The sequence below is a fragment of the Pedobacter sp. Leaf250 genome (genome assembly GCF_920984735.1).
In the GTDB taxonomy this organism is placed as follows: domain Bacteria; phylum Bacteroidota; class Bacteroidia; order Sphingobacteriales; family Sphingobacteriaceae; genus Pedobacter.
In genome coordinates, this window is sequence record NZ_CAKLBU010000010.1 from 1 (window position 1) to 57,671 (window position 57,671).

General features: G+C 36.5%; 50 protein-coding genes and 1 pseudogene (1 of these 51 running past the window's edge). 18 read left to right on the forward strand and 33 right to left on the reverse strand.

Annotated elements, in window-relative coordinates; all coding sequences use genetic code 11:
• Positions 1-258 precede the first annotated feature (258 nt).
• The 4 genes from LUA91_RS10590 to LUA91_RS10605 form a co-directional block, all read right to left on the reverse strand.
• Positions 259-1,665, reverse strand: a complete 1,407-nt coding sequence (locus tag LUA91_RS10590) for a TolC family protein (protein WP_231426017.1) — start codon at positions 1,663-1,665, stop codon at positions 259-261.
• Positions 1,652-4,846: an efflux RND transporter permease subunit gene (locus LUA91_RS10595; RefSeq protein ID WP_231426018.1), complete on the reverse strand. Its 3,195-nt coding sequence runs from the start codon at positions 4,844-4,846 to the stop codon at positions 1,652-1,654. Before LUA91_RS10595 ends, LUA91_RS10590 begins: the two co-directional genes overlap by 14 nt.
• Positions 4,847-5,119: 273 nt before the next feature.
• Positions 5,120-6,316 carry an efflux RND transporter periplasmic adaptor subunit gene (locus LUA91_RS10600; RefSeq protein ID WP_231426019.1) on the reverse strand — a complete coding sequence of 399 codons (1,197 nt, stop codon included), beginning with the start codon at positions 6,314-6,316 and terminating at the stop codon, positions 5,120-5,122.
• A gap of 71 nt (positions 6,317-6,387) precedes the next feature.
• A complete protein-coding gene (locus LUA91_RS10605) occupies positions 6,388-6,993 on the reverse strand; it encodes a TetR/AcrR family transcriptional regulator (RefSeq protein ID WP_231426020.1) in 606 nt (201 codons plus the stop codon).
• A 903-nt stretch (positions 6,994-7,896) separates the two neighbouring features.
• Here LUA91_RS10605 and LUA91_RS10610 point away from each other — a divergent pair.
• A complete protein-coding gene (locus tag LUA91_RS10610) occupies positions 7,897-8,331 on the forward strand; it encodes a GNAT family N-acetyltransferase (RefSeq protein WP_231426021.1) in 435 nt (144 codons plus the stop codon).
• Between the two features lie 75 nt (positions 8,332-8,406).
• On the opposite strand, the gene trpA is transcribed toward LUA91_RS10610, so the two are convergent.
• From trpA to trpD, 4 genes are all read right to left on the reverse strand, one after another.
• Positions 8,407-9,174, reverse strand: a complete 768-nt coding sequence (gene trpA / locus LUA91_RS10615; protein WP_231426022.1) for a tryptophan synthase subunit alpha — start codon at positions 9,172-9,174, stop codon at positions 8,407-8,409.
• 129 nt (positions 9,175-9,303) lie between these two features.
• Positions 9,304-10,485, reverse strand: a complete 1,182-nt coding sequence (gene trpB, locus LUA91_RS10620; protein WP_231426023.1) for a tryptophan synthase subunit beta — start codon at positions 10,483-10,485, stop codon at positions 9,304-9,306.
• A gap of 184 nt (positions 10,486-10,669) precedes the next feature.
• A complete protein-coding gene (locus LUA91_RS10625) occupies positions 10,670-11,302 on the reverse strand; it encodes a phosphoribosylanthranilate isomerase (RefSeq protein ID WP_231426024.1) in 633 nt (210 codons plus the stop codon).
• Positions 11,302-12,288 (reverse strand): anthranilate phosphoribosyltransferase, encoded by a 987-nt coding sequence (gene trpD, locus LUA91_RS10630; RefSeq protein ID WP_231426025.1) that lies wholly within the window; start codon positions 12,286-12,288, stop codon positions 11,302-11,304. Before trpD ends, LUA91_RS10625 begins: the two co-directional genes overlap by 1 nt.
• Before the next feature lie 311 nt (positions 12,289-12,599).
• Here trpD and LUA91_RS10635 point away from each other — a divergent pair, with 311 nt between their 5' ends.
• Positions 12,600-13,538 carry an ion channel gene (locus LUA91_RS10635; RefSeq protein WP_231426026.1) on the forward strand — a complete coding sequence of 313 codons (939 nt, stop codon included), beginning with the start codon at positions 12,600-12,602 and terminating at the stop codon, positions 13,536-13,538.
• Between the two features lie 14 nt (positions 13,539-13,552).
• Here the strand turns inward: LUA91_RS10635 and LUA91_RS10640 are convergent, their stop codons facing one another.
• Entirely contained in the window at positions 13,553-13,786 is a 234-nt protein-coding gene (locus LUA91_RS10640) for a hypothetical protein (protein WP_231426027.1), read from the reverse strand.
• A 176-nt stretch (positions 13,787-13,962) separates the two neighbouring features.
• On the opposite strand from LUA91_RS10640, the gene LUA91_RS10645 reads away from it, so the two are divergent.
• The 3 genes from LUA91_RS10645 (at position 13,963) to LUA91_RS10655 (ending at position 17,227) form a co-directional block, all read left to right on the forward strand.
• Positions 13,963-14,325: a hypothetical protein gene (locus LUA91_RS10645; protein ID WP_231426028.1), complete on the forward strand. Its 363-nt coding sequence runs from the start codon at positions 13,963-13,965 to the stop codon at positions 14,323-14,325.
• A gap of 407 nt (positions 14,326-14,732) precedes the next feature.
• On the forward strand, positions 14,733-16,121 hold the full coding sequence (locus LUA91_RS10650; RefSeq protein WP_056850254.1) for an arginine decarboxylase: 1,389 nt from the start codon (positions 14,733-14,735) through the stop codon (positions 16,119-16,121).
• A 209-nt stretch (positions 16,122-16,330) separates the two neighbouring features.
• Positions 16,331-17,227, forward strand: coding sequence for a DUF72 domain-containing protein (locus tag LUA91_RS10655; protein ID WP_231426029.1), 897 nt, complete (start codon positions 16,331-16,333; stop codon positions 17,225-17,227).
• 34 nt (positions 17,228-17,261) lie between these two features.
• On the opposite strand, the gene LUA91_RS10660 is transcribed toward LUA91_RS10655, so the two are convergent.
• Entirely contained in the window at positions 17,262-17,759 is a 498-nt protein-coding gene (locus tag LUA91_RS10660) for a DUF1579 domain-containing protein (RefSeq protein ID WP_231426030.1), read from the reverse strand.
• Positions 17,760-17,834: 75 nt separating this feature from the next.
• On the opposite strand from LUA91_RS10660, the gene LUA91_RS10665 reads away from it, so the two are divergent.
• From LUA91_RS10665 to LUA91_RS10685, 5 genes are all read left to right on the forward strand, one after another.
• On the forward strand, positions 17,835-18,548 hold the full coding sequence (locus tag LUA91_RS10665; RefSeq protein ID WP_231426031.1) for a 3'-5' exonuclease: 714 nt from the start codon (positions 17,835-17,837) through the stop codon (positions 18,546-18,548).
• A complete protein-coding gene (locus LUA91_RS10670) occupies positions 18,548-20,251 on the forward strand; it encodes an ABC transporter ATP-binding protein (protein ID WP_231426032.1) in 1,704 nt (567 codons plus the stop codon). Before LUA91_RS10665 ends, LUA91_RS10670 begins: the two co-directional genes overlap by 1 nt.
• A 2-nt stretch (positions 20,252-20,253) precedes the next feature.
• A complete protein-coding gene (locus LUA91_RS10675; RefSeq protein ID WP_231426033.1) occupies positions 20,254-21,291 on the forward strand; it encodes an exo-alpha-sialidase in 1,038 nt (345 codons plus the stop codon).
• Between the two features lie 135 nt (positions 21,292-21,426).
• Positions 21,427-23,559 (forward strand): ribonuclease R, encoded by a 2,133-nt coding sequence (rnr, locus tag LUA91_RS10680; RefSeq protein WP_231426034.1) that lies wholly within the window; start codon positions 21,427-21,429, stop codon positions 23,557-23,559.
• Between the two features lie 45 nt (positions 23,560-23,604).
• Positions 23,605-24,579: a polyprenyl synthetase family protein gene (locus LUA91_RS10685; RefSeq protein ID WP_231426035.1), complete on the forward strand. Its 975-nt coding sequence runs from the start codon at positions 23,605-23,607 to the stop codon at positions 24,577-24,579.
• 229 nt (positions 24,580-24,808) lie between these two features.
• Here LUA91_RS10685 and rpmA read toward each other — a convergent pair whose 3' ends face one another.
• Positions 24,809-25,219: a 50S ribosomal protein L27 gene (gene rpmA / locus LUA91_RS10690; protein ID WP_231426036.1), complete on the reverse strand. Its 411-nt coding sequence runs from the start codon at positions 25,217-25,219 to the stop codon at positions 24,809-24,811.
• Between the two features lie 51 nt (positions 25,220-25,270).
• Positions 25,271-25,582: a 50S ribosomal protein L21 gene (gene rplU, locus LUA91_RS10695; RefSeq protein WP_010601215.1), complete on the reverse strand. Its 312-nt coding sequence runs from the start codon at positions 25,580-25,582 to the stop codon at positions 25,271-25,273.
• Between the two features lie 616 nt (positions 25,583-26,198).
• On the opposite strand from rplU, the gene LUA91_RS10700 reads away from it, so the two are divergent.
• Positions 26,199-27,152: a GLPGLI family protein gene (locus tag LUA91_RS10700; protein WP_231426037.1), complete on the forward strand. Its 954-nt coding sequence runs from the start codon at positions 26,199-26,201 to the stop codon at positions 27,150-27,152.
• The gene (locus LUA91_RS10705; protein WP_231426038.1) at positions 27,149-29,812 is read left to right on the forward strand and encodes a TonB-dependent receptor; all 2,664 of its coding nucleotides are present in this window, start codon (positions 27,149-27,151) and stop codon (positions 29,810-29,812) included. The genes LUA91_RS10700 and LUA91_RS10705 overlap by 4 nt, the downstream gene beginning before the upstream one ends.
• A 187-nt stretch (positions 29,813-29,999) precedes the next feature.
• On the opposite strand, the gene LUA91_RS10710 is transcribed toward LUA91_RS10705, so the two are convergent.
• The 4 genes from LUA91_RS10710 to LUA91_RS10725 form a co-directional block, all read right to left on the reverse strand.
• Entirely contained in the window at positions 30,000-31,472 is a 1,473-nt protein-coding gene (locus tag LUA91_RS10710) for a M56 family metallopeptidase (protein WP_231426039.1), read from the reverse strand.
• A gap of 4 nt (positions 31,473-31,476) precedes the next feature.
• On the reverse strand, positions 31,477-31,839 hold the full coding sequence (locus LUA91_RS10715) for a BlaI/MecI/CopY family transcriptional regulator (RefSeq protein ID WP_231426040.1): 363 nt from the start codon (positions 31,837-31,839) through the stop codon (positions 31,477-31,479).
• 112 nt (positions 31,840-31,951) lie between these two features.
• A complete protein-coding gene (locus tag LUA91_RS10720) occupies positions 31,952-32,452 on the reverse strand; it encodes a hypothetical protein (protein ID WP_231426041.1) in 501 nt (166 codons plus the stop codon).
• A 137-nt stretch (positions 32,453-32,589) separates the two neighbouring features.
• Complete coding sequence (locus LUA91_RS10725; protein WP_231426042.1) at positions 32,590-33,966, reverse strand: dicarboxylate/amino acid:cation symporter; 1,377 nt, start codon at positions 33,964-33,966, stop codon at positions 32,590-32,592.
• A 161-nt stretch (positions 33,967-34,127) separates the two neighbouring features.
• On the opposite strand from LUA91_RS10725, the gene LUA91_RS10730 reads away from it, so the two are divergent.
• The 3 genes from LUA91_RS10730 to LUA91_RS10740 are packed head-to-tail and all read left to right on the forward strand — an operon-like array spanning position 34,128 to position 35,816.
• Positions 34,128-34,625 carry an RNA polymerase sigma factor gene (locus LUA91_RS10730; protein WP_029286005.1) on the forward strand — a complete coding sequence of 166 codons (498 nt, stop codon included), beginning with the start codon at positions 34,128-34,130 and terminating at the stop codon, positions 34,623-34,625.
• Positions 34,612-35,217, forward strand: a complete 606-nt coding sequence (locus LUA91_RS10735; protein WP_231426043.1) for a hypothetical protein — start codon at positions 34,612-34,614, stop codon at positions 35,215-35,217. Before LUA91_RS10730 ends, LUA91_RS10735 begins: the two co-directional genes overlap by 14 nt.
• Positions 35,218-35,246: 29 nt before the next feature.
• A complete protein-coding gene (locus LUA91_RS10740) occupies positions 35,247-35,816 on the forward strand; it encodes a DUF922 domain-containing protein (RefSeq protein WP_231426044.1) in 570 nt (189 codons plus the stop codon).
• On the opposite strand, the gene LUA91_RS10745 is transcribed toward LUA91_RS10740, so the two are convergent.
• From LUA91_RS10745 to LUA91_RS10785, 9 genes and pseudogenes are all read right to left on the reverse strand, one after another.
• Entirely contained in the window at positions 35,808-36,179 is a 372-nt protein-coding gene (locus LUA91_RS10745; RefSeq protein ID WP_255717786.1) for a diacylglycerol kinase family protein, read from the reverse strand. The genes LUA91_RS10740 and LUA91_RS10745 overlap by 9 nt on opposite strands.
• A 94-nt stretch (positions 36,180-36,273) precedes the next feature.
• The gene (locus LUA91_RS10750; protein ID WP_231426046.1) at positions 36,274-36,876 is read right to left on the reverse strand and encodes a hypothetical protein; all 603 of its coding nucleotides are present in this window, start codon (positions 36,874-36,876) and stop codon (positions 36,274-36,276) included.
• Between the two features lie 59 nt (positions 36,877-36,935).
• Positions 36,936-38,846, reverse strand: coding sequence for a beta-N-acetylhexosaminidase (locus tag LUA91_RS10755; protein ID WP_231426047.1), 1,911 nt, complete (start codon positions 38,844-38,846; stop codon positions 36,936-36,938).
• Positions 38,847-39,060: 214 nt separating this feature from the next.
• The gene (gene trxB / locus LUA91_RS10760; protein ID WP_231426048.1) at positions 39,061-40,017 is read right to left on the reverse strand and encodes a thioredoxin-disulfide reductase; all 957 of its coding nucleotides are present in this window, start codon (positions 40,015-40,017) and stop codon (positions 39,061-39,063) included.
• A 129-nt stretch (positions 40,018-40,146) separates the two neighbouring features.
• A pseudogene (locus tag LUA91_RS10765) lies at positions 40,147-40,782 on the reverse strand (hypothetical protein).
• Between the two features lie 56 nt (positions 40,783-40,838).
• Positions 40,839-42,002, reverse strand: a complete 1,164-nt coding sequence (locus LUA91_RS10770) for a dipeptidase (protein ID WP_231426049.1) — start codon at positions 42,000-42,002, stop codon at positions 40,839-40,841.
• A 60-nt stretch (positions 42,003-42,062) separates the two neighbouring features.
• The gene (locus tag LUA91_RS10775) at positions 42,063-42,443 is read right to left on the reverse strand and encodes a DUF3060 domain-containing protein (RefSeq protein ID WP_231426050.1); all 381 of its coding nucleotides are present in this window, start codon (positions 42,441-42,443) and stop codon (positions 42,063-42,065) included.
• A gap of 55 nt (positions 42,444-42,498) precedes the next feature.
• Entirely contained in the window at positions 42,499-44,127 is a 1,629-nt protein-coding gene (locus LUA91_RS10780) for an acyl-CoA carboxylase subunit beta (RefSeq protein ID WP_231426051.1), read from the reverse strand.
• 236 nt (positions 44,128-44,363) lie between these two features.
• Positions 44,364-44,582, reverse strand: a complete 219-nt coding sequence (locus LUA91_RS10785; protein WP_231426052.1) for a hypothetical protein — start codon at positions 44,580-44,582, stop codon at positions 44,364-44,366.
• Positions 44,583-44,585: 3 nt separating this feature from the next.
• Here LUA91_RS10785 and LUA91_RS10790 point away from each other — a divergent pair, with 3 nt between their 5' ends.
• A complete protein-coding gene (locus LUA91_RS10790) occupies positions 44,586-45,029 on the forward strand; it encodes a DUF2721 domain-containing protein (protein ID WP_231426053.1) in 444 nt (147 codons plus the stop codon).
• A gap of 5 nt (positions 45,030-45,034) precedes the next feature.
• Here LUA91_RS10790 and LUA91_RS10795 read toward each other — a convergent pair whose 3' ends face one another.
• The 5 genes from LUA91_RS10795 to guaB form a co-directional block, all read right to left on the reverse strand.
• Positions 45,035-45,499 (reverse strand): MaoC family dehydratase, encoded by a 465-nt coding sequence (locus LUA91_RS10795; RefSeq protein ID WP_231426054.1) that lies wholly within the window; start codon positions 45,497-45,499, stop codon positions 45,035-45,037.
• Between the two features lie 64 nt (positions 45,500-45,563).
• Positions 45,564-46,157, reverse strand: coding sequence for a TIGR00730 family Rossman fold protein (locus tag LUA91_RS10800; RefSeq protein WP_231426055.1), 594 nt, complete (start codon positions 46,155-46,157; stop codon positions 45,564-45,566).
• Positions 46,158-46,523: 366 nt separating this feature from the next.
• Positions 46,524-49,103: a TonB-dependent receptor gene (locus LUA91_RS10805; protein WP_231426056.1), complete on the reverse strand. Its 2,580-nt coding sequence runs from the start codon at positions 49,101-49,103 to the stop codon at positions 46,524-46,526.
• 692 nt (positions 49,104-49,795) lie between these two features.
• Complete coding sequence (locus tag LUA91_RS10810) at positions 49,796-50,818, reverse strand: IS110 family transposase (protein WP_231426057.1); 1,023 nt, start codon at positions 50,816-50,818, stop codon at positions 49,796-49,798.
• Positions 50,819-51,289: 471 nt separating this feature from the next.
• On the reverse strand, positions 51,290-52,759 hold the full coding sequence (gene guaB, locus LUA91_RS10815; RefSeq protein WP_231426058.1) for an IMP dehydrogenase: 1,470 nt from the start codon (positions 52,757-52,759) through the stop codon (positions 51,290-51,292).
• A 173-nt stretch (positions 52,760-52,932) separates the two neighbouring features.
• On the opposite strand from guaB, the gene LUA91_RS10820 reads away from it, so the two are divergent.
• Positions 52,933-53,214, forward strand: coding sequence for a pyrimidine/purine nucleoside phosphorylase (locus tag LUA91_RS10820; RefSeq protein ID WP_231426059.1), 282 nt, complete (start codon positions 52,933-52,935; stop codon positions 53,212-53,214).
• 45 nt (positions 53,215-53,259) lie between these two features.
• Here LUA91_RS10820 and LUA91_RS10825 read toward each other — a convergent pair whose 3' ends face one another.
• Both LUA91_RS10825 and LUA91_RS10830 read right to left on the reverse strand, forming a co-directional pair.
• A complete protein-coding gene (locus LUA91_RS10825; protein ID WP_231426060.1) occupies positions 53,260-54,531 on the reverse strand; it encodes a pitrilysin family protein in 1,272 nt (423 codons plus the stop codon).
• Positions 54,524-55,768, reverse strand: coding sequence for a pitrilysin family protein (locus LUA91_RS10830; protein ID WP_231426061.1), 1,245 nt, complete (start codon positions 55,766-55,768; stop codon positions 54,524-54,526). Before LUA91_RS10830 ends, LUA91_RS10825 begins: the two co-directional genes overlap by 8 nt.
• A 175-nt stretch (positions 55,769-55,943) precedes the next feature.
• Between LUA91_RS10830 and LUA91_RS10835 the strand changes: the two genes are divergently transcribed.
• On the forward strand, positions 55,944-57,068 hold the full coding sequence (locus LUA91_RS10835; RefSeq protein ID WP_231426062.1) for a CofH family radical SAM protein: 1,125 nt from the start codon (positions 55,944-55,946) through the stop codon (positions 57,066-57,068).
• 432 nt (positions 57,069-57,500) lie between these two features.
• Here the strand turns inward: LUA91_RS10835 and LUA91_RS10840 are convergent, their stop codons facing one another.
• Positions 57,501-57,671: the 3' portion of a ferritin-like domain-containing protein gene (locus tag LUA91_RS10840; protein ID WP_231426063.1), read on the reverse strand. Its footprint extends 690 nt past the window's final position; 171 of the gene's 861 nt are visible here — the last part of the coding sequence; its start codon lies beyond the right edge, outside the window — the gene reads right to left on this strand; it ends in the stop codon at positions 57,501-57,503.

A 57,671-nucleotide genomic window follows, 5' to 3' on the forward strand; every position in this document is an offset into this window, starting at 1 on the left:
CAGCCTATGACAACCAGTATTTACTAAAAGAGAATAGCGTACAGACACAAATTGCATAAGTACGCTATACAGGCTAGTTCTGGACTGCCTTAGAATAACAAAAGTATGAAAATTAATATTTCATTTGCAAATCAACACAGAATCTTACATGTTTAAAACCTAATCTAAGAGAGCAACTTTCATTGAATTCGGAAAATATTGAGCTGAGGTTTTCATCATCCTTCCATCGGGAAATTGCCCGCATAGCGGATAATCATACTAATTCCAGCCCCCTCCTAAACTCCTGTATAAACCAACCACTGCATTCAGTTGCTCGGTTTTAATTGCAGTTAACTCCAGTTCGCTTTGCAATAAATTCCCCTGAGCAGTAATCACCTCTAAATAATTTGCCATGCCGCTCTTAAATAATAAACTTGCATTTTTCGAAGCCTGCTGCAAAGTTTGCGCCCTCTTTTCTGCAATGCTGTATTGCGTTTTCAGCTTCTCAACTTTAGTTAACTCATCGGAAACCTCGCCTACAGCATTAATTACCGATTGACGGAATTGAATAACTGTTTTCTCTCTATCAATTTTTGCCAACTCCAAATTAGATTTCAGCTGTCCTCTTTGAAAGATCGGTTGGGTAATTCCACCCGAAACCAAACCAAATAAAGAGGCTGGCATACTGAACCAATTGCTGGCCTTGAACGAATTTACACCGCCACTAGCCGTAATAATCAGAGAAGGATACAAACTGGCTTTCGCCACACCAACTTTAGCATTTGCTACATTTAAAGCCAGTTCTGCAGATTTAATATCTGGCCTGCGGCTGAGCAAAGCGGATGGAAAACCTGCATTCAAATCTTGCGGTATAGCCATTTTATCCAAACGGCTGGTGCGATTGATCGATTGAGGCAATGTACCGATTAAAACACTTAAAGCATTTTCCTGCAGGGTTACATTTTGCTCCAGTCGAGGAATCAGTTGTGCCGCATTTAGCTGCTGTGCTTCTGCCTGCTGAATGGCTAGCGAAGTAACCTGACCGGCATCAAACTGTAAATGGATAATCCTCAATGTACTATCATTAAGCTTTAGGTTTTTCTTAGCAATTTCCAGTTGAGCATCTAACATCAAAAGATTATAATAACCTTGCGCAACGTTTGCCACCAACCGGGTTTGAACTGCCTTGCGGGCTTCTTCTGTTTGCAAAAAACTGGCTAAAGCGCCAGCTTTCTGATTGCGTATTTTACCCCAGATATCGGCTTCCCAAAACACACCAAGGTTAGCACTGTAATCTTCAATATGCGTGGAGCCTGTAAACTGGTTCAGGCTCAAACCATTTAAACTATTGTCAGAAGGGCGACTAGAACTGGCCGCAACCTGCAACTTCAATTCAGGTAAATAACCCAGTTTCGATTGTTTAAATAAAACCTCCGCAGCATCAATATTTTTCAATGCAATTTGCATGTCGTAATTTTTAAGCAATGCAGTGTCAATTAAATGCTGAACCGTAAGGTCGTTGATAAAATTCTTCAAAGGCAAATCGCCTATGCTCGAAGAATCTTTTTGTATGGCATTTCTAAATAATCCTGGCGCAACATTTGGCAAGGATAAATCTTTCGAAACCGAACATCCGCTCCAGATTAAGGCAAGAAGCAGGATGGCAATAATATTAAACCGTTTCATATATTTCTTGATTGATAAGCTTTTCCTCGTGATGAGAAGAAACCTCATGTGAATTTTTAGAGAACTTTTCTTGTAGTGCCTGGAAGATGACAAACAGTACCGGAATGATAAATAAGCCCAGAATTACTCCAGAAACCATTCCTCCTGCAGCACCAATACTAATCGAATGGTTACCTTGAGCCGATGGACCTGTAGCGCCCATCATCGGAATTAAACCTACAATGAAAGCCAGGGATGTCATGATAATCGGACGCAACCTCGATTTCGAAGCTTCCAAAGCCGATGAAACCAAAGGTTCACCTGCTCGTCGTCGCTGTACCGCAAACTCCACAATTAGGATGGCATTTTTAGCTAACAAACCGATAAGCATAATCAGGGCTACCTGAACATAAATATTATTCTGAATTCCTGTTAAACCGATGGCAACGAATACACCAAATATTCCCGCAGGGATGGATAAAATAACTGCCAGTGGCAGGATATAACTTTCATATTGTGCCGATAACAGGAAGTAAATGAACACCAAACACAACAGGAAGATTACAGTAGATTGGCCACCCGAAGAAATTTCTTCACGGGTTTGACCCGAAAATTCATAGCTGTAACCTGCAGGCAATTGTTTTTCTGCCACTTCTTCAATTGCTTTAATCGCCTGGCCTGAACTAAAGCCGGGTTTAGGAATCGCATTGATGGAAATGGAATTGAACAAATTATATCTGGATGCCGTTTCTGAACCATAAATGCGGCTTAACTTCACCAAAGTATTCAATGGAACCATTTCGCCACGGTTGCTTTTTACAAAAACACGGTCGATGGATGACGGGTCTGCCCTATCCTGCACATCAGCCTGAACAACCACACGGTAATATTTACCAAAACGATTGAAATCTGAAGCCTGTGCACTACCAAAATAAGTCTGCATCGTTTGCAGAATGTCTTTCACATTCACACCCAATTGGTCAGCTTTTTCATCATTGATATCCAATTGTAACTGCGGATAATCTGCTTTGAAACTGGTAAAGGCCACGGCAATTTCCGGACGTTTCATCAGCTCGCCGATAAATTGTTGAGAAATACCGCTGAATTTATCCAGCTTACCACCTGTTTTATCCTGCAACACCATATCCAAAGCTTCCACATTACTAAATCCCGGTACCGTTGGAAAACTAAACACGAAGAAACTACCGCCAGAAATGGCACCTAATTTTCCACGCACCTGATTCATAATTTCCTCAATGTTTTTCACGGCACCGCGTTCTTCATTCGGCTTAAGTAAAACAAAAACCACAGCTGAAGATGGACTGGTAGAATTCGTCAATAAGTTGAAACCCGATATCGCAGTTACATCTCTCGAGGCATCAAGTTTACTTAATAAAGTTTCAGCTTCGGTCATTACTTTTTGTGTTCCATCCAGCGATGTTCCCGATGGCGTGTTTACCGCAATGGCGATAAAACCTTGATCTTCCGTTGGGATAAAGCCTGCTGGAGTAGTTTTTACCATGAAAACAGTGGCCAAAGTAATTAATACCAAACCAGCCATGCTCAACCATTTATGGCGTACCAAAAATTTTAATCCGCCAACATAGCGGTTAGTTAAGGAGTTGAAACTATGGTTAAATCCATTGAAGAAGCGTTGCTTAAAGTTTGGTTTCTCCTCTGGTTTTCCATGAGAATTGGAATGATTATCTTTTAAAAACAACGCTGCAAGTGCCGGACTCAAAGTCAAAGCATTAACCGCTGAAATTACAATCGCAATGGCCATGGTAAAGGCAAACTGACGATAGAAAACCCCTGTCGAGCCCTCCATAAATCCAACGGGTAAAAACACCGCCGCCATAACCAGGGTGATGGAAATAATCGCACCGGTAATTTCATGCATCGCCTCGTGGGTAGCTGCTTTCGGACCTAAATGTTTGTGCTCCATCTTGGCATGCACCGCCTCAACCACCACAATTGCATCATCCACCACAATACCAATCGCCAGAATTAAAGCAAATAAGGTTAGTAAGTTGATCGAGAATCCAAACAACTGCATAAAGAAAAATGTACCCAAAATAGCTACCGGAACGGCAATCGCCGGAATTAATGTCGACCTGAAATCCTGCAGGAACAAGAACACCACGATGAAAACCAGAATAAAAGCTTCAACCAATGTATGCTCAACTTGTTCAATCGATTGGTCTAAAGAAACTTTTGTACTGTAGAAAATATTCTTTTTAATGCCCGCCGGGAAAGTCTTCTCTTGCTTTTCCATTAGCTTATTAATCGCCACCTGGATATCATTCGAATTGGAACCTGCCAACTGAATAATACCAATTACAATGGCTTTCTTACCGTTGATACGGGTAATACTGTTATAAGAATAGGCACCAAGTTCAATTCTTGCAACATCTTTCAGATGCAAGATTGAACCGTCGGCATTGGAGCGTATAGCAATATTTTCATATTCTTCGGGTTTGGTTAGCTTGCCTTTATATTTAATTACATATTCAAAAACTTCTTTGCTTTTCTCTCCGAATTTACCCGGAGCAGCCTCCAAACTTTTATCCTGAATGGCCCGCATAATTTCGTTTGGCGTAACCTGATAAGTAGCCATCTGCGTAGGGTTTAACCACACACGCATCGAATAATCTTTTACACCACCAAAAATAGCCGCCGAACCCACGCCCGAAATACGCTTGATTTCAGGAATAATATTGATTTGCGCATAATTGGCTACAAAAGTCTGATCGTATTTCGATTCATCATCAGTATACATGCCAATTGCCATGATGAAACTATTTTGTTGTTTCGCCGTGGTTACCCCTTGCTGTACCACTTCTGCCGGCAGCTGACTGGTTGCTTGCGCCACACGGTTTTGAACGTTAACCGCAGCCTGGTCGGCATTTGTACCTAATTTGAAGAACACTGTAATGGCTAATGAACCATCATTACTGGCAGTAGAACTCATGTAAGTCATGTTTTCTACTCCATTTATCGATTCTTCGAGTGATGGTGCTACCGAACGTAAAACTGTTTCGGCATTCGCTCCGGGATAAACAGCCGTTACCAAAACCGATGGCGGCGCAATATCTGGAAACTGTTGCAAAGGCAACTTAGTAAGACCAAGTACACCCAATATCACCAATAAAATGGAGATTACGGTAGCCAGTACAGGTCTTTGTATAAATATCTTAAACATTATTTCTATTAATTTATTTTCTCTTTTTTACTTTAAGCTGTAGTCTTTCAACATTTTACGATCTAAGGCACCTGAGAATAGCTTTGTTTTTAGCGTTAACGTTTTCGCTCTAGCCTTTGAACTTTCAACCTCGAACTTCCGACTTCGAACCTCCGACTATTTGAACTTTTGACTTTTAACTTTAGACTTTCAACTTCTAACTTCTAACTTCCGACTTCGGACCTCCGACTATTTGAACTTTTAACTTTTGACTTTCAACTTTCAACTCCCTAACTACTTTCTTAAATTCGCTGCTTTATCAGTGGCTTTCTCCGGCGTAATCACTTGTCCTTCCTGTAAACGGTCTAAGCCGCTTAAAACAATTTGATCGCCTGATTTTACACCATCTTTAACCAGGTAGTTGTTTCCGCTTTTACCTACAACTGTAATGGGCATTTTACTCACCTTGTTGCCTTTATTCAATGCGAAAACGAAAACTTTATCCTGCATTTCAACAGTTGCCGATTGCGGAATTAAAATCGCATCATCATGTTTTAAACCCAGACGAAGTTTACCTGTATTTCCCGAACGTAAGGTTCCGCTGGCATTGGGAAAACTAGCCCTGAGGGTAATGGCACCGGTATTTTTATCGAACTGACCATCAATCATATCAATTTTACCTTTAATCGGATAGATGGATTGATCAGCCAAAACCAGTTCAACTGCAGGAAGATGTTTAATTCTATCCGCAGGACTTTTACCTGGATAATTTGCATTAAAACTGTTGAAATCATTTTCTGCCAAAGCGAAATACACATGCACCTCGTGGATGTCAGATAATTGCGTTAATGCGATTTGATCAGTCGGCGAAACCAAACTTCCCTGTTTCTTTGGAATACGACCGATATAACCACTCACTGTTGCTTTAACATTCGTGTAACCTAGATTAATTTGTGCCGATGCAACACTTGCTTTTGCCTGCTCTGCATTAGCCTGAGCGATTTTGTAAGCAGTTTTTGCAGTCTTCAGTTGAAATTCAGAAACAACCTTGTTTTGAACCAAAGGTGTTAGCTTATCAACCTCCAATTGAGCGTTAAGTATTGCGGCTTCGGCAGCATGTAAACTTGCCTTTGCATTATTCAAAGCCTCGCGAAAAGGATTTTCATTGATTTTAAAGAGTGTTTGTCCTGCTGATACATAAGCACCCTCGTTAACTAAAACACTTTGCAAGTAACCACTTACCTGCGGGCGAACATCAATATCTACAGCACCTTGGATTGCTGCCGGATATTCTATAAATGTAGTTTCTGTGCTTTCATTAACCAGGCTCACAGGCAAAACCGGTGGCGGTGGCGCAGCAGCAGATTGGTCTGGAGCTGATTTACAGCTAACCAGTATAACGGATAAAACTGAAACAATTAATACTGTCTTAACCTGGTTAAACCGTTTAACACTGTTAAGTAAAATAAACAAACGATGGATGGCATTCATATGATCTAAAATTATAGTGGATTTATAGTGTATAAATAATCTAACAGTGTTAAATTATCGGGTAAAAAAAATTAACTGTTAATGGATAATGTAATGCCTTTAATGGCATCTTTTAAAATTTGTTGGTTTAGTTCGTCTGTTGTTCTGCCGTTAGGGCGCACCAGATTGATGGAAATTAAGCCATGAATAATCGACCAGTAGGTGTAATATTTCATGCAGATATCATTTTCAGAAACTGGTTTTTTAGTAAATAACGATTCAATCACATCTCCCAGCATAGCCGAAACCTGTTCAGCTTCTTGCATGGAGTTTTTAACCGTACAACAAACCATGTCTACACCATACATCAATTGATAAAATTCTTTATGCGAAAAGGCGAAGTTCCAATACGCAACCCACATGGCCTCCATTTTATTTTCAGCAGATTCATGTTTGTCGCGAGCTTCTCGAATATCTTTACCCAAAATCTGATAACCTCTTCTGGTTAATTCAAGCAGAATACCCTCTTTGTTGGAGAAATATTCATAAATAATAGGTGCGGTGTATTCAATCTGGTCTGCAATTTTACGCATACTCAAAGCTTGCCACCCTTCAGTTTGAACAATGTTCAAGGCTGCATCCAGAATACTGGTTCTGGTTTCTTCTTTTAGTCGTAAAATTCTTTCTTTACTTCCCATCACGGAATTTATTAAGTGTAAATAATCTAACACCGTTAAGCAAATGTAGAACCATTTCAGAAACTGACAATCATTGAATTGTCAAATAGATTTTGTTAAATCGAAAAGTAACGTTAAAAGTATTTAAACCCACATTTATTCTCCAATATTTTATAATAGATTTTTTGTAGCTCACTGAATTCATTGACAAGCCGACATTTTTTATTTTTTGGAAAGCAGTGCCTGTAGTCATTTTGAAACATCAGTCCCGCTCTTCATTACAATCTTTTTGGAATATCACTACATCAATTATCGTCACTACGATGAGGAACGACGAAGCAATCTCCTTCACCAGAGCTACAAAAAGTATTTTCATTGCGGTCGGGTTTAGAAAACTTGGGTAAGTGCATTAACATACAAACCACCTCTAACACCTCAAAGTTTTTTAAGCACTCCACAATTCCCCTCTTTCAGAGAGGTGCCCGCAGGCGTGGTGTTTAATATAGGCTGTCTTCAAGATGGTCGTAATTTATAATGGTGCGCAACTTATATTAATTTTACATCGGTAACAGAACTGCGAAATCTTTTAAACTGTACCTACTAATTTAAAAGATTTAGCTTCGCTGAGCACTTCGTGGTTCTCCGCTTCGGTCGAAAAGACGAAATATTAACAACCTATCCGCCTTTCCAAATTGTCTTTCCATCCAACTAAGCCTTACCACTCTATCTCCGTTTCGCCAAAATCCGGCCTAACAAATTTTTGGGGATGCACTATCCACGCCAAAGTAGAAACTTCAAAACAAAAATTTTCAGCCGGTGTTTTTTGTTTCTTTTTGACATCAAAAAAAAAGGCCCGTCCGGCCAGGACAAAAAACATTCATTCTCCCTTAGCGTAAATCCTTAGCCAAAGCAATATATTCGCTAATGATTTACCGCGAAGCCAAAACAACCGACATCCCTCAAATTCAAATTGTAAGACACACTGTAAAAGAAAATACCTTATCCAACCCGGCATTAGTTACCGATGCGAACTGCGAAGAGTTTATTACGCAACGCGGTAAAGGCTGGGTTTGTGAAGTCGAGGGAGAAATTGTTGGTTTTTCTATTGTAGATTTGAAAGAAAACAACGTTTGGGCGCTTTTCCTACGACCAGAATTTGAAAACAAAGGCATCGGAAAAGAACTACATCAATTAACGATGGATTGGTACTTCAGTAAAACAAAACAAGCCGTTTGGCTCGGTACAGCTCCCAATACAAAAGCAGAAAGGTTTTACGAATTACAAGGCTGGAAAAAAGTAGGAATGGTAAATAAAGGCGAAGTGAAATTTGAAATGACTTATGAAGATTGGGTGAGATAACGCTACTCGTCATTGCGAGGCACGAAGCAATCTCAACTGATAGATTGCTCGTGCATCGCAATAATGGAAATACGCTTACCCCTTAAACTTCTGCATAAAACCACTTACACTTTCCTCGATATTCCCATCCTCAATTGCTTTAACAAAAGCAGTTCCAATGATGGCACCGTTTGCGTAAGAACAAGCTTTATCAAAAGTTTGTTTATCACTAATCCCAAAACCAATCATTGTTGGGTTTGTAAGATTCATGTTTTTAATCCTGCTGAAATAAGTTTCTGTCGTATCACCAACCTCAAGGTTTTTTCCTGTTGTTGCTGATGACGAAAGCAGATATATAAATCCATTAGTTAATCCATCAATTTTATGAATACGTTCATCGGCTGTTTGTGGAGTGATTAAGAACACATTACTTAGGTTGTGTTCCTCAAAGCAACCTTTATAAAATTCTTCATATTCTACCATAGGCAAATCAGGAACGATGCAGCCATCTACGCCAACCTCAGCACAGGCTTTACAGAAATTTTCTACACCAAATTGCAAAACAGGGTTCACATAACCCATCAGTAAAACTGGAATAGTAACTTTTTTACGCAGGTCTTTCAATTGTTCAAAAAGCAGTTTCAAGGTCATACCTTGATCTAACGATTTCTTGCTGCTCGCCTGAATTACAGGACCATCTGCAACAGGATCTGAATATGGGAAACCAATCTCCAGCATATCAGCACCAGATTTTTCTAAAGCTTCTGCAATTTGTATCGTGTCGCCGATATTTGGATAACCAGCAGTGTAGTAAATTGATAATATATTTTTCTTCTCTTGGAAGAGTTGTTTGATTCTGTTCATAAACTTAATCTTTCCGTCAGTGCGAGGTACAGTTTATCCCGATTTCGGGAAAGCAATCCTACAACAATAGCGAGGTTTATAATCATAAAACATTAGGATTGCTTCATGCTTCGCAATAACGATCTATCTTTATAATTTGAAATATTTTATATAAGTATCTAAATCCTTGTCGCCTCTACCAGAAAGGCAAACCACCACATTCTCGCCACCTTCAAATTCCATTTTCTCCAGATAAGCCAATGCATGTGCACTTTCTATTGCCGGGATAATCCCCTCCAGCTGGGTAAGTAACAAGCCCGCATCCAAACTTTCTTCATCGGTTATAGAAACATATTGACCACGACCGGATTTAAATAAATGTGCGTGTTGAGGACCTATACCAGGATAATCCAGCCCCGCAGAAACCGAATGCGGTTCTACTACTTGTCCGTCTTCCGTTTGCATTAAAATACTTCTGCTTCCATGCAAAACGCCTTCTTTACCAAGATAAGTTGTTGCAGCAGAAAATCCGCTTGAAACGCCTTTGCCAGCAGCTTCGACAGCTATTAGTTTTACGTTTTCATCATCCATAAAATGATAAAACATGCCCATAGCGTTACTTCCGCCACCAACGCAAGCTAAAACATAATCAGGCTGGTCGTTACCGGTTTGTTCAATTAATTGCTTTTTAGTCTCTTCGGAAATAATCGATTGAAAAATCGCTACCATATCAGGATAAGGATGCGGACCCACCACCGAGCCGATAATATAATGCGTATCAACCGGATTGTTAATCCAGTCACGCATCGCCTCATTAGTGGCATCTTTTAAAGTTTTACTTCCCGAACTTGCAGGCACCACCTTTGCACCTAACATTTTCATGCGGGCAACGTTTGGCGCTTGTCGTTCTATATCCACTTCACCCATGTAAATTACGCACTCCAGATTACGCAAAGCACAAACGGTAGCTGTTGCAACACCATGCTGCCCTGCCCCCGTTTCGGCGATGATTCTTTTTTTGCCTAACTTTTCAGCAAGTAAAATCTGCCCGATGGTATTGTTGATCTTATGAGCTCCGGTATGGTTTAAATCTTCCCTTTTAAGGAAAATGTTAGCACCATATCTTTCAGATAATCTTTTAGCCAAATACAATGGCGATGGGCGACCAACATAATCTTTTAGTAACTGATGAAATTCTTTCTGAAAATCGGCATCATCAATAATGTTCAAATAGTTTTGACGCAATTCTTCTACGTTTGGATAAAGCATTTCTGGGATATATGCTCCACCAAAATCTCCGTAATATCCCTTTTCGTTTACTTTGTATTTCATAATATTTTTTATCAATCCGTCGGTTGAAACCGATTTTAGTTTTCCATGATTGAAATCATAGTCTTTGTCTCAGTTTTATAAGTCGTCATTTCGACCGGAGTGGAGAAATCTTTGTAATTGACATAAACTTTGTTCAAAGATTTCTCCATTACGCTACGCTACAGTCGAAATGACGAATAATCGATTACTTTATTGCTATTTTAAACTCTCTAATCTTTTCCACATCCTTAACTCCAGCCTCAATTTCAAACCTGCTGTTAATATCCAACGCATATAATCTCTTGTCTTCTATCCCAGCTATCGCTGTTGCGTGTTCCAAATCAATTCCACCGCTTAAAAAGTAAGGCTTATTTAATTTATAACTCTCCAAAATTTTCCAATCAAAAGTCCTTCCTGAGCCTCCATGCGTCTTTGTTTTGGTATCAAATAAAAAGTAATCAACAACGGCAGCATAATTATTTAGTACCGCAAAGTCAAAGTTCTCATCCACACCAAATGCTTTTATGACTTCAACACCGCTAAATGTACTTTTCAATGCTATACAGTATTCCACCGACTCACTTCCATGTAACTGAACAGCTTTTAACTGATATAGATTTACTTTTTTCTTAACAGTTTCCAAATCCTCATCAACAAAAACGCCAACGGTTTTAACTTCTGATGGGATATATTTAATTAATTCTGCAGAAACATCACTTATAAGTCTTGGCGATTTCTCGTAAAATATGAAACCCAAATAATCAGGTTGCAAGCTGGCCACTGCAGCAATATTTGCAGCGAATTTCAGTCCGCAAACCTTTAATTTTACACTTCTCATTATGCAACTAACTTTTTAAAGCTTTCTAAAGCTTTTTTGTTTGTCAATGATTCTTCAGCCTCATAGAAACAGTCTGCAAAACTTGCCATTGGTTTTATGGTTTTAATCGCCAATGCAGAATTGCAAAGCACTACATTATTTTGAACATCAGTAGCATCTCCATTTAAAACATCCATAAATATTTTGGCAGAGGATTCTACCGTATCGCCGCCCTTAATATCATTGATGGAAACCTTTTCAAAACCCATATCAGTTAGAGTTAAAATACTTTCACCTTTATTATTGAAAGTTTTCACATCACAGGTAAGAGAGATTTCATCGTAACCCTCAAGAGCATGCACAATAGTGTAATTTTTGGTCGTATCCTGATATAAATAATTGTATAAACGAGCCAATTCAAGACTGAAAACGCCAACCATTTGATATTTCGGTTGGGATGGATTAACCATTGGCCCCAACATATTGAAGAATGTTTTAATGCCCAAATCCTTGCGTATTGGTGCTACAATTTTCATTGCAGGATTAAATAATGGTGCATGTAAAAAGCAAATTCCGGCATTATCAAGATTTCTTTTCAAAACATCCTGATCGTTAGTAAAATTATAACCCAGATATTCCATCACATTAGATGATCCGCAACCTGAAGAAACACCATAATTACCATGTTTGGCCACTTTATGTCCTGCACCTGCCACTACGAATGAAGATAGTGTAGAGATATTAAATGTATCTTTTCCATCTCCGCCTGTCCCGCAAAGGTCGATTAATTCGAAGTCAGAAAAGTCTGCTTTAATCCCTAAATCTAACATCGCATCGCGGAAACCCTGCAACTCATCAACTGTGATGTTGCGCATGGCATAAGCCGTTATAAATGCAGCAATTTGCGATGAATTGAATTCGCCCTGCGTAATAGAAATGAGGATATTTTTTGCCTCTTCCCTGCTAAAACTTTTATTTTCAAATAAATGGTTTAATATCTTTTTCATTTTCCTTTTGTTTTAACCACAGATTCAAACAGATTTGTCTTCAATTTTATCTGTTCATCCTTCCCATCTGTGGTTAATTATTTGCTAATGCTAATAAGGGGTTGTTTAAAAATGTGCAATAAAAAAAAGGATTGCTTTTTGGGCAATCCTTTTCATCGTTTATAAAATATTTTAAAATATATAACAACAGAATTTGCCTAACGAATTTCGTTATGCCACCACCAATTGTTATTTAAGTTTTTAATTATCATGTTTGTACAGAACAAATATTGATATACTTTTTTATAATTCCAAAATCTTTCTAATAATTTATGGCTTTTTTTAAGAGAAAAGTACAGTTTAACGATGATTTAGGTTTCAGTTCCGCTCCGGTGCTCAAAAATCAGCGGGTTTTAAATACCGACGGAACACCAAACATAGAACGAACCGGCTTGCCATGGTTTAAGTTTGATGATACTTATACCCGATTGGTGACCATGAGTTGGCCAAGGTTTTTTCTTGTTATCCTGATTACTTACCTTATTGTAAATACGCTGTTTGCCGTAGCTTATAATGTGATTGGAATTGAAAATTTAGATGGCGCCAAAGGCACAACACTTAGAGATCAGTTTTTTGATGCTTTCTTTTTTTCTGCTCAAACCATTTCTACCGTAGGTTATGGACACATTTCGCCACAAGGTTTCATTACCAGTATTCTGGCCGCTTTCGAAAGTATGTTGGGTTTGTTAGCATTTGCATTGGCGACCGGATTACTTTATGGACGTTTTAGCCGCCCAACATCTAAAGTTACTTTCAGTAAAAAAATGGTTATTGCGCCTTATCAAGGTCGCACAGGCTTAATGTGCCGTCTGGCAAATTTGAGGAAAAACTCATTAATAGATGTAGAAGCGCAAATGTTCATGACATTTAACGAAACTGTTGATGGCAAACTCAAACGAAGTTTTTATCCTTTAGAATTGGAACGCAGTAAGATCAGTTTTCTTTCTTTAAATTGGACATTAGTGCATCCGATTAATGAGGACAGTCCTATTTTTGAGAAAACTTTAGGCGAACTAAAAGTTGCTGAGGTGGAGATTTTCGTTATTTTAAGGGCGTTTGATGATACTTTCGCACAAACCATTCATACCAGAACGAGTTACCAAGATGAAGACATAGAATGGAATGCTAAATTTAAAATCATGCATTACCATAATGAAGCCGGCAAAACCGTTATGGATTTTAGCCTTTTCGACCATACAGAAAAACAGTGATTGATTAATTAGCTTTACCAGACTGGTGGCGCATAAAAATTTTGCAGGTTTTCGCAATCATAACCAAATTTGGTTAATAACGATACAGCATCGCCAATTTTGTCCACGCTAGAATCTATTCTTAAAATTTTATCAGCATCCAATAAATCAACACTCCAGGTTGCGCCAGAAAGTAAGTTATTTAAATGTTTAGCGATTTTATTTAGCTCTACTCCTGTTTGAATATTGGTTTTAAAAATCGAGATCATAGGGAAATTTATTAATAGTTTATTTAGGGTTTCTGTAGTGAAGACGAATGAGAATTGAAATTACTTTAAATAAAAATAAATTAATTTAAATTGCCTGATATCCAATTATTTATAACTTGCTTTGAAATAAATGTAGCGTACAACGGAAAGCCAGCGTTTCTTTGATAAACTTAAATATGAAATCTAAATTTATCTCATTGAAAACATTTGCTTCTGTAATTTCTATTGTTACGTTGCTTACATTTTTTAGTGCCTGCAAAAAAGATCAATTGAGTATTGATGGTGAAAAACAATTTTCGGAGGTGGGCCACAAGGCAGACCCTTTAAACCCATTTGATGGTGGCTGGGGCTTAACCTTGAAACCAGATGGTGTAGCAGATATTACTCCTGGAGGAGATATCGTATACAGGGGTACTTATAAAATTAGTGGTAAAAATTTATCGGTAACAACCGACCAAGTCAAATTTAAATTTGAAATCTTATCGCAAACCGAAATCAAAGAAAAACAATATGGTACATTATTGAGGCTTAATCCTTAATCGGTTTTTGGGTGAGCAAACGCCATGATGAGCAGAGAATTAGGTAATCTAAACCCGATCGTAGTGAACACGAAACCCAATTTCTTCAATCGGGTGAGTAAAACGGAGAGCGGGACTAACATATAATTAATACACAGGTTTTGCTTTCCAAATCAATTAAATTCTTAAAATGATTTAAGCGATTTATGTAGAACCCAGCCATATCATTCGAGAAATTTGCGATCGATAAAAGAATCAAAATTCTCCATAAAGTAAATAATTTAAACACATTTTAGTCGCTACTGTTTAAAAATGTAACATGAGAATATACTGCGCAGAGCTAATGCGTTTCTGTACAGTAAAAATATTTTTAATAAAGATTAATTCTCGATTTAAAATTACATTTTTGCAAAAATTATTTAAAGTAAATGCAGAGTTACTCCGAATTTCTCGATCTAAGCGTTGGCTTTCCACAGGAAGGCTTTGATGTAATAGATGATGAATTATATTTTCAGGATTTAAACCTGATGGAAATGATTGAAACTTATGGTACTCCATTGCGTTTCACGTACTTACCAATGGTTACAAAGAAAATTCAACAAGCGAAAATTCTTTTCCAAACTGCCATTTTAAAGAACAACTACCGCGGCGATTATAAATATTGTTATTGTACAAAAAGTTCGCATTTCCGTCATATTGTTGAAGAAGCGTTGAAAAATAATATCCACCTGGAAACTTCTTCGGCTTTTGATATGCCAATGGTTGATGCGCTGGAGAAAAAAGGGCACTTAACTAAAGATACCACCATTATTTGCAACGGTTTTAAAACCTACCAATACAAGCAATATATTATTGATATGTTGCATGATGGTTATACCAATATTATTCCTGTATTGGATAATAAAGAGGAATTTAATCTTTTTGATGATGAAGTGGATATTGATACACCATGTAATTTAGGAATCCGTATTGCTGCAGAAGAACAGCCTGATTCGCAGTTTTATACTTCGCGTTTGGGTGTTCGTATGGAAGATATTATTGACTTTTACAACAATAAAATTGTTCATAACCCTAATTTCCGTGTTAAATTATTACACTTTTTTATTAATTCCGGAATTACCGATTCGCCATATTACTGGAATGAGCTGGAGAAATACGTAACGCTTTATTGTAAGTTCAAAAAAATTAATCCTGATTTAGATACCCTGGATATTGGTGGTGGTATGCCATTTAAAGATTCTTTGGTTTTCGATTTCGATTACGAGTACATGGTAAACGAAATTGTGAAAAGGATTAAGGAAATTTGTGCTATCCACGATGTTATGGAACCAGATATTATTACTGAATTTGGTAAATATACGGTTGCTGAAGCTTCGGGAATATTATACAAAGTGCTAGGTCGTAAACAACAAAACGACCGAGAACGTTGGTTAATGTTAGATGGATCATTTATCACCAATTTACCTGATGTTTGGGCGTTGAACCAGAAATACATTTTATTACCAATAAACAATTGGGATGCTGAATACGAGCGTGTAAACTTAGGTGGTATTACTTGCGATGGTCAGGATTATTACAATCAGGAAGCGCACATGAACAGTGTATTTATGCCAAAAACGCGTAAAGTACAATATTTAGGTTTCTTCCACACGGGTGCTTATCAGGAGGTTTTAAGTGGCTACGGAGGTATTCATCATTGCTTGTTGCCAAGTCCGAAACATGTTTTAATTCGCAGAAACCGCGATGAAAGCTTTAATTTTGAGGTTTTTGGCGAGGAACAAAATAGTAAGCAAGTTTTGAAGATATTGGGTTACTAGATAACCGCAAAGGACACAAAGTTTTTCGCAAAGAGCGCTAAGTTGATACTTGGCGCTTTTTTTATATAATCGTCATTGCAAGGCACGAAGCAATCTTAAGGCTGTATCATGAAATTTAATCCTATCGATTAATGAGATTGCTTCGTTCCTCGCAATGACGGAAATTATAGTTTCTTTGCTAACTTAGCGTTTAGTTAAATAACTTCATTATGCAATTCGGTAAAGTAGACGACCCATCAATTATAGATTATACCCTTCCTGCTGATGCGCCTGAAACGGTAGCAATTCTCAAAGCAAATAAACCAAATCAGGATTTTAAAGCTTATGTTGGTTGTGCCAAATGGAACAAAGCCGATTTGAAAGGCTTTTATCCAAAAGGAACAAAAGATGAGTTGACTTATTATTCTACACAGTTTAATTCAATTGAACTAAATGCTACTTTCTACGGAATGCCGAGCAGTGAACAGGTTATTACCTGGACACAGAAAACTCCCGCTGATTTCAAATTTTTTCCAAAATTAACCAATACCATCAGTCACTTTAAAAGACTGATTAATGTTAAAGAGCCTGTTGAGCAATATTGCGATGCCATCAGTAATTTTGAGGACAAGTTAGGAATGGCATTTCTTCAGCTGCATGATAATTTTAAACCGAAAGATTTCGAACGACTTAAAATTGTTATCCAAGAGTTTCCAAAAGTAATTCCATTAGGCATTGAAGTAAGAAATTCGGAATGGTTTTCAAATCCTGCAATTGCTAAAGAATTTGAAAAATTATTTGAAGAACATGGTATGACCAATATCATTGTAGATACATCTGCCCGCAGAGATATGTTGCACATGCGATTAACAACACCTACAGCTTTTATTCGTTTCGTGGGTGCAAATGATGATGTGATCGACAAGAAGCGTTTAGATGATTGGATTGAGAGAATTGTGGAATGGAAAAAACAAGGACTCGAAAATTTATATTTTTTCGTACATCAGAATGTAGAACTTTCATCTCCATTATTTTCAGCCTATTTTACCGAAAAATTAAATAAGGCTGTTGGAACAGATTTAAAGATTCCAATAATGGCAACTCAAAATCCACCATCACTATTCTAGTTTAAAAACCTTGCAGGTTTTAAAGTCTGCAAGGTTAAATTCTTTTATAAATGGCTTCTATAGCTTTTGCTTCTTCTTCGCCTGGCATAATATTGTAAGCTGTAAATACAATCTCATTTTCATTAACGATTTCCAATTCAGTGCGCCAGCCAAACAGTTGATCGCCATATTCAGGATTTCCCCATGAGCCTAATATAGAAAAGCCTTTCTCTGTTGCTTCGCCAGTTGCCTGCATAATCTGTGTACCCATGTGGAAACTGTCAATCCAACTAAAAGTAAATTTTTGGTAAGGGATATCGAAACCAATAATCATTTTTCCTGTTAAGGGTTTACCATTTAAATTGCTATTATAATCGTATGAAATGAAACGCCCATCTAAAATCGAGGTAATTTCAGCTTCTGTAGCAGATTCATCAGCCAGAACATCCTTCGCAAACCAAGTTTTAGCAGTGCCCTTCCAATTGCCAACTAAATTTGTTATCTTTTGATGAGCGCCATCTTCTAAAGACTGCTCAAATTTACCTTTTGCCATACTCAAACTTAAAAAATAAAATCTGCAATGAAAACTGATCATTGACAACTGTAAATTAATTTACTATCTTGTTTTATGCTAAAAACGCTGGATCTTAGTCAGGTAATTGTGCTGGATATTGAAACTGTTCCTCAATACGCAAATTTCGAAGATGTTCCGCCCCATTTACAGTCACTTTGGGAACAGAAAACCCATTACCAAAGAAAACCAGATCAAGGTGCCGATGAGTTTTACGAGCGTGCAGGTATTTTAGCAGAATTTGGAAAGATTATTTGCATCAGTTTAGGAATCTTCAGTTATAATAATAAAACCTATTCGCTACGGCTTAAATCTTTTTTTGGCCACGATGAATATGAAATTTTACGCCAATTTACTTCCTTAATAAATAAACAAGTGCCCAGTTTAATGTTTTGTGCACACAATGGAAAAGAGTTTGATTATCCTTATATCTGTAGAAGGTTACTGGTTAATAGACTTGAAATTCCCTCTCAACTGGATATTTCTGGCAAAAAGCCTTGGGAAGTTAATCATATAGATACGATGGAAATGTGGAAATTTGGAGACTATAAACATTTCACATCGTTGAATTTATTAGCCGCTATTTTAAATATTCCGACTCCGAAAGATGATATTGATGGCAGCCAGGTAAGGCAGGTTTATTATGAAGAGCAAAACTTAGAACGAATTGTAACTTATTGTCAAAAGGATGTGGTTACCACTGCTCAAGTACTTTTAAAATTTAAAGGGATGGATATTATTTCACCAGAAAACATTACCATTGTATCCTGATGCTAAACGTTGAAAACTTAACTATCGATTTCTATAATCGAGACGAAAAAACCTGGTTTAAAGCTGTAAAAACCATCAGTTTTAATGTAAAAAAAGGAACTGTTTTAGGTATTGTTGGCGAATCGGGTTCGGGCAAATCGGTTACCTCATTTTCCATTATGCGTTTGCATGATGAAAGATCAGCAAAAATTACCGGAGATATTGATTTTGAAGACATCAGTTTACCCAACTTAAGTTCTAACGAAATTCGTCAGATCAGAGGCAACCAAATCTCCATGATTTTTCAGGAACCGATGACTTCTTTAAATCCTGTTTTTACCTGCGGAGAGCAAGTTGCCGAAGCAATAATCCTGCATCAGAAAGTCGATAAAAAAACAGCTAAAGAAAGGTCAATCGAGCTTTTTAATGAGGTTCAACTTCCGCGTCCAGAGAAAATATTTGACAGCTACCCACACCAAATTTCCGGCGGACAAAAGCAAAGGGTAATGATTGCAATGGCTTTGAGCTGCAATCCAAAGCTATTAATTGCCGATGAGCCGACAACTGCTTTGGATGTTACCGTTCAAAAAACGATTCTTCAATTGCTTTTGAAATTAAAAGAAGAGCGGCAGATGGCCATGATTTTTATCTCACACGATTTGGGTGTGGTAAATGAAATTGCTGATGAAGTCGCCGTGATGTACAAGGGAGAAATTGTTGAGCAAGGCCCTTCGAAATCGATATTTGAAAATCCACAACATCCTTATACCAAAGGCTTATTGGCTTGTCGCCCCTCGCCTAGTTTGCAATTGAAAAAATTACCTGTAGTCGCTGATTTTTTGACAGGAGAAATTGATAATGCGAATGCGCATCTGAAGGCATCAAATCAGTTAACAGAAGAAGAAATTACCTCTCGAAGAACAATGCTTTATGCACAAAAGCCATTACTTCAAGTTAAGAATTTATGTACCTATTACCCAATTAACAATGGATTATTTGGGAAAACAGCAGATTACGTAAGAGCAGTTGACCAGATTAATTTTGAAGTTTTTCCCGGGGAGACTTTGGGTTTGGTTGGTGAATCTGGCTGTGGTAAAACAACGCTTGGTAGAACAATTTTACGGTTAATCGAACCAACATCTGGCAGCATTATTTTCAACGGACAAGATATTACAAATATTAACAGAACTGAATTAAGGAAATTGAGGAAGGATATTCAAATCGTTTTTCAGGATCCATATGCTTCTTTAAATCCTAAACTAAATATTGGACAATCTATACTGGAACCGCTTCAAGTTCATAAACTCTTCAAAAACGATGCGGAAAGAAAACAGAAAGTGTTGGAATTATTAATTAAAGTTGGTTTAAAGGAAGAACATTATAACCGCTATCCACATGAATTTAGCGGCGGGCAACGCCAGCGTGTAGTTATTGCAAGGGCTTTAGCTTTAGAACCTAAATTTATCATTTGTGATGAATCTGTTTCCGCTTTGGATGTTTCCGTACAGGCACAGGTTTTAAATCTTATCAAAGATCTTCAACGAGAATTTGGTTTAACTTATATTTTTATTTCACACGATTTAGCAGTTGTAAAGCATATATCTGATCGGATTTTGGTGATGAATAAAGGAAAAATTGAAGAAGAGGGATTTCCGGAACAAATTTTCTATGCACCAAAAGCCGCATACACTAAAAAGTTAATTGAGGCCATTCCAGGAAATTAATTATGAAATCATTTACGTTCGTTTTCATTATTAGCTTTTTTCTCTTTTCCAAAATTGCAACTGCTCAAAAAATCGAAATCATTCAGTCTGCTTATATTTTTGATAAAGCCCCTTTTGCCGCTTGTCATGCATCCTCTTTGGTTGAATTAAAAGATGGAAGTATTATGGCAAGTTGGTTTGGCGGTAAATATGAAGGAAGTAAAGACGTTGTAATTTGGTCGGCAATTAAAAAAAACAATAAGTGGAGCCCACCAACAGAAATAGCCAATGGAATTAAGCAAGATACTGTTCAATATCCATGTTGGAATCCTGTTCTTTTTCGCACGCAAAATGGAGTTTTGTTTCTTCATTATAAAGTTGGAAAAAATCCAAGAGAATGGTGGGCTGAATTTAAAACCTCAATTGATGATGGAAAAACATGGTCAAAAGCTGAAAAATTAAAAGATGGATTTTTAGGTCCGATTAAAAATAAACCTGTTCAATTGCCAAACGGAACCATACTTTATCCTTCTAGTACCGAAAGTTTAGATGAAAAAATTTGGAATATCCATCTCGAAAAATCAGATTCACACGGTAAAAAATGGACAAAAATCAATATAGATTGCGATACTTTTGGAGTAATTCAACCCTCGATTTTAACCTATCCAAATGGAAAGCTTCAGCTATTATGCAGAAGCAGACAGAATGTTATTGTAGAAAGCTGGTCAACTGATAATGGAGAGCATTGGTCAAAATTAGCCCCAACAAACTTGCCAAATCCAAATTCTGGAAGTGATGCTGTCACTTTGCAAAACGGCAGTCAACTTTTAATTTATAATCCCTTAATTGCTGGGAAAAACTGGTGGGACGGACGCTCTGTTCTAAAGCTGGCGATTTCCAAAGATGGTAAAAATTGGAATGATATTTATACGCTGGAAAATCACGAAAAAGGAGAATACAGTTATCCAGCCATTATACAGGCCAAAAATGGAAATGTGCATTTAAGCTATACGGCAGAGCGGAAAAATATAAAATATGTTGAGTTAAAAATATTAGAATAAATAAGAATCTATTCTGTTCGGGCTAACATTTTTCTGTTAAATTATTCCTTTCCGTCATCCAGCAACCATATTCCCGCTTCCATCTTTCCATCCTTTACATCTTTTCTGTATCTTCGATAAATTCAGTTTTAACATATGGCAAAGAAGAAATCGGGTAATATAAAATTGGTTCTGAATCAATTGGTTAGTGATGTATTTGAAAAAAACAACAATCAGCTCCTTAATTATAAACAGGTTTCGGCCAAGTTAAATCTGAATGACCAGGAATCAAGAGAAACTATTCTCGAAATATTAAAGGATGGAAAGAATGCTGGAATCTATCTTGAACCTGAAAAAGGAAAATTTAAACTGAAAGAACTTCAAAACTTTATTATTGGAACGGTTGATATGACCGCAGATGGTTCAGCTTATATTGTTCCGCAGGATGAATTTGAAAAAGACGTTTTCGTTGCTCCACGTAAACTAAAGAACGCACTCCATGGCGATACCGTTAAAGCTTATGTTTTTGCGAAGAAAAGCGGCCGCAAAAATGATGGCGAAGTTGTTGAAATTATTAAAAGAGCCAAGTCAGATTTTACGGGCGTAATTAAAATATCCGATCGTTTTGCATTTGTTATTGCTGATGATAAAAAAATGATGCACGATATTTTTGTTCCTTTGGCCGATACACTGGAAGCAAAAAACGGTCAGCGGGTATTGGTAACCTTATCTGATTGGCCTGAAAGCGCTAAAAATCCAATTGGTGTTGTAAAACACGTACTGGGTAACCAGGGTGAGAACAATACAGAAATGAACGCCATTCTGGCGCAATATGGTTTTCCCTTAGAATTCCCGCCACAGGTAGAACGAGAAGCAAATGCCATTCCTGAAGAAATTTCGGCTGAGGAAATTGCTAAACGTAAAGATTTTAGAAATATATTAACATTTACCATCGATCCGGCTGATGCGAAAGATTTTGATGACGCCATTTCCTATCAAAAACTTCCAAATGGAAACCATGAAATTGGTGTACACATTGCTGATGTTTCTCATTACGTGATCCAGGGAACAGATTTAGATAAAGAAGCTTACAGTCGTGCAACTTCAGTTTATCTGGTCGATCGTGTGATTCCGATGTTGCCAGAACGATTGAGTAACGGCGTTTGTTCACTTCGTCCGCATGAAGATAAATTGTGTTTCGCCGCGGTTTTTGAGTTAGATGAACAGGCAAATATCCAATCTGAATGGTATGGTAGAACAGTAATCCATTCTGACAGAAGATTCAGCTATGAAGAGGCGCAGGAAGTGATCGAGAATAAAGAAGGCGACTACGCAAAAGAAATATTGAAACTAAATGAATTGGCTTACATCTTACGCGATCGTAAATTTAAAAATGGCGCCATCAGTTTCGAAAGTACTGAAGTAAAATTTAAACTCGATGAATCAGGCAAACCAATTGGTGTTTATGTAAAAGAACGCAAAGATGCCCACAAACTGATTGAAGATTATATGCTTTTGGCCAATAGGAAAGTAGCAGAATTCGTAGCGAAGAAACAAAAAGGCGAAAAGAAATTAACGTTCGTTTACCGAGTTCACGATTCTCCAAATATGGAAACGCTGAATACTTTTGCAACATTCGCATCACGGTTTGGTTATAAAATCAATACCAAATCCGATAAGGAAATTGCAAAATCGCTAAACCATTTAATGGCCGATGTAGAAGGTAAAAAGGAACAAAACATTTTGACCTCTTTGGCCATTCGTTCAATGGCAAAAGCCATTTATTCCACCAAAAAAACCAGTCACTACGGTTTAGCATTTGAATATTATACCCACTTTACCTCTCCTATTCGTCGTTATCCCGACGTAATGGCTCACCGACTTTTGCAAACATATTTAGATGGAGGCAAATCTGCTGATGCAGAATTTTACGAGGTAGCTTGCGCACATTCTTCGGCCATGGAAAAACGTGCTGCCGATGCCGAAAGAGCATCGATTAAATATAAACAAGCCGAATATCTGGAAGAAAACATCGGTACTGAATACAAAGGAATTATTTCTGGCGTTACCGAATGGGGAATGTATGTAGAAATTGAAGAAAATAAATGCGAAGGCATGATACGCCTGCGTGATATATCTGATGATTTTTATGTTTTGGATGAAAAGAACTACTGCATTGTAGGACAAAGAAAAAAGAAAAAGTATCAACTTGGAGATGAAGTGATGATCCGTGTAAAGAAAGTTGATCTTTCTAAACGTCAGATTGATTTTACACTTATTCCTGATTAAAAATTAAGACATTTGTGCCATTACAACACAATGTTTACGCAAAGCATGCATACTACAGAACAATTACAACAAATTCTAGATACAGCAATACAAAATTTAAAGTTTCCTGATCAGCCTAAACAGCTTTACGATCCGATAACTTATATTATCAACCTGGGTGGCAAACGTGTTCGTCCGCTTTTAGTTTTAATGGCTACCGAATTATTCGGTAAAGACGCTCACGATTCGATTCATGCTGCCATGGCCATTGAAGTGTTTCACAACTTTACGCTGGTACATGATGACATTATGGATAATGCCCCCTTGCGTAGAGGAAAAGCAACCGTACACGAAAAATGGAGTACCAATACCGCCATTTTAAGTGGAGATGTAATGATGGTAGAGGCAAACAAAAACCTCGCTAAAGTAAATCCTATTTTCCTTAAAGACGTTTTAGATACCTTTAACGCCACAGCTCAAGGCGTTTGTGAAGGGCAGCAACTCGACATGGAATTCGAAAATCGTGATGATGTGAGTATTGAAGAATACATCAACATGATTAGATTGAAAACTGCAGTTCTTTTGGGTGGAGCTTTAAAATTAGGTGCAATCATCGCAGGCGCTTCAGAAAAAGATGCTGATCTGATTTATAAATTCGGAGAAAACATCGGTATTGCTTTTCAATTGCAGGATGATATTTTAGACGTTTACGCAGACCCTGAAAAATTTGGCAAACAAGTAGGTGGAGACATTATTGCCAATAAGAAAACATTCTTGCTTTTAAAAGCCTTCGAACTGGCCGAAGGAGATATAAAAGAATCTTTAGATACCTGGACCAGCTATAAAGATTTCGATATTAAGGAAAAGGTTGAAACAGTACGATCTGTTTATGATACACTTGATGTTCAGAATATTGCTAAAGAAAGCATGAACAAATATTTAGGTAACGCTTTGAATTTATTTGCCCAAATCAATGCAAGCGATGAACAAAAAAACAATCTGTTAACGCTTACCAATCAGTTAATGGCTAGAGAATATTAAAATTTATAAATTCTCATTGCAATCCACGAAGAAAAGTTGGAAAAATTATCTCATTAAGATTGCTTCGTACCTCGCAATGACGGTATAACAATGAAGCCAATGCTTGCGCATTGGCTTCATTTTTTCTTGACAAGTTCCGAAATACGTTAACTCACTAGCTTACTAATTACAGAAAAACAAAAAAAGTCCTGATTTTCATCAGGACTTTTCAAATATCAGTTGATACTAATTATTCTGCAACTGCAGCTTCTTCAGTAGCTTCGTCTTTTTTAACAGCTTTTTTCGCTGGTGCTTTTTTAGCTGGAGCTTCTGCAACAACTTCTTTAGCTTCTGCTTCTTTTTTAGCAGCTGGTTTCTTAGCTAATGCTTCTTCAATTTCAGCATCAGAGATAGGAAGAACAGATACATAAGATTTATTATCTTGTTTCTTTCTAAAAACGACAGTACCATCAATCAAAGCAAATAATGTATGATCTTTTCCTAAACCAACATTTTTATCTGGATGGTGTTTTGTACCACGTTGACGTACTAAAATGTTTCCAGCGATAGCTAACTGACCACCGAAAATTTTAATACCTAAACGCTTACTATGCGATTCACGTCCGTTTTTCGAACTACCGGCTCCTTTTTTGTGTGCCATGATTTTATATTTTGTAACTCGCTAAAAGCGAATTATTGGGTTAACAATTAATTATAACGTGATATCAGAGATCTGAATCTTTGTGAAAAACTGGCGGTGACCATTTTTCTTTTTGTAACCTTTTCTACGTTTCTTGTGGAAAACGATTACTTTATCACCTTTTAAATGAGATACGATAGTAGCTGAAACTTTAGCACCTTTAACTGCAGGAGCTCCTACAGTGATTGCACCACCATTATCAACCAACAATACATTATCAAATTCAATACTAGCGCCTTCATCTCCTTGCAATCTGTGTACAAAAAGGTGCTGGTCTTTAGCAACTTTAAATTGCTGCCCTGCTATATTTACTATTGCGTACATTGTTTAAATATTAGTTTTTTAATTTTTATTTAACGAGGTGCAAATATAGAACAAATTCAATTAACACACAAACACATATCGAAAATATTTTTATGATAATCAGGATTTAAAATATTTAAGAATCTGCGCTAATCATTTTTTATGATTTGGAAAAGCAAAGTACAGCATCTATAGGTTACTCCTGCCCTGCCATCCGCTTTACTGGCCTCATAAAAAAATTCGGCTGCGTGTTCGCTCCTGTCAGGTTTATTTTACGCAGGCTAGTATTTCTATTCTTGTTGGCACCTGGCAAACTGCATTGGGTTAGTGCTGCCTTTGTAACTAAACCCGATTGAACGAAAATACTTTTTGTAGCACTGTTCATCCTGAGCTTGTCGAAGGATTCGGCCAATATTTGCAGGCGCTTCTATAAACTCAGCCTAGCAACATTAAGTGATACCATTCATAAAAAGATTGCAGTGAAAGCGGGACAGCATTCTGCCAAACCCCACTGAACATTCGTTTTCAAATTAAATTTAACAATACAAATGGTTAAAAAATGTTAAAGCATTTTCATAATTACGAATATTTCGTAGATTTACGAAAATTAAATAACAAACTTAACCGCATAAAATTTATGAAACGCACCTTAATTACTTTAATTATGGCTTTTTTTGCCATTTCAGCTTCAGCTCAAAATCCCGACCAGGCACTTGCCAGAGTGAGATACACTTACATACACATTCAGGATACGACACAAAAAGATAAACCGCACAAGGAGAACATGTTGCTGGTAACCGGAAAAAATGCTTCTGTTTACACCAGTTATGATAAATTGAATCAAGCTGTAAATGCGAAAAAGCAAATCGAAGAACAGCTTAAAAATCAGGCAGGCAGTAGCAACATGAAAATAGAAATTAAAAGCGAAATGAAATCGCCCACTACAGCCGTAGATTATTTCTTTTTTGCCAATGAGCATAAAATGTTTAGCAAAGAAAAATTATATACCAACTATCTTATTGAAGAAAATGCGCCACAAATCGATTGGAAAATAGCAAAAGACACGATGAGTTTTTCTGGTATCAATTGCCAAAAGGCCACTGCTAATTTTAAAGGCAGAAATTGGATTGCGTGGTTCGCTACAGAAATTCCTTTTCAAAGTGGCCCTTGGAAGCTGAATGGTCTGCCTGGATTAATTGTTGATGCACATGATGATAAAAATGAAGTGAAATTTGAATTTGCCGGACTTGAAAACGTAACTGCAGATGATGCTAAAAATGCTTCGGATGGTGATCAAAAAATTACTATGCCTAATGGCACAGTGGGAACATTAAAAATTACAGGATTAGAAACGAACACCGTTTACTTAGGCTCGGAAATTAAACTTCCAACCGACGCTGTAAAAACGACTAGAAAAGAACTTGATAAACTTAAAGCTGCTCGAGATAAAGATCCGCAGGGTTTTATGCAAGCACAAATGGCAGCCAACGGTATTCAAGGAACATTTAAAAGAGGCACGTCAACACCTACTGGTCAACCAATTGCTAAACGCGAAATCAACAACCCTATCGAAATTCCTGAAAAAAAATGAGAAAGGCTATTTTGATTATGACGTTGTTCTTTTTGGGGATGGCATCGGTTTTCGCTCAAAAACCAATCAGAGGAAGTGTGAAAGATGTTAAAGGTAAAGGTATTGAATCTGTAAATGTTAATCTGAAGGATAACGAAGGAAACATCATCAGTTTTACCCGAACAAATAAAGATGGCTTATTTAGTCTGCAAGTTAAAAATGATCAGCTTACTGGTTACAAAATTGAAGCATCGAGTATTGGTTATAAAAAGGAATCCATTTCCATTATAGATGTTAGCAAGAATCAGGATTTAATTTTATCGGCCAGCGAAACTCATTTAGAAACAGTAACCGTTAAAAACCGTCCATTATTAACTTCTAAAGGAGATACATTAAATTATAGAACTTCTGATTTTGCAGATAAGCAAGACCGAACCATTGGCGATGTACTCAAAAAAATGCCAGGAATTGAAGTTGAAGAGAATGGTAAAGTGAGCTATAATGGCAAAGCCATATCGAATTTATACATCGATGGAGATAATCTGCTAGATGATAAATATAACATCGGCACAAAAAGTATCCCACAAGGTGCGGTTGAAAAGGTTCAGGTTATTCAAAATGATCAGCCTATTAAAATGATGAGAAAAAACAACATGAGCGATGATGTTGCTTTAAATCTCGTTATAAAAGATGATGCTAAACTTAAGGTAATGGGCGATGCAACTGTTGGCGCTGGAACGCCAAATCGTTTCTATGAAAACCTAACCGCCATGTTGTTTAATAAAAAATTAAAATTCATCAACAATATCAAAGGCAATAACATAGGCAATGACCCTGGTATTGATTTAACTTCACATAATTTAGCTGATTATTCGAAGCGTATAGATAACAGCAAACCTAGCGGTTTATTATCTACCGGTGCAGCGGGTGTACCCTCTTTGCCACAAAACAGATACTTGTTTAATAAAGCCGGGGTTTTGAATTTAAATAACTTATACAAGTTTAATCAGGATTTGCAGTTGAGGGCGAATTTGTCTTATCTATTAGATGAACGCAGGCAACAATACAATAAATTTTCACAAACTTACCTGGCTGATGAAACCATTAGCTTTACAGAGTTTCAGAACAATGTGGTTAATCCGCAGAAATTAAGAGCGCAATTTAATTTGAACAAAAATGCGGAGAATGAATATTTTAACAATAGTTTCAATTTGGATTATACACCATTCAAAACAAATTCAGCCTTCTCAATCAATAACGTAGCAGCAAATCAAATTTTAAGGCAAGAAACTTTCGATATTTCAAATGAGTTCAATTATCGGAAGAAACTAAAATCGGAAAATGTAATTCTTCTTTACTCCTATTTAAATAGAACAACGCAACCAGAAACTCTGAATATTTCGCCTGGTTTAAACGCCGACATCCTAAACAATGGAAATAGTTACCTGGGGTTAAATCAGTATATCAAATTACCTACCTGGTACACAAACAATTACTTATCTTTTGCTTTTGTGAAGAATGGATTTGCACAGACTTATAAAACAGGGTTTAATCTTCAGCAGCAAAATTTAAATTCTGAACTTTACCGGATCCAGAACGATCAAAGTTCTGAACTGGTTTCGCAGCAAACAGTAAATGATTTGAACTGGTTTAAAGGCAGGGTTTATGCCGATGCTACTTACGAATACACCAATGATAAGTTAAAAGCTGGTTTAAGTTTGCCTTTGAGTTACAACCACATCAATTATAGCGACCCTGTGAATGAACTGGATAATCGTTTAAACAAACTATTTGTAAATCCATCGTTAAATATCAAATACCAAACCGGGATAGAAAACTATGTATCGGCTAATTATTTTTATAAGAATGAACTTGGCGGAATAGATGACGTTTATCGGGGAACAGTTTTAAAAAATTACCGTTCATTATTTGCAAACAATGCCCCAATTTCTGAATTAAAAACGCATAGCTTTCGCGGTGAATTTAATTTTAGAAAAGCGATGCAGATGTTTTTCTTCAATGCATCAGCCAGTTATAGCAATACCGAACTCAATACCATTTCATCTTTCAACTTGAGTAATAATATTCAACAAAGAGTAGTTTTGCCCCTGGAAAATCATATTAAAAGCTTATCAGTAAGTGCAAATGCCAGCAAATATCTTTTTGCATTTAAAAGTACTATCAACTTGGGTGTGAATTTATCGCAAAGCCAATACAGCCAGCTTCAAAATGGCGAACTTTTGCCTTTTAATACGAAAACGATTTCTTACAAAGCTACTATTGACGCCAAGCTCAACAATTTTATGAACTGGTCATACGGTGCAACTTATGCCGTGACCGATAACCGGGCTGAAATCGCAGATGCGATCAAAACAAGTTTCAGGCAATTAAGACAACAATCTACAATATCGATTACAACATTTCAAAATGTATATGTTAACTTATCTGCTGAATATTTATTTACACAGCAAGCCAATCAGCCAAATTTAAAATACCTTTTTGCTGATGCCAATGTGAAATATAAAATATTAAAACTGAAAACAGATCTGGAGTTTGGAATAACTAATCTGGCCAATATCAAACAGTTCGACGCGGTTTATCTTTCAGCAAACGCATTAACTACAGGAACATATTTAATTCCGGGAAGAGTGGCCATGTTAAAAGCTACATTCAATTTTTAAATAAAAAGTGAAGGTGGGAATTGAAGAGTTTTGTTATTTTGGTCAAGGCGAAACCCAAAATCTGTATAGAGAAATCTTTGAATCAATTCAAATTCAAAGATTTCTCGGCTTTATTCAAATGAATATATAAAGCAGAATAAGATATTTGATTATTCGAGAGGTTAATCATAATTTATTCGCGATATTTTTATGGCTTAGTTCTAATATGAATTGCTCCGTTATTCCCCTTTACAACCCGAATATCCAAAATTTTGTTAACATCAAGGCTTTTAAATTCAGCATTCGATGCCTTCTCGCCATCAATATAATAATCGATTTTATTAGATGATGCAGTAACAGCCTCTGCACTATTAGGATCATTTAATGATTTGCTACGAACTTTTATCAACACCACATTATTAATGGTGCCTTTAATTGACTTAATAGGCTGTTGCGAACCTGTATCCCCTAAAAGAACGCCCATTGTGGCAGGACCTGCTTTCAAACTATCTTTAAAGGTAAAATGCTGTACAAAGGCTTTTCCTTCAGTACTTTCATTGCCTTTAAAGTCAATTACTTTACCAACAAGTTTACCCAGTTCATGTGAAATAGATTGATGTGTTGTATCTACAGTTTCAAAACTTGTGTTAAACACGAAGCTCACTTTTTTAACTGAATCTAATTTTTGCGCTGGCTCCTGTGCAGATTTGACTTTAACCTTTTGCCCGGCTTTAGCTGGTTTAATGATGGATGATTTAAGATCACTATTTGGCAGCGTGATCTTATCTGTATTGGTTAACGGCACCATTGCTTTTGGAGCATTTTTTCTATCGATGGTAAAAGCTAGGGTAACACAAAGCAAAACAGGTAAAACCAATAAATAACGAGACAGATTAACCTGTGATGAACGTTTAGCATTCATCATTATAATTCGTTTTTTAAGGTCTGAAAGATTAAAATTATTTACAATGGCAATAGATGGCTGTAAGCTTCCAACATCCAATAAGCTGTATTGATAAGCTTTTTTGTCAATTCCTTTTTTCAGTATTTTCGCGTCGGTAATGAATTCAATATTTTCTCTCACGGCTTTCTTCATCAACCAAACGCCAGGATTAAACCAATAGAAAACCACACAAATTTCTGCCAGGATAATATCTAAAGTATGCCATTCTTCAACGTGTACTTTTTCATGTTCGAGGATATTATTTAAATCCTGTGTTTTATGCAATGCAGGGTTTATGTAAATGGTTTGCCAAAAACTAAATGGACTTACTTCTTCATTCAATATCCTGACATTAAAATCTCGTATTTTGCTGACGGAAGATTTTTTATGCATTTGGTGAAGTGAAATAAACTGAATCATCAGCCTGATTGCCATTAGCAAAACGCCCAAGTAAAAAAATAAGGTTATCGCTTGCCAGAAAATGGAAACAGAATCTTGCTGCACAAACTGTTTAACATTTTGATTAAACTGTGGTATAAAAGCTGGAACAGAAGGTTTATCAGCAAAAAAACTATTTAAATTGATAAACGGATAAGCGGATGAAAAAGCAATCCCAAAAATTAAAAAAAAGCGATTCAGTGAGTAAAAAGTTAATTTTCTAAGCACAAGATAATAGGTGGCAGCAAACAAAATCAGCACCAAGTTAATCTTCAATAAGATAAGGAAGAATTGCGGCATGGTATTATTTGTCAGGGTTTTCGATCAGATTGATTATCTCCTTTAATTCCTCTGCACTGATCTTTTTATCTTTTGCAAAAAACGCAACCAATTCTTTATACGAGCTTTGGAAATAATTGTTCACAAAACCATTCATGAAACGCTTTTTATAATCAACCTCTTTCACCTTTGCACCATAACGGTTGGCATTGGCAAAGCGTTCGCTAACGAGATAACCTTTTTTTTCAAGATTCTTTATGGTTGATGCAAGCGTGGTATATGGTGGTTTGGGTTCAGGCAAAACATCCATAAAATCTTTTATGAAACCTTTTCCAAACTGCCATACGGCTAACATGGCTTCTTCTTCCTGAATTGTTAATTTTTCCATTTATTACGAATATATCGTAAATATACGAAATCATCCTAAAAAGAAAAAGACTTTATTAAAACTCTAAATCTTAGGGCCTTAATAAAGTCTTAAACATTTATTTTGAGTAAAATTATTTTCCAGATCTTATTTCTGCCTGGTTTAATGTTTCCTGAATTACTTTGCGCATTTGAACTGCAGCATCTAATAACTTGGGATTGCCATCAAAATCACCGTAAATTACTACATGTTTCGATTTTTCTTTGTAATTAAAAGTAATATCGTAGCGTGGAACAGCTCTTGATTTAGCACTTTTTTGGCCAATTGTATCTGGAAAATTCCACAATCCTATTTCATTAGCCTTTCTGTGCATGTATAAGATGTCATCGCTTTTTAGAAAAAACTTCTTTGTAATTACCGAATCCCTGTTGTTTACATATTGATAAACACCAGTTTTCGAATCATATTTATTTTCTAAAGTATCTTTTAAACCGTAGCTAAATTGCATCGAAACGAAATCAGCCTTGCGAAAAGGTGCATTCTGGATGATCGGTTTGTAATAGATGTAACAATAAATAATCATCGGTACGATGATGGTAATGGCTAAGAATATTTTTTTTCCTCTACTTGACACGGATATTAGTTATTGAATTTTGAATGAATGAATTATTGGATTTTAATAAATCTCAAAAACGCTGCAAATCTGATAAATTTTATCGAACATCTAAACATTTCAAAATCATTTAATAATTACAATTCAACATGCAATGTTTAAGCGTCTTTCAACTCCCCTTCCCACTTACTCACTACAGCAGTTGCGATGGAATTACCCACTACGTTAGTAGCTGAACGGCCCATATCCAAAAGTGGATCGATACCGATTAATAGTGCCAAACCAGCTTCGGGAATATTAAAACTGGCAATTGTACCAGCGATTACCACTAATGAAGCTCTCGGCACACCTGCAATACCCTTACTGGTTAACATCAATATTAGCAACATAGAAATTTGCTGTTCGAAACCTAAATGAATGCCATAAGCCTGTGCAATAAAAAGAGATGCGAACGTCATGTACATCATCGAACCATCTAGGTTAAATGAATAACCCAACGGCAAAACGAAACTCACAATTTTATCTTTACAACCAAAACGTTCTAAAAGCATCATCGTTTTAGGATAAGCTGCCTCGCTACTTGCTGTACTAAAAGCCAAAATTGCTGGCTCTTTCATGTCGCTTACCAATTTAAATACTCTTTTCTTAAGGATTAAAAAGCCTATAAAAATTAACATTGCCCATAAAATGCCCAATCCTAAATAAAATTCACCAATAAATATGGCGTATGTGTTTAATACGTTCAGTCCTTGTTTAGCAACGATAGCCGTCATGGCACCAAAAACTGCCAAAGGCGCAAAATTCATCACATAACCCGTCATTTTTAAGATAACATGAGCAATGGCATCAAATGCCTTGATTACAACCTGACCTAAATCGCCAATTGCGGCAGTAGCCACACCAAAAAACAACGAGAAAACAACAATTTGAAGAATTTCATTTGTAGCCATTGATTCGGCAATACTTTTTGGAAAAACGTGTGCAATAAAATCTTTTACGCTCATTGCTGCTTTTTGAATTCCGGTGTTTACCATTTGATCAGGCAGTGTTAATTGCATGTGTTTCCCTGGTTCGAAAAGATTTACTAAGATTAATCCTAAAACCAACGACATTAGCGACATAGCCATAAACCAGCCCAATGTTTTACCACCAATACGTCCAACAGCTTTAATATCGCCCACTTTTGCAACGCCCACAACTAAAGTGGTAAATACGAGTGGTGCCACAATCATCTTAATTAAACGAAGAAAAATATCACTCAAAAGCGTAAAATATTCAAGTTTCTTTTCCCTGATATCTTCATTTTCTTTTTTGATTTGTGCATTAACTTTCCTATCAGCTTTCAACTGGGTAAATACTGCCGATGTGGTATCAGGAGTTTTTTTAATGGCAACTTCGATACTCTTAACTTTTGCATCAGCATTAAGTATATTTTGATTGTAAACATCAATGGAATTAACGTTCAGAATGTAGCCTAATGCAACTCCGGCAATCAGCGCTATAAAAATGAAAAGCGTGAGTTTGTTTTTCTTCATGAATATAAAAAGTTTGTGGCTCTGTTAATTTGGTAAAACTACGATATTTACGCTGTGTAACAAATTTTGAGTGCAGTGCTATTTAAAAATTATTTTAATTTCTATTTTCGCTGTAACAATAAATCATCCTCTACATCTAAAAACTATCTATAATCCCATAAATGGAACAAAAAGACAAGCTATTTAAAGAAATCTTCGATTCGAATTCCAAAAAAATATTCCATTTATGTTATGGTTATACAGGAGATACTGATGCTGCCAACGATCTTTTACAAGAAACATTTTTAAAAGTTTGGCAAAACCTGGATAAGTTTAGAAACAAATCACTGATATCTACCTGGATTTATAGAATAGCAGTTAACACCTGTTTAACGTATTTGCGATCGGAAAAAAGACAAGCCAAAGACGAGCTTACGGATAACATTATTGAAAACAAAATTGAAGAGTTTTCAGAAAAGAACGAACAGGTTGCCTTGCTTTACAAATGTATCTCCAAGCTTGAAGAAAATGATCGTTTAATTATTACAATGGTGCTTGATGAGCTTCCATACCACGAAATTGCTGATATTTCCGGAATTAGTGAGGGCAATTTAAGGGTAAAAATTCATCGTATTAAACAAAAATTAACAGAACTATATAACCAGTATGCAAGCGTTTGATCAAATACAAGAGTTGTGGCAAAAACACGATGTAGCAGTTAAGGTTTCTGCTGATGAAATGTTGCAACAAGCTAAAAAAGAGGTAAATGGCTTGAAGTTTAAATCTACTTTAAATCTACTGGGTATGCTGGCATCATTCATTGCAATTGCGGCATTGTGGATATTTTTTCACTTCGAATCGTGGACAACCCATGTGGGCATTAGCATTACCATGATTGCCATTGGGGTATATATATTAATTTTATACCGTGATCATAGGCTAATCTCTAAAAATGATTATACGGTACATCCCAATGAATATCTTAGTAACTTAAAAACGTATCAATTAAATAGATACAAGCTTTATAATTCTTTATATTGGTTTTACACCGTAGCACTTTCTTTAGGTTTAATTTTTTACTTCATTGAAATTCTTGCTCACTTAAGTACCACTATGCGAGTGGTTGCAATTGGTTTAACCTTCCTTTGGATTTTATTCTGTTCAACTATTCTGAGGAAAGCAGTAATCAAAAGAGAGAAAGAAAGAATTTCACTTTTAATTGAAAAGTTCGAACGCATTAGCAGTCAGATTTCTTCGCCAGAGCAATTTTAGGCACGGTTTTTTCTCTGCTAAAATTACACATGAGAAAACTGACTTTATCCATATTATTGCTAATGATCTTGCCCATTACTTTTGGCTTTAAGCAAGATTTTACAGAGCCTGTTCAATTGGATTGGGAAACATATTTTAAAGGTAAAGCTGATGTTCGTTCACCATTTTTTGCTTTAACCGCAATGACATGGAAATACAGTTATGAATCTACCATTTACCGCAACAGGGTTGTCATCAAGTTGAAAAATGAAATATCAATCGATAAAGACCGATCGTGGGTTAAATGGGATAAAATAAAGGATCCAAATATAAGTGCAAGTTTACTTCATCACGAGCAAGGCCATGTAGATATTCAATATATACTTCTTTCTGAAGCCGAGCGGGTATTAAAAAACAGAAATTATTCAGTAAAAAATTATAAAGCACAAATTTCGCAGTTGGCAAACGAAATCAGCAATTATTTTGACACCATGCAACGCAATTATGATGAAGAAACCGAACATGGAAGTAACCATAAAATGCAAGCCCGCTGGGATAAAATCATTAGCGATAAAATGGATGAGTCGCGAGCAGCTACATTAGCTAATGATTCAAGATAAGTGGGGCAGAAAAATAATCAAACCCACTGCAATAGCCAGAAATGCTGTCACTAATACAGCTGCAGCGGCTAGATCTTTAACAATTTTAATCTTGGGATGATACGCTGGTGAAACAATATCCGCTAGTTTCTCTATCGATGAATTAATTATTTCGGCTACGATAACACCAGTAATTACTGAAAGAATGGCAATCCACTCTAAACCTGAAAGCTGCAAATAAAAGGAAAATAAAATAACAAATACGGCTGCAAATAAATGAACACGCCCGTTGTGCTCATTTATAAAAAATAATTTCAATCCGTTAAAAGCATGCTTAAAGCTTTTAATTCTTGCGAGGATTGAAAATTTTTTGTGTTCTTGCATAAAATATCTGTTGTAAAGATTCTGAAATAAATTCAGGATTATGATCTTTAATCTACGGTTATTTTACTGATAACCTGAATTGAATTGATTATTCTTATTTGTCTTTCAATTCAATACTAGAAAAAGTATTTCCTCTTAAACTGTATTGATAAGTTTTAGATATTTTCTTTGTAGAATCTGCTGAATCCTCAACCGGAAATGACCTCAATAAATCTCCATTTTTTATAAAAAATTTATCATTTCCAGCATAACCTTTTTTTTGGTTCGTATTTAGTGATGGAAAATTTATCTTGTTAAAATCTCCACCTGAAAATTCAAAAACATTTAAATCTGCAACATTTTTTTTATTTAACAATTGAACATAGATCTCTGGATTTCCATCATTATCCAAATCCATATTCCAGGCATCGGTAATAATCCCTAAACGCTCAACAGCTTGCGATTTGTAGTTTTTATTAACAGAATCTGACATTAAAATCTGGTAACCTCCGATAGAATCAACTCCCTTCCCCCAGCTGACTACTTCAAAATTTAATCCCGGCTTCACCTCTATATCTTTGTAAAACTTAAAAGGATTTTTGGTTACTACAGGTGTTTCAACTTTGATTTCAGAGGGTTTATCTTCATTGCAAGCAAAACAAAACAGCATCCCTGTAATTAAAAAGAGATGCTGCCAGGTGTTATTGTTTAATTTCATTTTTTGGGATATTTGATTTCCCAAAATAATGAATTTAGCATTTTAATGCAAGGTGTTTTTTACTTCTTGGCTTCAGTTTTTTCTGCTGGTGCACCATTATCTAAAGTAGTTTTTGTAGTTACGCTTCTTTTTCCGCTAGGAGCGATAACGATGGTTGTTAATACACGTTTTTCACCTTGTGGAACGGTTACTCTAATCGGCGTTGTATATAAAAATGCATTTTCTGACGGACGTGAACCATCCAGAGAATAATAAATTTTTCCACCAACTACAGGAACTTTTAAATCGATGGTAAAATCGCCACCGGTTAATGCTTTTTCACTTTGGCCGATTGGTGTTGGCACCCAATAATTAATATTCATTTTATCTAAGCGAGCCAAATGTTTAGGCAAACGCTCTTCAGAAAAATTCTTCAAATCTTTACGATCAACCGGGCTCCAGGCAATTTCAGATAATGCCATTATACGTGGAAAGGCGTGGTTTTCAGCTTTTTCAGGAGTTTTGATGTATTCTGTCCACATATTGGCCTGCACACCTTTAATGTATTTTCTCTGATCAGCCGTTAATACTTTAGGAATTGGATCGTAAGCATATATTTTTTGATAAGGGGCAAAGCCACCTATGGTAACAGGTTCATCAGGCGAATTAGATTGTTTGTGATCAATATATAAACCCATGGAACCTGGTGTCATAATTACATCGTGGTTTTGTTGAGCGGCAGCAATTCCTCCGGCCTCTCCCCTCCAGCTCATCACTGTAGCATTGGGTGCCAAACCACCTTCTAAAATCTCATCCCATCCAATGATAGATCTACCCTTTTCATTTACATGTTTTTCAATTCTTTGAATAAAATAGCTTTGTAATTCGTGTTCATCCTTTAAACCTTTTTCTTTCATTAGAGCCTGGCAAAAAGGCGATTCTTTCCAATAAGTTTTTGGTGCTTCGTCTCCTCCAATGTGAATATATTTTGAAGGAAAAATAGCGATTACTTCATCCAGAACATTTTCTAGAAAGGTGAAGGTATTGTCTGTTGGTGTAAAAATATCATCAAAAACACCCCAGGTTTGTTGTACTAATTTACCTTTCCTGGTTCCAGCCCAAGGCGTTTTATCGCTTATAAAAGTATCACGGTTCGGAAATGTGCTCAATTCAGGATATGCTGCAATGGCTGCAGATGCATGTCCGGGTAATTCAATTTCTGGGATTACGGTAATGTATCGTTCTGCTGCATATTTTACAATATCTTTTGCTTCATCTTGCGTATAAAACCCCTTAACTTCTGTTAAATAGTTTCCATTACCTGGATAATTTCCAATAACGGAGCCTGGGCGGGTTGAACCAACTTGGGTAAGCTTAGGATATTTTTTAATCTGCAATCTCCAGCCTTGATCATCAGTTAAATGCCAGTGGAAAGTATTGATTTTATAATATGCCAACTGATCGATATACTTTTTGATAAATGAAATCGGAAAAAAATGACGACAAACATCCAACATTGTTCCGCGGTAACCGAAGCGGGGGTAATCGTTAATATCTACTGCAGGAATGGTAATTTTATCCGCAACTTTTTCTGGCATCATTTGCATGGCCGATTGAACGCCATAAAATAATCCTGCTCCTTTACCTGTAATTGTTATCTGATTCGGAGTAACTTTAATTTTATATCCTTCAGCCGGCAATTGATCCGATCCAGCTGATGTTAATACAATGCTTTTTTGGTTGGGTTGATTTACCTTACTTTCTCGTAAAGCAAAACCTGCTTTATTTACAATGAAAGCATTCAATAAATCGGCAGATCTTGCGCCATCAACGCTTTGATTAATCAAAAGAGTTGTTTTATCTAAAATAAAATTACCACTCGCTCGGATAATGGAAACGGGTGCAGGTATGATTCCAAGATTGGGATCGCTCTGCGCAAATGCACCTGTACTGATTAATACTCCAATAAAAATCGATAATGCTTTGTTCATGCTTGGGTTTTTAGGATAATTGAATTGGTTATTTTAATACAAGATAGATATTACATTCAAATCGTTAATCTCACTTTTTTGTTACAATACAGATCAACCGTTTGACTTCAAAATCTTAACTGAAAATTAATAAGCGTTTTGAGAAAATTTGGAGATTAGGCATAAAAAAAGAGAAATCATTACTGGTTTCTCTTTTTTATAAATATTGTAAAGCTTAAGCCTCTACCGGATGCTCTTTAGCAGCCAGATATCTTTCAGCATCTAATGCAGCCATACAACCAGAACCCGCAGCTGTTACAGCCTGACGATAGTACATATCCTGAACATCGCCAGAAGCGAAAACACCTTCCACATTGGTTAAAGTAGTACCAGGTTTGGTTAGCAAATATCCCGTTTCATCCATATCTAACTGACCTTTGAAAATATCGGTATTTGGTTTATGTCCGATGGCTACGAAAAAGCCTTCAACAGGAATTTCAGATGTAATATTCGTTTTATTATCCAAAACTTTTACAGCCGTTACGTTTTTACCGTTACCCAAAATCTCTTGAGTTTCGGTATTGTAATGCACTACAATGTTCGGCGTTGCTAAAACGCGGGCAACCATCGTTTTTGATGCTCTAAATTCATCACGACGAACCAATAAATGTACCATTTTGCAAAGCTTAGCTAAATACGTGGCTTCTTCAGCAGCAGTATCTCCAGCCCCAACAATTGCCACATCCTGTCCTTTAAAAAAGAAACCATCGCAAACCGCACAAGCTGAAACACCAAATCCATTATATTGTTGCTCGCTTGGTAAACCCAACCATTTTGCAGTTGCACCAGTTGCAATAATTACAGTATCGGCAGTAATGGTTTTAATTTCATCAACTACAACTTTGTGCGGCGCCGAAGAAAAATCAACTGAACTGATATACCCAAAACGGATATCTGTTCCGAAGCGTTCTGCCTGCTTACGGAAATCTTCCATCATTTCCGGACCCATAATTCCTTGCGGGTAACCAGGGAAGTTTTCTACATCGGTGGTTTGTGTTAATTGGCCACCAGCCTGCATACCAGTGTACATAATTGGTTTTAAATCTGCTCTGGCCGCATAAATTGCTGCAGTGTAACCCGCCGGACCAGAACCTATAATTAAACACTGAACGTGTTCGTTTTCTTGTGACATTATATTATGTATTTGAAATTCATTAATTGTAGCACAAATTTACTGCATTAAATAATTGTTAGCAAATATGCATTGTCAACATAGTTTACTTATTAACAACTCAAACTAAACTGAGCAAAAAATATCTAATTATTTGTAAAAGTTCTCTGTTAAATAAAATATTGTATCTATAAAATAAATAATCCCATTATTTGAAAGGACATTTTCATCATGCAAATCTTCAAAAAAAATCCCTAATTCTTTATTGATATAGTCGTGGTTTCTATTGTTGTCAAAATTGTTAAATGAGAGAAACTTCTTCACAGCTTCTAAATCAGTAATCTCATTTGCAATGATGAAATCTTATTTTACTACAGCAAAAAGTTGCCCATTTATTTGTTTAAATCCTAAGAAACAATAAGATGTTGATTGAAAGAAATAGTTATGAATTAATAGGCTATTGAAGTAATCTATCCAGTATTTATAAAAGACTGAATCATTTAATTTGATAACACTAAAGTCATTGTAAAGATAAACCCTTTGTTCTGCACCTGCACTTATAAATTCTTGCTCTGATATTTCAGGCTCATAAAAAAGATTTTCTTGCTTAGCGAAATCAATTAAGCTTATTTCTTCTTCACTTTTGAGATGCTTTTGTTTTTTAATTCTGAGGCTTGTTTCCTCATTTCCTCTAAGGAAATTTTGTGTTTTTTTGAGTTGGCTTGTCTTGCCAATTGATCCATCGCCGATAATGATATTTCGTAATTCATCTTTGATATTTTTCATTAAAATAATGCTTAAAGATACAAATTATTTTCAACTCAAAAATTGAAACTATACTATTAACTCCCCTTATTCTCCCTTATCAACCTAATCACATTTCCTCCCAGAATTTTCTTAATGTCAGTTTCCGAGTATCCATTTTTCAATAATTCTTTTGTTATTTTTGGGTAGTCAGCTACACTATTCATCCCTAGTGGAAAAGATTCCGCACCATCAAAATCGGCACCTAAACCAACATGATCGATTCCAATTAATTTCACCACGTAATTAATATGTTTTATCAATAATGAAATTGGTGGACGATTGGCATCTGCTTCAGCCTGATGATTTGAAATTAGCGTATCAATTGCACTACTTCTACCATACTTAATTGACAGTGACTTTAACTCCTTATCGTATTTAGCGAAAAAGGCCTTTTGTTTTCTATTAAAAGTTGAATCTAAAAATCCACTGTAAAAGTTGATGCAAACCACACCACCATTTTTCCCAACAGCTTTAATTTGATCATCCTTTAAATTCCTCGGAACAGGATTTAAACTGTAAGCACAACTGTGCGAAACAATTATGGGTTTTGAAGTTACCATCATGGCATCGTAAAAAGTTTTTTCGCCTACATGAGATAAATCGACCATTACACCAAGCTTGTTTAAACGTTGAACAACTTGTTTACCATAAGCGTTTAAACCTGCATTTGCTGGTTTAACTTTTCCTGATGTTTCATCGGCGGCAGAACTCGCCCAGGATGTACTGTTGTTCCAGGTTAAGGTTAGATAAGCCATTCCGCGGTTGGCTAAACTATCGATATAATCAAGGCGGTTTTCTATCATGTGGCCACCTTCAACACCAATCATTGCGGCCAGTTTTTTCTGCTTAACTGCTTGTTCCAAATCAATAGCAGTTTTTATCAGCTGAATTTTATTTGGATATCTTTTAATTAAGCTATATAGCGAATCTATTTCCTGATTTGCAAGCGCATAACCACCGGTTTCATCGCACCAGATAGAAAAAAACTGTACATCTAAACCACCTTGCTTTGCTCGTATTAAATCGAAATTTCCTTTGGCCTGAAGTTCACCTATATCAATTCCCGATTTAATTTGATTGAAAAGAATATCGCCATGCGTATCAATTACAATCGCATTCTGATGAATATTCTTTAAATTTTGTGCAAAAAGATTAGTTTGTATTGAAGTAAAAAAGAGAATGGCATAAACTATTTTCATGAGTTAAAATTAAGCATTTGAACCTTGTGATTATTCAAATGCTTAACCTTAATTTACATGCTATTTAATTTTCCTTACATACGCATCGGCACCTGAAACACTCGATATTGCCTTGCCATTTTTGTTAGGACTGGATTTGTATACGACACCTGAATCTGCACCTTGAACTCTTATTAACTTTACACCTTGCGCCTTTACTTTAATGGCCGCACCAGTAACTGTTATTGTATTGCAATTCCCCGTAATGGTAACATTAATATCGCTACCAGAAATATTAATATCCTCATTACCAGTGGCTTCAATTGTTTTGGTTATACTGCTTCCAGCTACATTTATTGTTTCGGCTGTTTCTTTATTCGTTGTTTGAGCAGGTGAAATAAATGGGATCGCAAATAGAAATGCAAACACACATAACCATGAGATTTTTTTTAGGTTTTTCATATTTAGCTGGATTAGGTTTTTTTAAATGCTTACCAAATATCATACCATACAAAGTCTATGTCTGAATCACACCAACACTAAATTTCTTAGTTATAGGCGATTGATTTGCAGCCTCAATACCCATAGAAATCACTTTTCTGGTTTCCAGCGGATCGATAATTCCGTCTACCCAAAGTCGTGATGCAGCGTAATATGGTGTAGTTTGACTATCATATCTATCCGAAATTTCTTTTAATAGTTTGGCCTCTTTTTCAGGGGTTATCACTTCGCCTTTTGCCTTTAAAGATGCTTCCTGAATTTGCAATAAAGTCTTCGCCGCTTGTGATCCGCCCATTACTGCAATTTTTGCCGTTGGCCAGGCGTAAATTAAACGTGGATCATAAGCTTTACCACACATGGCATAATTACCTGCACCATAAGAATTGCCGATTACGATTGTAAATTTAGGCACAACAGAGTTTGCAACCGCATTGACCATTTTAGCACCGTCTTTTATAATACCTCCGTGTTCCGAGCGGCTTCCAACCATAAAACCTGTTACATCCTGTAAGAAAACCAATGGAATTTTCTTTTGGTTGCAGTTCATAATAAAACGAGCGGCTTTATCGGCACTGTCAGAATAAATTACGCCACCGAACTGCATCTCCCCTTTTTTCGATTTTACAACTTTACGTTGATTGGCAACGATTCCGACAGCCCAGCCATCTATACGCCCTAAACCACAAACAATACTTTGTCCGTAACCTTGCTTGTATTCTTCAAATTCAGATTGATCAACCAAACGGTTTATAATATCCAAAATTTCGTATTGTTTATCTCTATTTTCGGGGATAATACCATACAATTCATTTTCGCTTTCTTTAGGTTTTGCAGCTTTAATTCTATCAAACCCTGCATTTTGAGGCGCACCCAACATGCTCATAATGTTACGAATACTATCCAAACAAGCTTCATCATTAGGATGTTTGTAATCGGTAACTCCAGAAATTTCGCAATGTGTTGTTGCACCACCCAAAGTTTCATTATCAACTTCTTCGCCAATGGCAGATTTCACCAAATAAGAACCTGCTAGAAATACCGAGCCGGTTTTATCAACAATCATGGCTTCATCACTCATAATTGGTAAATATGCACCACCCGCTACACAAGCACCCATAATTGCAGAAATTTGTACTATTCCTTCTGAAGACATGATGGCGTTATTGCGAAACATCCTTCCAAAATGTTCTTTATCAGGAAAAATTTCATCTTGCATAGGTAGATAAACGCCGGCACTATCCACCAAATAAATCACAGGTAAACGGTTTTCCATGGCAATTTCCTGAGCCCGCAGATTTTTCTTAGCCGTCATAGGGAACCATGCGCCAGCTTTAACAGTTGCATCATTAGCCACAATCATACATTGCCTACCGCTAACATAGCCTATTCCACAAACTACGCCTGCCGACGGACAGCCACCTTGTTCCGCATACATCCCATCGGCTGTGAAAGCCCCAACTTCTAAAAATTCAGAATTTTTATCAATCAAATACGCGATTCGTTCTCGAGCTAAAAGTTTGCCTTTTTCTTTCTGCTTGGCAGCATTTTTCTCGCCACCACCTTGATAGATTTTATTAAGTTTGGTTTTTAGCTCATAAACCAGTTGCTTATTTACGTCTTCGTTTTTGTTGAATTCGATATTCATGGAGGCAATTTAAATTTATTTTTATATAAAAGTGTGGAGACCAAATTGGTTTCTGGTATACACCTGTATTTAACCGCAAAGAGCACTAAGAAAAAGCGCAAGGTCCGCAAAGAATTTAAACAAAAAGGGCACAACGAAAATATAAAGAGTCACTAAAAAAGTTTTTGATGGTTAGCGTGTAAAACCTCACCCTGTTAAAGTTAGTGGTAATTGTTCTTTTAATGCAATCCCTCTCCTTAAAAAGAAGGAAACAATGGCTTTATTGTAGAAGCAAAATAGTAGAGAAAAGGTAAATATCCAGATAACTCTGTTGTGCTCTGTGAAAACTCGGTGTACTCTGTGGTAAATCCTTGGAAACCTAAACCCAACTTTGCGTTCTTAGCGAAAAACTTTGCGCCCTTTGCGGTTAAATAAACAAATATCCATTTAAAATAATAATTTTGAATAAATCTCATTTAATGGAATTAACCGTAAATATCCCTGCACTATTATTTCCTGCCATAAGCTTAATTATGCTGGCTTACACCAATCGGTTTTTGGCATTGGCAGCTTTGGTTAGGAGTTTGAAATCAAAATATGAAGAAAGCGAGAAAAATATCGGCTTGCAAAATCAGATTAGAAACCTACGTTATAGGTTAAAGTTGATAAAAAACATGCAGGCTTTGGGCGTTTTAAGTTTTTGCCTTTGCCTGTTCTGCATGTTTTTTATCTATCTGGAATGGAATATTATTGCCGAAATCCTCTTTGCGCTAAGCTTAATATTATTTATGCTTTCGCTGATTATCTCCTTAATTGAAATTCAAATTAGTACCAAAGCGTTAGAATTAGAACTGAGTACGCTCGAAGATTTAGAGGATGAATCACTTGGCGGCTTTATTAAAAAGAAATTTAAAAAAGATTAGAACATTTAGGCAACAATGAAGTGGTACAAGAAAACAACTTCACCTGTAAAAGCAGGCTTCTTCTGACCATCAATTTCCATTTCGATACCCATATTCACTTTAGTAACACCACGCAAATTAACAATGGAAGCCAACTTAGCCTTCAATCTAATTTTGCTATTTACCAAAACAGGTTGTGCAAATTTTAAACTTTCAATACCGTAATTAATCTCCATTTTTAGGTTTTGGATATCAACAATTTCTTTCCATAAATAAGGAATTAACGATAATGTTAAGTAACCATGGGCAATTGTACCACCAAAAGGTCCTTCATTTTTTGCTCTTTCCTCATCGGTATGAATCCACTGATAATCCAGTGTAGCATCGGCAAATTTATTTATTTGTTCCTGGGTAATGGTATGCCATGATGAAACGCCCAATTCTTTGCCTAAATGTTGTTCAAATTCTGCGTGTGAAGTAATAATTTGCATTGTAAAGTATTTATCGCTTTGCGTTTAGCGGTTTAAAAATTGTTTAAAGTTATTTGTTAAGCTCTTAGATTAAATTTCTTTCTCTAAACCAAACTTCGTCAGGCACAGCAGAAAAGTTATCCATTTTATCGATTAAAATTTCAGCATCCGCCTCATTAAAAACTAAATCACGGTTGGCAGGTTTTAGGAATTTACTTTGTACCATCATTTCCATTTGAGCGAATAACGGATCGTAAAAACCGCCAACATTTAATACTCCAATTGGTTTATTGTGCAAGCCCAATTGTAACCAGGTAAGCACTTCAAAAAACTCTTCGAGTGTACCAAAACCACCCGGAAGAATCACGAAGCCATCGCTTAAATCGGCCATTTTTTGCTTCCTCTGATGCATATTTTCAGTAATAATCATTTCTGTTACACCTTTATGACCAACTTCCTTATCCATTAAAAATTGAGGAATTACTCCAGTAACCAAACCACCCATTTCTAAGATATCGTTTGCCAAAACACCCATAACGCCTACACTTCCACCACCGTAAACCAACCTAATGCCTTGTTTCACAAGTGTTTCTGCAAGTTGTTTTATCGCCTTGCGTAACTGCACATCGCCATTAAAATTTGAGCCGCAATACACGCAAACTGCCTTAAGCTTATTCATTTTGTTTTAAAATTTACCGAAGTTAAGATTTTATCAGCTTTCTATAAATTTTAATTCTGAACAAAGCTGTGACAAGTATCTTTTTTAAAGGTTTTGGAAAGCAATTGCAGTAGTTTATTTTAACGTCCGTCCTTCTATCTCTTCAAGTCCTCTCCCGATAAATCGGGATGTGGGCTTTCCGTTCTATAAGGTTTATACAGTTTGGCTTGTAGAAAAAACAATGGCTAAGATAAATAGACCTGAAGGTTTATCTACAGACCATTAAAAAACCTCGGAGGTTATAAAAACCTGCTAGGTTTTAGTTAACAAAAAACGTCGAATAAAATCCGACGTTTTAACCAAATATATAAGAGAGAAAAATTTAATTTAGAACGAGAATCTTAAAGTTGCTCCGTAAGTTCTTGGATCGCCGAGTACACCAGCATATAAGCCAGAGTTACCTGCGGCTGCTTGCAACTGCTCGAAATAGTTTTTGTTGCCAATATTTCTGCTCCAAACAAATGCCGAAAACTTTTCAGACCTAAATCCTAATCTCGCATTAAATAACGAGTAACCTGCAACATTTAAAACTGCTGATGGAGTAGCGTTTGAGGAATAATCAGAACGATAACTTACATCACCTGCAATAAAATATCTTCCTGCTTTTGTAGCTAAATTTCCTGATGTGCTTAATTCTGCACCACCAGAAACATTGTATTTTGATATCCCTGGCAATCTACCTCCGGAGGCATCTTTAAAAGCAACCTGCGTGGCAACACCATTAACCAATTCGGTATGGCCTGTTTCTTCTAGTGGCAATGGTGCGTTTGTAAAAGTTACATATTTGCCATCAAGATAAGATAACGCCGCATTTAAGTTTAGAAATCTTTCCAATTGATAAGTTCCATCAATTTCGAAACCTCTTACTTTTACCCTTTCGGCATTTGCCAAATAACCTCTGTTAACACCTAATTGTGGCGATTGCACATTGGTTTGATAATCTTTAATATCAGTATTAAAAGCCGTTACATTTAAAATTGCACCTTTGAAAGGTTTGGTTTTTAAACCCAATTCATAATGTTCAACATATTCGGGTTTTACAACGGCCAAAGTTAAATCTGCAGCACCAATAGAGGTTGTTGGCAAACCACCAACATTTACACCAACTGGCTTGTAAGCAGTTGAGAAAGTTGCATAAGCATTTAATTTAGGCGTTGGACGGTATGAAACGGTGATATTTCCTGATAAATTGTTATTATCTACATCAGTTGTAAATTGTTGGTTGGCATAAACTGCTGCTTTAAGCGCCAGCAATGCAGCGTCGGTTGTTTGCAAACCGCCATAAGTATTTCTATTATAATCTACATCCTTTTTATCGTATGTATATCTTAAACCTGGTAAAATGTGGAGATTTTTAACAACTTCCCAATCTATTTGACCGAAAACAGCTGCACTTAAGGATTTAATGGTTGAATTTGTTTTTATACCAAAACCATCTAACAAGCCTGGGGTAGAATATAAAGCTTGAGCACCTGTTGCACTTGTTTGTACGAAGCGCCATTGGTCTTTACCAGTTTCTTCGGTTTGATCTAAACCTTTTAAATTCTGTCCGAGTAAAAAAACGCCAATCACACCGCTTAATTTATCATTGATGTTACCCGCATATCTAATTTCTTGAGAGTATTGGTCGTGACGAGAGTTACCTTGCGATTTAGTTAAAGCGGCTAACTCCGAAAAATCTCTGTCGTTAGTTGGGTCCCAGTTCCAAAATCTCCATGCCGTTGTTGAAGTTAAGGTTCCACCTCCAATTTTATAATCTACGTTTACCGATACACCACCAATAGATTGATTGTGTCGCCAAGGTGTGTTGGTATTTATTTCCCTTGCGAATGGGTCGATTTTTGGTTGTTGATAACCGAGAGCAGATACAATTGTTGCATATTGACGATAGGCACTTCTTTCTGTTGGCGTTACACCAGCAATAACCAATGGATATCCCGCCGGATGTTGTACACTCACATCGCCACTTAATAAAATCTTTAATCGATCGGATGGTGTGAAATATAGTTGCCCTTTAAAACCTAAATTGTTTTGTCCGCTATAACGGCGTTCTTCTTTTGTATTCCAAATGGTTCCATCACGCTGCGTCCCTGATAAGGAAATTTTTGCAGCCAGATTTTTGGCTAAACCGCCAGAAACCGATGCCTTTGCCTGAAGAAAATTATAATTTCCTACACTCATTTCCACTTTGGCTGTTGGAGTTTGTGTAGGTTTAGTTGTGGTGATGTTAAATGCGCCAGCTGTAGTATTCTTACCAAATAAGGTTCCTTGCGGACCACGAATTACTTCTATTTGTTCTATATCGAGGAAATCTGTTGAAGTTGCAGCCGGACGGGCATGATACACTCCATCAACATAAAATCCAACTCCCGGGTCGATACCATCATTTGTTAAACCAAATGTAGAACCTAAACCACGAATATTTAGCGTAGTATTACGAGCATTTGAGGCATACAACTGTACGGATGGAACCAATTCTTTTAAACGATTTACGTTAAAAGCACCAGCATTTTCTGCAGCTTGTCCACCGATAACTGTAATTGGAATTGGCACATCCTGCAATACTTCGGAGCGTCTTCTTGAAGTTACCACAATTTCATCAAGTTGAGTATCTTCAACCAATGTAAGTTCGATTGGTGTTTCCTGTAATTTTAGAATCTGAAAATCTTGAGGTTTATAACCCACATAACTAACTCTGATATAAAATGGCGGTTGTTGTTTAGCATCGATGGTAAAAGCACCATTTGCATCACTTGTAATAGCAATAGTTGTACCTCTAACGGTAATTGTTGCTCCAGGGATGGTGGTATTATTTGAACCTTTTACTATACCGGTTACTGTATTTTGAGCGAAAACAGTACCTGCCGAAAAGATTATTGAAAATAATAAAAATAAAGTTTTTTTCATGATTGTGTTAAAATGTTTGGTTTAGATGTGTTATTAATAACTCGTTCGGAAATTTTTGAATTGCTTGCTTAAAGGGCAACAACAACACTGTTTTAAGTTTTGAGTAATATTCATCATGGTTAATTATATTAAATCTATAGATTTAGTCGACAAATATATTAAAAAAAAGCATCTGCCAAATTTTATTTTGCGAATTGTTTTTTGCGAATTAACTCTGGGTGTATTAATCGCTTGAATTATAGCAAAATTTCAATAAAATTTTCGAAAATGGTAAGCATCTTAAGGTCGTTGAAAGATGTGGCACCGCTAATGTTAAGTTATCGGGTTTAATAGTAAATTTGGTAAGTTACTAACTCTAACAGGCCTGATATTTATTAAGAGTTAGTAACTTTTAATAAACCAATAAAATGATACAGTTTTTAATCCTGTTTAATAGGCCAGGCTAAATGCAGCCATTTACGGTTCGAGGCACAATCTGCGTTAATAAACCTGACAGCAGCGGCAGCCCCGAGTTTTTCTACGAGGGCTATAGCGAATGGCAGGACTGTGCTAACCGATGAGCTATAACGCTCATTTACAAAAAGATTAAGATTAAGCTCTTAAATAATCGGGAGTAATTCATTATATCAAAACACTCAATTTAAAAGATTTCTCCTCTGCGGTCGAAATGATTGTTATGATAAATACAAGTTCTATGCAGCTATTTTATAATTATTTTTAAATGCCGTTTGGTTTTTGATAACAGCTGCTACCCTAAGTACTATTTTGTTTCTGACCGCATTTAGAACCGCCATGCCGTGCTTTCCTTCATCCCTTTTTCTGTTGTAGTAGTTTTTGATTTCTTGGTTATACTGTATAGCAGATAATGCTCCTAGATGTAACAATCTTTTTAGCTCCTTGTTGGCCATTCTATGAACCCTGGTTTTGCCTTTTATGCTGATACCACTGCTATGCTCAAATGGAGCTACGCCTGCATAACAGGCAAGTTGTTTTCCGGTGGGACTACCTGCAAAGGTAGCTGTACAGCCGATAAGATATACAGCAGTTACGTGTCCTATTCCGGGTATGCTGATTAGTAGCTTATAATTGTTCTTGAAAGCATTGTTTTCTTCTATTATTTTTTTTATCTCCTGCTCAATATTCCTGATGGACTTAACTATGCCGTCAATGGCGGATTTTAGTGATCTCTCAATGATTTTCTGATGTGCTTTTTCATTTACATTTCCCAGTTCCTTAATGGAAACCCTCAGGCTGGTAATCTGTTTGAGAAGTTTTGTCCTGGCAGATATAAAGTCTTTAAGGTGTAACAAGATAGGGTTTAATGGCATTGTAGCGGTTAAAGTATCCGATTCTTTGAACGCGTAATTACATAGACGAATACTGTCTATCTTATCATTCTTTCCTCTGGCTATACCAAAGCTCCACTTGATGTGGGCTGCATTGCCAATGTGGATCGGAAGATGTTTTCTGCTGCAGAAAGACCAGATCTGACGATGATAAATGCCCGTGTTTTCGATCACTACAAGGGAGTTCCCATCCATAGTTACCCCATGGGCCTTAAGCCATTTATCGAATACCTTTATTCCAGGATTGGTATTTTCAAAGCGAGCTGTTTCAACCCCCTGTTTTACATGGCTTAGAACAGTCATTAAAGAAACGTCGAAGTACGGTTTTGAAACATCAATACCGATGAAGAATTTTGTTGGGCCTTTCATTCTGTTTTTTTTATGTTTGTAGCAATTACCTGATTCCAACCCATCGATCCAAGTCCTTAATAATGGGTAATGCCCTAATTGTTATCTGGTCACTAAGGGAGAAAATCGGTAGCGGATTGCATCATTTCATAGGTATAAAAACCTTGACGAAGTATTAATGTGCCGCTACCGATTAGGTAATATCTAAATCTCTTATTCAAATTTAAGCAAATAATAATATTCGATTAATCCTTAAATAGATACTGATACAAATCTAAAGGACGGCTTAGCTAGGGAAATCAGATTTGTGCAATTAAAACAGTTATCGTTTAAAGCGTAGAGATTATTTAGTTATTTAAAGCTACACATTAAATAAAAACGAGGCTATCGTTTCTGATGCCTCGCTTCTAATTTTATTTAAGCTAAATTCTCTATCGCGGCTGAAATAACCACGGTATAGAAAACTATATACTTTTTACTTTTTACTTTATTTTATCTCGTATAATTCGGCGCTTCCTTGGTAATTGTAATATCATGTGGATGACTTTCACGCATACCCGCAGCGGTAATTTGCACAAATTGTGCTTCCTGCAAAGCCTCGATACTTGCAGCACCACAATAGCCCATACTTGCACGTAAACCACCAATGTATTGATACATCACTTCTGCCAGAGTACCCTTAAATGGCACTCTACCTACAATTCCTTCAGGAACTAACTTTTTGATATCATCTTCTACATCCTGGAAATAACGGTCTTTTGAGCCTTGCTCCATTGCTTCAATAGAGCCCATTCCGCGGTAAGATTTAAATTTACGACCTTCATAAATGATGGTTTCACCAGGAGATTCTTCAACTCCGGCAAATAATGAACCAGCCATAACCGTACTTGCCCCAGATGCAATAGCTTTAGCAATATCGCCAGTATGTTTAATTCCACCATCGGCAATAACCGGAACGCCTGTACCTTTTAATGCTTTAGCACATTCGTATACGGCATATAGTTGAGGAACACCAACGCCCGCAATAATTCTGGTGGTACAAATTGAACCCGGACCAATACCAACTTTAACAGCATCAGCACCTGCATCAGCCAAAAATTTAGCAGCAGCACCAGTTGCGATGTTACCTACAATAACCTGTAAATCAGGATATTTTGCTTTTACTTCTTTTAATTTATCAACTACTCCTTTCGAATGTCCGTGAGCAGTATCGATTGTAATTACATCAACACCAGCATGAACCAAAGCATCAACACGCTGTAAGGTATCGGCAGTTACGCCAACCGCAGCGCCTACGCGTAAACGTCCACGTTCATCTTTACAAGCTGCCGGGTAGTTTTTAACTTTTGAAATATCTTTGAAAGTGATTAAACCACTTAGATAGCCATCTTTTGAAACAACTGGCAATTTTTCAATTTTATGATTTTGAAGAATTTCTTCTGCCTGAACTAAGGTTGTTCCTTCCGGAGCAATGATTAAATTATCTTTAGTCATTACCTCGGCAATTGGACGTTGCATGTTTTTTTGGAAGCGCAAATCGCGATTTGTAATGATACCTACCAGTTTATTATCGTTACTAACCACCGGAATACCGCCAATCTTGTGTTCTTTCATAATTTTGAAAGCATCGGCAACTACTGCAGTTTCTAGTAAAGTTACTGGGTCTTGAATCATTCCGCTCTCCGAACGTTTCACCTTGCGCACTTCGTTAGCCTGTCTCTCGATAGTCATGTTTTTGTGCAACATACCGATACCGCCATTTTGCGCAATGGCAATGGCCAGTTCAGCTTCTGTTACCGTATCCATGGCTGCAGAAATCAATGGAACGTTAAGCTTAATTTTTTTAGTTAAGAAAGTGGCTGTATTTACATCACGAGGCAGAATTTCCGAATATGCGGGCACTAAAAGTACGTCGTCATATGTTAAACCTGTAGCAATAAATTTTGTGGAGTCGAGTTGCATAGCAAATAAATTACGATTTATTATTTGCCAGGCAAAGATACAAAAAAACCATGGAAATAAAAGCGTAAAGCTAAAAATGGATAAATATTGAGGTTGGCTGACAAATGAAAATTTGCGATAAATAGATAATTTATTCAAAGGCTTTATTATCATTGCAATAAAATAGAACCACAATGATTACAGAAAACAGCTACTTTGAAGGAAATGTAAAATCTTTAGGTTATCAAACCGCAGAAGGAAAATCTACCATTGGTGTAATTAATCCTGGTGAATATACTTTTGGAACGGCACAGCTGGAAGTTATGCATGTTATTGAGGGCGAATTAGAGGTTCTCTTACCTGAACAAAACGATTGGAAAACTTTCGAAGCAGGAACGAATTTCAATGTTGAAGCCAATACATCTTTTAGTGTTAAAACAGCAGTACAAACAGCTTACTTATGCCAGTATAGATAAATAAAGAAGTCAAGTTTAAAAAACCTGACTTCTTCAAATCTTATATTATTTTTTACCCACCACTACTTCGGTGAGGTCGTCGTTGTTTAAATATTTATTAGCTAAAGTTAATATTTCTTCGGCAGTTATGTTCTTTACTTTGGCAATGTATCGATCGTAATAATCATAATCCAGCCCGAAAAAGTAAATGTTTTTGAACTTATCTGCATGAGAAAAAATATTCTCTAAACTACCCAACATCGATCCTAGCATGTAGTTTTTTACCAAATTTAGTTCTTCTTCACCAATAAGTTCGGTTTTAAGCAATTCCATTTCTTTGTAAATTTCAACCAGCGCATCTGCACAAACTTCAGCACCTACTTCGGTAGCAATAAAAAAGTAGCCTGCATCCTGCAGAGATGAAATTCCTGACCCAATACCGTAAGTATACCCTTTATCTTCCCTAATGTTGTTCATTAATCGAGAACCAAAATAACCACCCAAAACAGTATTTAAAATCTGTAAGCCAGGGAAATCCTCATGTTTTCGGTTAACTGCAATTTTACCAATTCGTATGGCCGATTGTATGGCTTCAGGCCTTTCCTTGTAAACTGATTGTTTACTCAAAGCCTTAAATTGAAATGTATTGGTTTTTGAATCGCTTTTTTCCCAATGGCTTCCAAATTGTTGATTGAGCAAATCGAAGCTATCATCATCAAATTTTCCTGATACTACTATGGTACAATTATTTGGCGTATAGGCCGCTTTAAAATAATCAACCAAATCTTCTCTTCGCAATTCATCATAATGTTTGGCTTGAATATCAACTCCATAAGCCGTATCGCCAAATAAGGCATGGGCAAATTCTTTACGGGATAAGATATCGTTCTTCTGCAAGTTTACCTGCAATTTTTGCTTCTGGTTCTGAATATATATATCAAGTTCCTGTTGAGGAAATTGGCTATCGCTCAATACATTTTTTACAATTGGTAATACTGAAGCCAGATGTTTGTTTAAAGTGTAAAGTGTTACTGCAGATTGATCTTGTGCATATTCGGTTTGGAAAAAAGCACCGTAAAAATCAATTTGCTCTGCAATTTCTTTAGATGAAAGTTTGCTGGTTCCATTATTTAGCATGGCACTCACCGCAATAGCCTGCAAGGGTTTTTCTACATTCCAATTTACATTGTTAAATAAAAATTCAATTCGAACTAAATCCTGTTCTCCAGAATAAACCACATATACCGGAACATCATTGTCTAGTTTCTTTTGCTGTGGCTGAATAATATTTATGGTTGATACCTGCTTGAAATCAGGCGCCTGTTGTCTGTTAAGCATCTTTTTCGGTTAAATAGTACAATGTAGACGATGATTCTTTTTTAAAGGTATTGTTAGAAATTCTCTTGATGTCATCAGCTGTAACTTTTAAAAACTCCTCTGCTTCTTGGTTAAGTAATTTTGCATCTCCAAGTAATTCGTAATAAGCAAGGTTCATGGCTTTATCCAACAAACTCATCTCTGAAAACACCAAAACAGATTCTACTTTATTTTTCACTTTGGTAAGTTCATTATCGGTTACCAATTCTGCCTTTAGTTGATTTAGCTCATTCCAAATAGCTTTTTCTGCCTGTTCGGTAGTTACGCCTTCAACCAATTTACCTTCTACAACAAATAAACCTGGATCCAAACTGCTTGATATGTAAGCGTTAATATCGCTGAATAACTTTTGCTCTTTTAACAAGCTATTGTACAATCTAGATGACTGTCCACGAGACATAATATCTGATAATAAATCAAATGCATAATAATCCGCATCTAATCTGCCTGGCATTTTAAAAGCAATATAAATGGCATTAAGAGGTACATTTGCCTTAACGGTTTCAGCTCTTTCTTCTAATTGAGGTTCTTCATGAATCAGATTGCGCTCATATTTTTCTCCTGCGGGAATGGGCTCAAACCATTTTTCAGCCAATTTTTTTACATCATCCGTTTTCACATTGCCACCAACAACTAGAATGGCGTTTTGAGGCGTATAATGTTTCTTGAAAAATGCCTTAACATCTTCCATTGTTGCATTTTCAATATGTGAAAGTTCTTTGCCAATTGTTGCCCAACGGTACGAATGTTTCTTATAAGCCAAAGGGCGTAGTTTCAACCAAACATCGCCATAAGGCTGATTTAGATAACGCTGTTTAAATTCTTCGCTCACCACATTTCGTTGTGTATCTAAACTTTTTTCTGAGAAAGCCAAACTCAACATGCGATCGCTCTCCAACCAGAAAGCAGTTTCGATATTTTCTGCGGGCAGAGTAATGTAATAGTTAGTAATATCGTTACTGGTAAAAGCATTGTTTTCGCCCCCTACCCTTTGTAATGGTTCATCGTAATTGGGAATATTGATAGAACCACCGAACATTAAATGTTCAAATAAGTGTGCAAAACCAGTTTTTTCGGCGTCCTCATCACGAGCACCCACATCGTACAAAATATTTAAAACTGCCATTGGAGTTGTTGGATCTTCGTGAACCAAAACCTTTAACCCGTTAGCGAGTGTAAAACGATTAAAATCTACCATATAATTTTTTAGAGTGGTAAAGATATACTTTTAGGGTAAAATGTGAGATGGAAAATGTAAGATGGAAGACACAATTTTAAAAGCTTTAAGAATAGTTTATTTAGAACTATAATTCTTTGACTAAAGACTGACGACTTTAAACTTTCCACTTCGGACTTTTGACTATCTTTGTGCTATGAATACAGCCGATTTACTGCAGCGGGCTTTGCATTTTGATTTTTTAAGCCAAGAAGAAGGTGTTTTTTTATATCATAATGCTGATACCGCATCGTTGATGTTCGTGGCTAATGAATTAAGAAAAATTCAAGTTCCGAATGGTAAAGTTACCTGGCAAATCGATCGCAATGTAAACACTACCAATGTATGTATTGCCAACTGTAAATTCTGTAATTTCTTTCGCAGACCTGGTCATGATGAAAGTTATATTACTGATATTGAAACCTATAAAGTTAAAATTGAAGAAACTTTTCGTTTAGGTGGCGATCAATTGCTTTTGCAAGGTGGGCACCACCCCGATTTAGGATTGGCCTTTTATGCCGATCTTTTTAAGAAACTGAAAGAATTATATCCTGATTTAAAACTTCATGCTTTAGGCCCACCCGAGATTGCACACGTTGCAAAACTGGAAGGCATTTCGCATACCGAAGTATTACAAGTTTTAAAAGACGCCGGGATGGACTCCCTTCCAGGTGCTGGTGCAGAGATTTTGAATGATCGCGTTCGCCGTTTAATTTCAAAAGGTAAATGTGGCGGACAAGAATGGTTAGATGTGATGCGTGCCTGCCATCAACTGGATATTACCACTTCAGCAACAATGATGTTTGGCCACGTGGAAACCATTGAAGAACGCTTTGAGCATTTGGTTTGGATTCGCCAGGTACAAAGTGAAAAACCTGCTGATGCAAATGGATTTTTAGCATTTATTCCATGGCCATTTCAGGATGACGGCACTCTACTGAAACGTTTACGCGGCATTAGCAATAATGTAACTGCTGATGAATATATCCGGATGATTGCTTTGAGCAGAATTATGCTGCCAAATGTTAAGAATATTCAGGCAAGCTGGTTAACAGTTGGAAAAACCACAGCTCAGCTTTGTTTACATGCAGGTGCTAATGATTTTGGTTCAATTATGATTGAAGAGAATGTAGTTTCAGCGGCTGGAGCGCCCCACCGTTTTACCGCAAATGGTATTCAACAATCGATAAGAGCGGCTGGATTTGAACCTCAATTACGTGGGCAAAAATACAACTATAGAGATTTACCTGAACATTTAGAAGAACAGGTGATTACTTATTAGAATTATTGGATGATTGAATGAGTGAATGAATGAATCATCATTTAAAACAATTCCAATTACCTTAGTGCAATATAAAACTTAAGCTTTCATTAATGTGGAGGCTTTTTTTAGGCTTTGGAAAAGCAGCAGGCTTATTTTTGAAGCACTAATTGTGTTCAATAAACCTGATTGCAGCGGAAATACTTTTAAAGTCACTAACTCTATCCGCACCTAGTCAATCAGAGTTAGTAACTTTGCCAGTAAAAGATTGAAGCGAGCAGGATGGGCATAAATTGAAAAACAGAATCCTGCTTTTCTAATAATAAATGAAATAAACCCTGATCTTAAAAATCTTATAAAATCCTGGGCAAAAATAAAGGGAAACAGAACCCAGTTCTGCCTCCCTACCTTAAACTAAACATTACCTAATCAATAATGTAAATTCTTTTTGGCTTATGTTAATTTCGAACCAGTTCTGATGAACAAGTTTGCAATTGTTTTAACTTCAGCTCCTGTTAAAAACTCATCAAAAGATTCTGCTGCTGCAGCTCTAGTTACAGCTGTTCCGTTTATACCAGTAATTTCGATATTTGCTTGAATAGTGTTGTTTTCACGAGCGTAAAC

Bases quoted from the DNA above. Each gene is read 5' to 3' on its own strand.
- LUA91_RS10740 (WP_231426044.1), top strand. From the start codon at position 35,247: ATGAGAAAACTGACTTTATCCATATTATTGCTAATGATCTTGCCCATT.
- LUA91_RS10640 (WP_231426027.1), bottom strand. From the start codon at position 13,786: ATGATCTCGATTTTTAAAACCAATATTCAAACAGGAGTAGAGCTAAAT.
- LUA91_RS10745 (WP_255717786.1), bottom strand. From the start codon at position 36,179: ATGCAAGAACACAAAAAATTTTCAATCCTCGCAAGAATTAAAAGCTTT.
- LUA91_RS10835 (WP_231426062.1), top strand. From the start codon at position 55,944: ATGAATACAGCCGATTTACTGCAGCGGGCTTTGCATTTTGATTTTTTA.
- LUA91_RS10795 (WP_231426054.1), bottom strand. From the start codon at position 45,499: ATGCAAATTATTACTTCACACGCAGAATTTGAACAACATTTAGGCAAA.
- LUA91_RS10675 (WP_231426033.1), top strand. From the start codon at position 20,254: ATGAAATCATTTACGTTCGTTTTCATTATTAGCTTTTTTCTCTTTTCC.
- LUA91_RS10595 (WP_231426018.1), bottom strand. From the start codon at position 4,846: ATGTTTAAGATATTTATACAAAGACCTGTACTGGCTACCGTAATCTCC.
- LUA91_RS10685 (WP_231426035.1), top strand. From the start codon at position 23,605: ATGCATACTACAGAACAATTACAACAAATTCTAGATACAGCAATACAA.
- LUA91_RS10610 (WP_231426021.1), top strand. From the start codon at position 7,897: ATGATTTACCGCGAAGCCAAAACAACCGACATCCCTCAAATTCAAATT.
- LUA91_RS10755 (WP_231426047.1), bottom strand. From the start codon at position 38,846: ATGAACAAAGCATTATCGATTTTTATTGGAGTATTAATCAGTACAGGT.
- LUA91_RS10785 (WP_231426052.1), bottom strand. From the start codon at position 44,582: ATGAGATTTATTCAAAATTATTATTTTAAATGGATATTTGTTTATTTA.
- LUA91_RS10705 (WP_231426038.1), top strand. From the start codon at position 27,149: ATGAGAAAGGCTATTTTGATTATGACGTTGTTCTTTTTGGGGATGGCA.
- LUA91_RS10605 (WP_231426020.1), bottom strand. From the start codon at position 6,993: ATGGGAAGTAAAGAAAGAATTTTACGACTAAAAGAAGAAACCAGAACC.
- LUA91_RS10805 (WP_231426056.1), bottom strand. From the start codon at position 49,103: ATGAAAAAAACTTTATTTTTATTATTTTCAATAATCTTTTCGGCAGGT.
- LUA91_RS10730 (WP_029286005.1), top strand. From the start codon at position 34,128: ATGGAACAAAAAGACAAGCTATTTAAAGAAATCTTCGATTCGAATTCC.
- LUA91_RS10655 (WP_231426029.1), top strand. From the start codon at position 16,331: ATGCAATTCGGTAAAGTAGACGACCCATCAATTATAGATTATACCCTT.
- rnr (WP_231426034.1), top strand. From the start codon at position 21,427: ATGGCAAAGAAGAAATCGGGTAATATAAAATTGGTTCTGAATCAATTG.
- LUA91_RS10725 (WP_231426042.1), bottom strand. From the start codon at position 33,966: ATGAAGAAAAACAAACTCACGCTTTTCATTTTTATAGCGCTGATTGCC.
- LUA91_RS10780 (WP_231426051.1), bottom strand. From the start codon at position 44,127: ATGAATATCGAATTCAACAAAAACGAAGACGTAAATAAGCAACTGGTT.
- LUA91_RS10735 (WP_231426043.1), top strand. From the start codon at position 34,612: ATGCAAGCGTTTGATCAAATACAAGAGTTGTGGCAAAAACACGATGTA.
- trpB (WP_231426023.1), bottom strand. From the start codon at position 10,485: ATGAAATACAAAGTAAACGAAAAGGGATATTACGGAGATTTTGGTGGA.
- LUA91_RS10600 (WP_231426019.1), bottom strand. From the start codon at position 6,316: ATGAATGCCATCCATCGTTTGTTTATTTTACTTAACAGTGTTAAACGG.
- rpmA (WP_231426036.1), bottom strand. From the start codon at position 25,219: ATGGCACACAAAAAAGGAGCCGGTAGTTCGAAAAACGGACGTGAATCG.
- LUA91_RS10810 (WP_231426057.1), bottom strand. From the start codon at position 50,818: ATGAAAGGCCCAACAAAATTCTTCATCGGTATTGATGTTTCAAAACCG.
- LUA91_RS10790 (WP_231426053.1), top strand. From the start codon at position 44,586: ATGGAATTAACCGTAAATATCCCTGCACTATTATTTCCTGCCATAAGC.
- trpD (WP_231426025.1), bottom strand. From the start codon at position 12,288: ATGAAAAAGATATTAAACCATTTATTTGAAAATAAAAGTTTTAGCAGG.
- LUA91_RS10820 (WP_231426059.1), top strand. From the start codon at position 52,933: ATGATTACAGAAAACAGCTACTTTGAAGGAAATGTAAAATCTTTAGGT.
- LUA91_RS10635 (WP_231426026.1), top strand. From the start codon at position 12,600: ATGGCTTTTTTTAAGAGAAAAGTACAGTTTAACGATGATTTAGGTTTC.
- LUA91_RS10625 (WP_231426024.1), bottom strand. From the start codon at position 11,302: ATGAGAAGTGTAAAATTAAAGGTTTGCGGACTGAAATTCGCTGCAAAT.
- rplU (WP_010601215.1), bottom strand. From the start codon at position 25,582: ATGTACGCAATAGTAAATATAGCAGGGCAGCAATTTAAAGTTGCTAAA.
- trxB (WP_231426048.1), bottom strand. From the start codon at position 40,017: ATGTCACAAGAAAACGAACACGTTCAGTGTTTAATTATAGGTTCTGGT.
- LUA91_RS10830 (WP_231426061.1), bottom strand. From the start codon at position 55,768: ATGGTAGATTTTAATCGTTTTACACTCGCTAACGGGTTAAAGGTTTTG.
- LUA91_RS10590 (WP_231426017.1), bottom strand. From the start codon at position 1,665: ATGAAACGGTTTAATATTATTGCCATCCTGCTTCTTGCCTTAATCTGG.
- LUA91_RS10770 (WP_231426049.1), bottom strand. From the start codon at position 42,002: ATGAAAATAGTTTATGCCATTCTCTTTTTTACTTCAATACAAACTAAT.
- LUA91_RS10670 (WP_231426032.1), top strand. From the start codon at position 18,548: ATGCTAAACGTTGAAAACTTAACTATCGATTTCTATAATCGAGACGAA.
- LUA91_RS10800 (WP_231426055.1), bottom strand. From the start codon at position 46,157: ATGAATAAGCTTAAGGCAGTTTGCGTGTATTGCGGCTCAAATTTTAAT.
- guaB (WP_231426058.1), bottom strand. From the start codon at position 52,759: ATGCAACTCGACTCCACAAAATTTATTGCTACAGGTTTAACATATGAC.
- LUA91_RS10710 (WP_231426039.1), bottom strand. From the start codon at position 31,472: ATGCCGCAATTCTTCCTTATCTTATTGAAGATTAACTTGGTGCTGATT.
- LUA91_RS10660 (WP_231426030.1), bottom strand. From the start codon at position 17,759: ATGGCAAAAGGTAAATTTGAGCAGTCTTTAGAAGATGGCGCTCATCAA.
- LUA91_RS10700 (WP_231426037.1), top strand. From the start codon at position 26,199: ATGAAACGCACCTTAATTACTTTAATTATGGCTTTTTTTGCCATTTCA.
- LUA91_RS10775 (WP_231426050.1), bottom strand. From the start codon at position 42,443: ATGAAAAACCTAAAAAAAATCTCATGGTTATGTGTGTTTGCATTTCTA.
- LUA91_RS10650 (WP_056850254.1), top strand. From the start codon at position 14,733: ATGCAGAGTTACTCCGAATTTCTCGATCTAAGCGTTGGCTTTCCACAG.
- LUA91_RS10665 (WP_231426031.1), top strand. From the start codon at position 17,835: ATGCTAAAAACGCTGGATCTTAGTCAGGTAATTGTGCTGGATATTGAA.
- LUA91_RS10715 (WP_231426040.1), bottom strand. From the start codon at position 31,839: ATGGAAAAATTAACAATTCAGGAAGAAGAAGCCATGTTAGCCGTATGG.
- LUA91_RS10645 (WP_231426028.1), top strand. From the start codon at position 13,963: ATGAAATCTAAATTTATCTCATTGAAAACATTTGCTTCTGTAATTTCT.
- LUA91_RS10825 (WP_231426060.1), bottom strand. From the start codon at position 54,531: ATGCTTAACAGACAACAGGCGCCTGATTTCAAGCAGGTATCAACCATA.
- trpA (WP_231426022.1), bottom strand. From the start codon at position 9,174: ATGAACAGAATCAAACAACTCTTCCAAGAGAAGAAAAATATATTATCA.
- LUA91_RS10750 (WP_231426046.1), bottom strand. From the start codon at position 36,876: ATGAAATTAAACAATAACACCTGGCAGCATCTCTTTTTAATTACAGGG.